The sequence below is a fragment of the Streptomyces filipinensis genome, from assembly GCF_014649495.1.
GTDB classification, from domain to species: Bacteria; Actinomycetota; Actinomycetes; order Streptomycetales; family Streptomycetaceae; genus Streptomyces; species Streptomyces filipinensis.
The window spans coordinates 1-55,479 of sequence record NZ_BMTD01000015.1 but is presented as its reverse complement, the minus strand read 5'-3'; the positions used below and the strand labels follow the sequence as shown (position 1 = coordinate 55,479).

Sequence of the window (55,479 nt, the reverse complement as noted above, 5' to 3'; positions counted from 1 at the left end):
TCCACGCTCACCATCGACCAGGGAACCCACCCGTCACAGCAGTGCTGGGCAACGGCATGGCGGGCTGGTCAGTCCTTGCGCAGCACCCACTTGTAGTCGTAGATGTTCAAAGGCAAGCCGTTCGTGTCGCTGAACTCGCGTGCTGCGCGCATCACGCCCGGCCAGTTGTTGCTGAAGTCGTCGCCGATCATGGCTCCGCCTTCACGGACCAGCGGCCAGTAGTGCTCGATGTCGGTGAGAACGTCTGGGTACTCGTGTCCGGCGTCGATGTAGGCGAGGTCGCACTGGATGCTGTAATGGGCCAGGATCTTTGCGGCTTGGGTACTCGTGGACGCGAAGGGGGTGATGATGTCTTCCAGGCCGTCGTGCAGGACGTTGAACAGGAACTGGTAGTAGAGCTGCGGGTGGCCGAACTCCAGGTTGAGGTCGGACTTCCCCCGCTGCGAGATCCAGTGCTCCATGCTTCCGAGGAAGCTGTCGACGCAGACGATCTCGCAGTCCATTCCGAGGCGCTGCACAAGTTTGCCCATGTGCAGGGCGGACGCACCCTTCCATGTGCCGACCTCTACGATCAGAGCAGGGGCGAGTCGTTCGATTTCCTGGGCGAAGACCGGGTGATCCGATCCCCATCCTTGCGGGTCGTAGGACATTCCCTTTCCATCGAAATCTGCATAGGGAGAGGTGCTGTGCAACAAGGTTTGGACGTTCTTGGCCATCAGAACTCCTTGGCGCTCGGGTCTGCGACGCTGAGAAGCTGTGTTGCAGCCTGCTGATCTGTGACGATCCCCCCGGAGTCGGCGGACTGGCCCTGCTGCGCGGGCGGCCTTGGCCTTGGCGGCGGCGATCGTGACGTCGACCGGCCGGGGGCGGCACGCAGGGGCGCCGCCCCCCTTTTTTCCACCTCGGCTGGTCAGTTCGTACGTGTGATGCTGATGGTGTCCTGTGCGGTGGCGAAGGCGGGCTGGCCGAGCTGGATGCCGACGAGTGCTCGTCCGGCTGGTGCTGTGGCCTCGACTTCCATGGCCGGGTAGATGGATACCCAGGCGTCCTTGCCGGGCCGGCCGGGTACCAGGTCCAGCGGCACGGCCGGGCAGGTGAGGGTGCGGCGGTCGGCGGAGAGCACTCCGAGGGCGACGGGCTCGTGACTCTCATCCTCCGAGCGGGTGAAGGCGACCCGGTCCTCGATGAACAGCAGTCCCTCGGGGGCGGTGAAGACCACCTTGGTGGTGCCGATGGTGCGCTGGCCGGTGTTGCGGATGACGAAGGCCGGGTAGAGCCAGCGTTCCTGGCCCGCGGTCGCCGTCAGGTTCTGTGTCTTGATCGTGGCCCGCAGTCCGGTGTCGATGCTGGCCGGTGCCTTGTACCGGTAGTAGACGCTGCCGAGCTGGAAGGCGTCCTCCGGTTTGGCTTCGTCCCAGCGCAGGCTGCTGGGCGAGCCGTCGGGGTCGGCGGACTGCGGCCAGACCAGGAAGCGGTAGTAGCCGGGCTTGTCACCGAGCTGCCTCAGGTCGATCGCGGGCAGGGTGACCTTGCGGCCGGTGCCGCTGTCCCTGTGTCCCTCGGCCTTCTGAAGCTGCGGGGTAGGGGTGTAGTGCGAGGGCGTTCCGTCCTCGTGGACGAGCTGGTAGTAGACGTGGTCGCTGTTGCTGCTCGGCACGCCCTTCTCGCCCTGGCGCAGGTTGACCAGGTCGATGATGAACTTGTCGCCGGGGATACGGCCGTTGTCCGTGACATAGCCGAAGCCGGCCTGGCTGTTGGGGGTGCCGCCCCAGCCTGTGTCGTAGGGCAGCCGGACGAAGGGCCGGCCGACCTTCTCGGGGTCGCTGTGCTGCCATGCGCCGGCGAGCACCTCGATCTCCGGGGTGGCGGTGCGGACCTCGCCGGTGTCGAGCGTGACGTCGACGCGGATCTGGTACGTGCGGCTGTACGCGGGGCGGGGATCGGCGTCGACATTGAGGTCGCCGCGCAGGGTGAAGGTGATCAGGTCGGCGTCGTCGAGGAAGGTGAGGTCGATGACCTCGTACTCCTCGCCGGTGCCGCCCTGGCCGCGCTTGAACTCGGCCGTTCCTTGGGATGCCTGACCGTTGCCGTAGTACGAGTACTTGATCTCCTTGATCTTCACCCCGACGGGGACACGGATACGGCCGTCGTAGCGGAACTCGCTGTCCCAGACGGCGAAGCGGTTGGCATGGCCCAGGGTTCGGATGCCGGTGACTTCAGGGTCGAGTGGTGTGCAGTCCTGGGTTTTTGCAGGAGTGTTCATGGGTGTTCACTGCTTCCTTCCGGGGGTGCGGTCGGCGGTGCGGGGCGAGCCTCGCCTTCACGGAGAAACCCTGGCGCCACGACGCCGACAGGGTCATCGCCCCGGGGGCGGCCTGTCTGTTTCGACTTCCATCTCGGGGTACGGCGGCCCACTTGCGGGAGTCCACGTCTAGGGCGGCGCCCCGGAGGGCGGTTGCCGGCGGAGCGTTGACCGGCCAGTTCGATGGGGTGGGGGTGCGGTGGCGCTGGGGCAGCGGGGCCAGGGGGACCGCCACCCGGGAGGCGTTCGCGGGTACGGCCGGCCGAGGTGGTGCCTCGGGAGGCCTTGGCGATATGTACCGCAGAGGCTCGGGCCCTCTCCTCCCAGGGAGAGGGCCTTGCCTCTTTGAGTGGGTGTGCCCCGCGCCGAGCATGGGTCGTCGCGGCGTTACGCCTCGATGGTGACGGTGGCGTTTCCGCTGGCGAAGGGCGGGATGCCGATGCGCATGCCGACACGTACGGCGCCGGTCGCGGCGTCGGCTTGGACTTCCATTTCGGGGTAGACGACAGCCCACTTGCCGGGGTCCAGATCGAGGGCGGCGTCCCGGATGGTCAGAGTCCGGTTGCCGTTGGAGCGTTGACCGGCGAGTTCGGTCTCGTACGTCGCCCCTTCGCGGGACATCATCACCCGGTCCTCCGTGAACCACAGGCCTTCGGGGGCGGTGAAGACGATGTCCGCAGGGCCGATCCGTGTGCGCCCGGTGTTGGTCAGGGTGAGCACGACCGGGTAGACCCATTGCTGACCGGGCTTCACCCGCGCCTTCTCGAGCTGGGTCTGGACGATACGGGCGCTGTGCCCGGCATCGGCGCCGGTGACCTTGGCCAGGATCTGCACGGGGGGACGCTGGCCGATGCTGGCCGAGCCGTCGCTTGCGAGGCCGGCGGCGGCGTCGGGCTGGGCGCGCAGGCCGATGCTGTAGATGAGGGTGCCGGCATCCGTGTGGGTGGTGTTCAGGTGCGGGTTGTCGCGGATGATCAGGGTGCGGCCGGAGTCGTAGATCTCGTGTTGCAGGTCGCCGGTGATGGCGCCCTGGACGGTGTCAGGGTAGGTGTAGGTGGGCCGGCCGCTGAAAGTGAAGCCGGTGGGGGCGCTGAAGCGCTGGGTGATGATGCCCGGGTTGACGGGCTGGCCGACGGGTGAGACGTAGCGCAGCAGGACACGGGCGGACTGGCCGGGAGCGGCCTCGGGGATGTTTTCCTGGTAGACGGTCAGGGCGCGCTCGTCGGCGGTCGGTTCGGGGACGACGACGGTGACGGGCAGGGTGAAGCTGTTGTCCTTGAGGTTGAGGTCGCCGCCGTACTGGATCTCCAGCGTGGACTCGTACGTGCCCGGTGCGGTGGTGTCCGTGGCGCGGACGCGGAAGACGCCGTCCAGCGATCCTCTGTTGGGGGCCAGGTCGGCGCCGGGGAAGGTGCGGGTCAGGCGCCGTCCGTTGTTCTCCTGGGCGCTCTCCAGGCCGTCGGCCAGGGTGAGGACCACTGTGATGTGTTCTCCGCTGGCGATGGCGGGGCCGCGGTTGTGGACCCGGGCGCCCAGGTCGAATTCCTGGCGGCGGGGGACCGTGACCGGGAGGATGACTTCGCCGTACAGGTCGGCGATGGGCGGGGGCGGCGGGGTCACGGTCGCCGCTGCGAACACCTTGCGCACGCGGTGGTTCGCACCGTCACCGATGTACAGGTCGCCGGAGGGGGCGACGGCCACTCCGTAGGGGTAGTAGAGCCGTTCGCCCACCGCCGGTCCTCCGTCGGCGACGTAGCCGGCGATGCCGTTGCCCGCGACGGTGGTGATGATCCCGTTGGGTGTCACCTTGCGGACACGGTGGTTGTGGCCGTCGCCGATGTAGAGGTTCCCGGCCCCGTCCACGGCCACGTGTGAGGGGTAGTGCACAGACGTGGCGACGGCGGGCCCTCCGTCGGCGACGTAGCCGGCGATGCCGTTGCCTGCGACGGTGGTGATGACGCCGTTGGGTGTCACCTTGCGGACACGGTGGTTGTAGCGGTCACCGATGTAGAGGTTTCCGTCGTGGTCCACCGCCACTCCCCAGGGATAGTGAAGTTTGGTGGCGACGCCGGGGCCGCCGTCGGAGACGAAGCCGGCCTGGCCGTTGCCTGCGACGGTGGTGATGATGCCGTTGGGTGTCACCTTGCGCACCCGGTGGTTGTAGTAGTCGGCGATGTAGAGGTTTCCCTCCCTGTCCACCGCCACCCCGATCGGTCCGTAGAGTTTGGTGGCGACGGCGGGGCCGCCGTCGGAGACGAAGCCGGCCTGGCCGTTGCCTGCGACGGTGGTGATGATGCCGTTGGGTGTCACCTTGCGCACCCGGTGATTGGAGTGGTCCGCGATGTAGAGGTTCCCCGACCCGTCCACCGCCACGCCATAGGGGTTGTGGAGTTTGGTGGCGACGGCGGGGCCGCCGTCGGAGACGAAGCCGGCCTGGCCGTTGCCTGCGACGGTGGTGATGATGCCGTTGGATGTCACCTTGCGGACGCGGTGGTTGCTGGTATCGGCGATGTAGAGGTTCCCCGACCCGTCCACCGCCACGCCATAGGGGTTGTAGAGCTTGGTGCCGACAGCCGGACCGCCGTCCACGACGAAGCCGGCCTCACCGTTGCCCGCCGCTGTGATGATTGTCCCGTCGGGGTAGGTCGCCGTGGCGACGGCTCTGCTGGTTGTCATCACTGTTCCTCCTGTTGTGGTGCGGGGCGCGACGTCGGCCGGTGTTCCGGTGAAGGCGGGCCCCGGGCTGTTACGACCGCGCTCTGGCTGTGCCCGACGCGCGGAGTGGGAAGGGGGCGGGAATGCGCGGGAAGCTGCTGCCGGGGCGCTCGGCGCGGCGGCGTCCCGGGGCGCCGGGGTCAGGGAACCTCCACCCAGGCGTCGGTCGCGTTCCGCTCGCGCGGCAGCCGCACAGCCAGGCGGTCCGAGGCGACCTGGGCTGGCCTGGCGGCGAGGACCCCGTCGGTACGGCGTCGTGGGAGCAGCTTGCAGACGGAGACTCCAGCCATGAGCAGGGTCGTGGCGGCCACGACGGTGGCGAGGGTGTCGAAGCCCGTGCGGCGCCGGGATGCGAGCGTGGATGCCCCGCCGGCTCCCAGGGCACTGGCCAGTGGCACGCCTGCGTACACGGATCTCCCGCCTCCTCTCCCGCCTGATGTCCCTGTGCGCTGGCATCGCTGCGACGGCTATCCGGGACGGCGTCCTGGGCAGCGCGGGCCGTCTCAGGTCGCACACCAGCGCTCCTCGCGCCGCCGGGCCATGTCCCACAGGGAGCGGACGTACACCGCGTGCTGGAACAGGTCGTAGACCAGCTCGACGGCGAGCGTGCCCGCGAGTAGCTGGGACTTCAGGCCCGCGCCGCGGGCGGTGACGACCTTCTCCGCGACGAAGACCAGGCCGACCGCGATCCAGAACGGCGAGAAATCCGGGCGGCCGCGGGCCAGCATCCAGGCGGTGAAAACGAGATACAGGGCCAGGGCCAGCACGGACAGCCCCATGAGCGCCTGGCGCACGAAGTACGGAGCGGTGACTCTGGTCCAGCCGTAGTCCCGCAGGTTCTCCAGGGCCCCGCGCTGCCAGCGCATCCGCTGGTGCCACAGCTTCGGCACGGTGGTCATCACCTCGGTGACCACCCGGCAGCCGGCGGGCGAGACGGTGCGGTAGCCGATGGTGCGCACGGCCTTGGTGATCTCGTCGTCCTCGGTGAGCGAGGCCAGGGAGTAGTACGACGTTCCGCCACCGATGAGACCGTCCAGGCGCGCCTGCCGGACCTGCCGCAGGACCGAGACCCTGAACACGGTCGCGGTCCCGGTGAGCACATCGGCCCGGTAGCCGCGCCGGGCGATCTCCCTCGCGTAGCGCTGGAACTCGATCCGCTGCAGGGCGCCGAGCAGTCCGCCGCCCGCCTCGCCGTAGAAGATCCCGCCGACCGCCCCCACATCCGATCCCATCGCCGCGACGGCGCTGGCCACGAACGGCGGGACCAGGGTGGTGTCGGCGTCCTGGACCAGGACGAGGTCGTCGCCGGCCAGCCCGTGCAGAACCTGGTCCAGAGCCTGGTTGAGCGCCCCGGCCTTCTTGTGGCGGTTACCCGAGGACTCCACCACTGTTGCCCCGGCCCGCCGGGCGATGTCCGCGGTGGCGTCGGCGCAGTTGTCGGCCACGACGACGATCCGGTCCGGCTTCTGGCTCTGCGCCCGCAGGGCGGCGATGGCCGCCCCGATACGGTCGGCCTCGTTGTGCGCGGGGATCAGTGCGACGATACGACCCGCTGCCACACTCCCGGCAGACTGTCGCACGTGGGCATGATGCGCGCGTCTTCGCATAACCGTGCTCCTGACCGCGCGCACGCATCACCGAGCGCACGAGGGGACTGTGCCTACACAGGGGGCTGCGCCTTCAGAAGACGCGATGTACATGGACAAGGGCCCGACGGGCGGGGCCGTGGGGCACGGCCGCCCCTCGGCTCCCGCGCAGCAGCCATGCCGGCCCCATGCATGCTTCGGTCGTTGGTATCCGGGCAACCGCCGGACGGAATTCCATCCGGCATATGCAGCTCTTCCACCAGGAGCGCCGTGTCCGAGGAAGCCTCACCCAAACGGGGTGGGGCCTGCAGAAGCGCGAGCCGGTTGCGTTTCCCGCACCGGCGCACTACCCCGACAAGTACGCGCCCCCCATTCGGGTCAGCCCTGACCAGAGCAGTGTTCACACCCACGCGGCATGCCGAGCAAGGGGAACGAGCACCCGATCGCCTTCCACACGGTCGGGAGAAGTCGGCCTCCTCCTCGCGGGCTCCGGGCGCTGTCTGCATGCCTTCGACGCCCAGGATGAGATCACCAGTAGCCCGATTGGCTCGTGCGCAGCGCCGCCTGAAACGCGGCATGGGGGGGACCCGACAGGCGGCGGGGCCTGGACAGGCATCACCCTGCCCGGCCCTGTGGTCGGCATAGTGGCAGCTGTCCCTGCGCGCGACCGGATCGCCGACTGGGCCCCGTACGCATTCGCCTACGCCACCAGCAGAAGCCAGCTAGGAAGCAGGAGCGCAACAGCTACAAACGACACCACACCATCCCCGGACTTCGCACCCAGCCCCTGCCGACCTACCGCAGGGTGAGGCGCGTTGAGGCCGCAAACTGGAGAGGACTCCGGTGGAAAGTACGGGCGTTGGTGCCGTCGTCATTTTCCTGGTGGTGGTGTGTGCGCCGGGGATGAAGAGCTTACTGAATAGCTTCGCCTTCCCTGTTCGGGCGGCTGGCAAGGCCGAACTGCTGCGCGCCCGGCGGGACGCCAGCGGCAGGGTGGGCGAGGCGAGGCGGGGGCGGCATGGTTGAGGGGCAGGCGGTGAAGCACGCCGAAGCAGTGGGGGTCCTGGTCTCCGAGCGGTACGGGCAGCTGGTCGGTTACGCCCGAAAGCGTCTGAAAGCCTTGGACGTCCCGCCGGCATGGGTGGGCGCCGAGGACGTGGTGCAGAACGCCCTGGCGAGCGTGCTGGCCCACGGCGAGCCGATCGAGAAGCTGCGCCCGTACGTCTTCACCGTCATCAAGAACGAGGTCTGGCGCGCGGCCCAGCGCTACCGCAGCGGCCTGGGCTACCTGGCCGGGGGCGCGGACGTACAGCTGGAGGCCGAACATCCGACCGACCCCTATGGTGGTGTCGACCTGCGGCTGGACCTACAGACCGCACTGTCTACCCTGCCGCCGCAGCAGCGCCGGGCCGTGGTCTGCGCCAAGGCGCTGAAGTTCACCCAGGCAGAGACGGCCGAGGTCATCGAGACGGCTCCGGGGGAGGGCTGCAGGCGCGCGTATATGGCGTCCTATTCGGGTTGACCATCCTTCTGGTGATCAGTGCTGCCGTGATCGCCATCCTCCAGGAGCTGGTTGAGAACGTGGTGCTGGCGTGGAAGTACGTGAGGCGGTTGCAGCGGAGGCGGAGGGAGGACCGCGCGATCTGGCAGAAGGCAGACCGTTCGCCGCAGGAGTCCTATCCTTCGGATCCCTTTGCCGGGAACACGGGAGGGCGGTCGTAGCTGTCGGCCCGCTTCAACCCGAGGTCGGCCAGCGCCTCGAGCTTGCCGACGATGAGCATCCCCGCACCTGAGAGGGGACCAAGCTCATCGAGATGCTCAGCACCTGCGACTATCGCCCAGTGGCGGCCGCTGCCCCGCAGGCCGATGTCAGGGTGCAGGGTCCCCTGCCTTCGGCCCCGTCTCCCACGAGACGGGGCGGTTGTGCCAGCGAGCGCTACGAGTGATGGGGGCGATCGTCACTGAGTAGGCCTTCGCCGTCCTCCCCGTCGACAGTCCTTCACGACGATCACCATGCTGCGGCTACCCGCCACCGAAGCGGTTCATGGATCTGCTGACGCTCATCCCGCAGCTCCGTCGCCCGCACAAGACAGCTGCATGTGGCCCCACAGGCATGCGTCACCACTCTGACACTGTGCCGTCTTTCGGTGCCGGTCGGAGATGTGCCGGGAGATGCCGCGGTGTCACTGGGATGCGACGAGTCAGGTGTCTGGAGAACCGTCCCATGTCGGCCCAGCTGCCCACCCGGTGCGCAGGGCAGGGCTTTCGACGGCCGTGATCACCGTCGGCTCGGGCAAGGACGACGTCATGCCGTGATGTCTTCCACGTCGACTACCGCCAGCCCCGTCGAGCAGGGAGCACTCGCCCGGCAGCCAATCACTGCAGCCCGGCGCCGCTGGTGTTGCGCCGATGAGTTTCCGGCGGTTGTGCGGTCTACCCGCCGACGAAGGGAGCGCACCATGCGCGAGATCATTGTTTGCACGTTCCTGACGCTGGACGGCGTCATGCAGGCGCCGGGTGGTCCGGACGAGGATGCTGAGAGCGGCTTCGAGCACGGCGGCTGGCAGAAGCCGGTGGCGGACGACGAGGTCGGCGCGGCCATCGCCGGTTGGTACGAGCCCTCCGACGCGATGCTGCTCGGCCGCAAGACGTACGAGATCTTCGCGTCGTACTGGCCGACCGCCGATCCCAGCAACCCGTTCACCCATCGGATGAACAGCATGCACAAGTACGTGGCGTCTCGGACCCTGACGTGCGTCGAGTGGCAGAACTCCACGCTGCTGGAGGGCGACATCGTCGATGCCGTACGCAAGCTGAAGGTGTCCGACGGCGGCAACATCAACGTCGTGGGCAGCGGCGACCTCGCCCAGACCCTCATGCAGCACGGTCTCGTCGACGAGTACCGGCTGACCATCCATCCGGTGATCATCGGCACCGGCAAGCGGCTGTTCGCCGACGGAGCGATCCCCACCGCGCTGAAGCCGGTCAGTGTCTCGACGACGAAGGGTGGCACCGTCGTCGGCGTCTACCGGCCGAACGGTAAGCCCAGCTACGACAGCTACTAAGGGGTGTTGCACAAGGCGCTGAGCTGGGCATCTCCCCGGTAAGGCATGGCGAGGCATCGCCACCCGCTACGACAAGACCCCGGGCAGCTACCTCGTCGGCATTCACTTACGCGCGTCGATGATCTGGATCAAAGAACTTGCCTTCGCCACTCATTGATCACGACTCAATGCCCACCCTGGCACGGGCCTACAGCCAGTGGTCATACCAGGCGCGGATACGTCGGAGGGCATCGAGTTGATGGGCGCGCTCGTGAAGCCCGTGGCCCTCTCGGGGGTAGACGACGAACTCGTGCTCGACGCCGAAGTGGCGCAGTGCGCGATGGAAGTGGACCGCCTGGCCGAGGGGGACGTTGGTGTCCTGCTCGCCGTGCAGGATCAGGACCGGGGTGCGGATCCGGGACACGTAGGAGATCGGGCTGTTCCGGTCGTGGATGTGCGGTCCCGGGCCGTTCCAGCCGGTGCTGCCACCGAGCGCCGCGTCCATGATTCCCCACTCGCCGGTCCCGGCCTGCATGCCCCAGTCGCTGATGCCGGCGCCCGTTATGGCGGCCTTGAACCGCTCGGTTTGGCCGATGGCCCAGGCCGCCATGAAACCGCCGTGGCTCCAGCCGGAGATGCCCAGGCGTTCGGGATCGGCGACTCCCTCGGCGACCAGCAGGTCGAGCCCGGCGAGGATGTCGGTCCACTCGTCGCCGCCCACCGCACCCGCCACCACGGCGGCGAATTCATGGCCGTGGCCCGACCCGCCCCGGGGATTGGGCAGGAAGACCGCGTATCCGGCGGTCGCCAGCCACTGGCCGCAGTCGACCACCGTGAGTGCGAACTCGTCGACATGACGGAAGTAAGGGCCGCCGTGAACCATGGTGACGAGCGGGAATGGACCCTCGTCCCGAGTTCGGCCGGCAGGCAGGATCAGCAGGCCGTCCAACGGGAGTCCGTCGGACGCCTGGTAGCGGAGCCGTTCCTGGACACCCCAGCAGACCCTGCGAAGTTCGGGACTGGTGTCGCTGAGCCGGAGCAGTGGGCCGCCCGTGGGTCCCGCGTGGACGTTCTTGGGCTCGCACGCGGTGCTCATCAGCACAGCGAGGGTCTCTCCGGAGTGACTCGCGGTGAGCCCGGCGAGCGTGCCGGGCACGCAGGACAATCGGTGGAACCCCAGCGACTGCGGATCGAGCCGGTACAGCGCGGTGTCCAGCCCCTCGGCGAACAGCGCCAGCGGCGGCCCGTCGCAGACCTGCACCAGCTCGGTGGGGCAGGCGGACATGCCGGCCGTGAGATTGCGCTGTTCGACGGTCGGGCCGGTCGCCGGCGGGACTGTGTCGATCACGGCGAGCGCGCCTACCAAGTGCCCAGGGGTCACCGCCAGGTGGGCCAGATGCCATTCACCGTCGTGATTCCACCAGACCGGGGACTGGGCCTCGACTCCGACCGGACCCAGGTCCTGGACGGCTCCCGTCTCCAGGGCGACCAGATGCAGTCTTGCCGTGGTGACGCCGGGGTCGAGCTCGGGGGTGGCCCAGCTCAGCACGGCCAGCGGGCCGCCGTCCGGACGCTGGGTCACCTCCACGACGTGGCGGTCCCCGAGGCCGTCCACGGTGCGGACCGCGCCGGTCGCCAAGTCAAGCAGGCGCAGCCGGGTGACCGGGAGGTGCCGTCCCCAGACCTTCGCGTCGTCACCCTCCGCCTCCCGGCGTTCGTCCTCCGCAGTGGGCTCGTCCTCGGCGAGCAGCGCGACGGTGCGGCCGTCGGCGAGCGGGCAGTAGTCGCAGATGCCACCGCGCCACCTGGTCAGAGACTCTGCCTTGGCGATGTCCTCGCTGCCGTCCAGAAGGATCCGCTGGAGTTGAGCGGTGCCCCGCTCCTCGCGGTCGGAGGTGAAAAACAGGGAAGCCGAGTCCGGCGCCCACTTCGGGGCGGCGTCGCGGGCCGTGCCGTCGGTCAGCCTGCGCGGGTCTGCGCTGCCGTCGGCGGCGGCGACCCAGACAGAGCTGTGCGCACGTCCGTCCCTCCCGCTGTTCGCGACCACACCGTAGGCGACCAGGCGACCGTCCGGCGAGACGGCCGGCGCCACGGGGGTGGCCAGGTCCACCACCAGTTCCGCGGTGAGCAGGTCAGCCGACTCGGGAATCGGTCGCGGTGCAGCGTGCCGCATGCGGACTGCCTTTCGCTCTCCAGTACGACAAACGGACATCCTGTCGCGCTGACGAGCCTGTGTCAGTCGGGTTTCGGAGTCGGGCCGCACGTGAGCCTGCCCCCAATGCCCTGCCACAGCCCATGGCCGGCACTGGACACGTCCCGGTGGAAGGATGGCGAGCGCCGGCCCACGCGTCGCCCCGAAGGCGAATCCGCGGAATGATCACGACTGGATACAGCTGGCGGTATCGCAGGTCCCCCGGCTGTGCGGTGGCCGTCGTGGATCCGGGCCCATCGGACCGGCTCGACACAAGGGCAGGCGAACAAGCCACACCCCGGAGCCGAACATGTCGGAGGGAGAGGCATTGATCTGCAGGCCGCTGCGTTGCCTTCGGAGCCGGCCCCGCGGACTGGGACGAGGAGGGTGAACGTGGCCGGAGCCCTCAGCCGAAGGAATTCGACCTCCTCGCCCTGCTCGCCAGGAACCCCGGCACCGCCGTCTCTCGGGAAACACTGATGGCACAGGTGTGGGACGAGAACTGGTTCGGCCCCACCAAGACCCTGGACGTCACCATGGCCGGCCTGCGCCGACGTCTCACCCAGGCCGCCGAGGAGCCCGGCCGCCCTTGCCGGTTGCCTCACATCACCACGCTCCGAGGGCATGGCTACCGCCTCGAGCCCTGCGGCTGGAGCGATGGGGCCGGAACGAAGAGTTGACCGGCCCTCGCCTGTGCGCGCAGTAGGGTCTGCACTCATTCGGCCGACGCCATCCGGTCAGCGACCGCCCGACGCGAGTCTGCGGACATGCCCGGGCTGCCGCAGGCGGCCCCGGCCGCAATGCGGTCCGCGGCTCGCCGGCGTGTGCCGAGGAAGCGCGGTTCTCTGCGCCGCCTCGGCACACTGAGGCCGTCGGCCGGGTGGGCCGGCCGGGCGCTGTGCGGTCTGTCAGCCCATGTCCGTCAGGAGGGCGTTCAGTTCCTTCTCCTGCTGCGCAGGCGACATCGGCGGGTTCGAGTGATCGATGCCGAACGTCTTGAGCATCTTGTCCATCTGGGCGTCGATGGAGGTCCAGCCGGTCTGGTCCAGCGGCTGCAGCGAGGCCTGGTCGGCGTCCCACAGGTCACGCAGCGACTGGGCGGCCGCGTGCGCGCCCTTCGCGTTCCCCGAGCGTGCGTCCTTGAGCGAGGTGGAGGCGAGGTTCTTCAGCGCGGCGACCTTGGCGGGCGGGAACTTCTTCACCGCCTGGCCGGGAGCCATCTGCACGGCGGAGGTGTTGTCCTCCTCCGGCGCCGGGCCGACGTGCGGCTGGCCGTGGGCCCAGACCAGCAGGCCCGTGGTGGCGACGGCGAGCAGGCCGAAGCCGGCCAGCGCGACGCGCTCCTTGCGGGGGTCGCCGGTGGTGTGTGCGGCGTGGGCGGCCTCGTAGGTCTCGGTCACATCGGAGCGCGTCACCGTCAGGTAGACCACGGTCGCCAGGATCAGGCCGAGGAAGATCAGGCTGGTGGTGAAGGTGCCCAGGTCGAGACCGGTCGGCTCGCCCGGCTGAGCGACCTTCGGGGAGGCGAGCCAGTCGCCGATGTTGGCGCCCAGCGGGCGGGTCAGGATGTAGGCGAGCCAGAAGGACAGCACCGGGTTCGCGCCGAACTTCCACAACAGCGTGATCGCCGCGATGAGGCCGAGCGGCAGCAGCACCGAGGCGCCCGGGCTCCAGCCGGTCAGCTCCAGGGTCCAGTCACCGGTCGCGGTGCCGAGCGCGAAGGTGACGAGAACGGCGAGCCAGTAGAACGACTCACGCGGAAGCGTCGTGACCGAGTGGATCGACAGCGTGCGCTCGCGCAGCCACCACACGCCGAAGACCACCGCGAGCAGCACCGAGAAGACCGCGGAACTGATCCACAGCGGCACGTTCAGCTGGTCGGTCAGGATGTCGGTGTACAAGGTGCCCGTGACGCTGACAACGACGACGGTCAGCCAGTAGGGGAACGGAACGTACCGCTTCAGCCGCAGCTGGACGGCCAGGACCACCACGAACACGGCGGTGAAGATCAAGGCCGTGTTCACCAGGCCGACGCCCAGCTTCATGTTGATCCAGTCGGCGAAGCTCTCACCGACGGTCGTGCACAAGACCTTGATCACCCAGAACCAGATGGTGACCTCGGGGACCTTGTTGAGCATGAACCGCCCGCTGCGCGTGCGTGCTTCCGTTGTCGTTGTCATGCAGGGAGGTTTACGCGGGGAATCTGCACGTAACCTGACTACGTGGTTGCCCGGGCGGCCGGGAGCGTCACCTCGACATGACCGCGGCCGTCCGCGATCGCGCGGACCTCCGCACCGGCCGAGGCGGCGATGCGCCGGACCACCGGGAGCCCCAGTCCGTACCCGTCGCCGCTGGTGACACCCGCTTCAAAGACCCGGTCGACCTCCGCGGAATCGAATCCGGGGCCGTCGTCCAGGACATCGACCACGATGGCCTCACCCTGGGTGCGCGCGGTGATCCACACCCGCGACCGCGCATGCCGCAGGCCGTTCTCCAGGAGGGGCGACAGCAGCGACACGGCGACGTCGGGCGCCACGGCGACCTCGACCTTCGAGGGAAAGGCGACCTCGACCGCGCGGCCGGCGATCGCCTGCCGCGCGGCGGAGCGCAGATCGCACCGCGTCCCCTTGTCCGTCCGTGCGCGCGCGGCGCGCAGAATCGTCGTGATCGCCGCATCGAGGCGGTCGACCTCGCTCAGCACCGCCTCCGGCGGCACCGGCTCGCCGGACAGCTGCGCCAGCTGCGCCTCGGCCCGCAGGACCGTGAGCGGTGTCCGCAGCTCGTGGGCGATCTCATCGGTGAGCCGGCGCTCGTCCGCCAGCGCGTTGTCGACGCGCTCCAGGAGATGGTCCAGGGTCCGCCCCAGTTCCCCGAACTCGTCGCGGGGGACTCCGAGGTTGAAGCGGCGCCCGGGTTCATGATGGCCCCATTCGTCGGCGAGGGCGGCCATCTCGTGCACGACCCGCAGCGCGCGGCGAACCACGAGGTGTGCGACACCGCCGGCGAGGAGGATCGTGAGGCCGCCCAGAATCAGCGACAAGGTCAGGCTGCGCTGTTCGGATGTCTCGTAGGGCGTAAGGTCCACCCGGACGATCACCATGACGTGGTGGCCGTCGATCGGGACCTTCCGCGCGTACAGGAGGTAATCGCCGACCGACGCGGTCTGCGATCGCCCCGAGTCCGCCAGCGCCTCGACGCGGTCGACCATGCTCGGCGGCACGTTCCCGTCGAGCAGGCGGCCGTCGGTATACACCCAGGCGACCTCGTCCAGTGCCTCGCTGCCGTTCTCCGTCAGTACGACACGGCCGTCTTTGGCGGTGACGTTCGCCGCGACCGCCTCGGCGCGAGTATGTGCCAGATCGTGCGCGTCGGCGTCCGTCACCCGGCTCAGCAGCACGTGTGAGACCACGACCAGGATCGCGACCACGGCGGTGGCGATCAGCATGGTGAGTGCGACGACCCGCTTACGGAATCCCGTCACTGCCATCGGTAGCCCACGCCGCGGACGGTCGCCAGACGCTCGGCCACACCCAGCGGACCGAGCTTGGCCCGCAGCCGGCGCACATAGGAGTCGAGGGTGTTGTCGCTGACCTGCGCCCCGTGCGGCCAGCCGGCAGCGATGAGGGCGTGGCGGCGTACCGCGTCGCCCTGCGAAGCGATCAGGCGGCCCAGCAGCCGGAACTCGGTCGGGGTCAGGCTCATGCTCACCGAATCGTAGGTCACCACGTGCTTCGCCGGATCGAGGACGACCTCGCCCGGTGCGGGCGCCACGGTGGCGCGGCGCAGCAGCGCCCGGACGCGGACCAGCAGTTCCGGGACGTCGAAGGGTTTGGTCATGTAGTCGTCGGCGCCGGCCTCGAAGCCGCCCACCTTGTGATGCAGGCCGTCCAAGGCGGTGAGCATCAACACCGGCACGTCGACGCCGCGAGCCCGCAGGGCCAGGCAGACGTCACGGCCGTCGGCGTCCGGGAGCCCGAGATCCAGGACGACCAGATGGGGTGCCGGTGCGAGCTGCCGCAGCAGGCTGTCGGCCGTGGCGGCGACGGAGACGGTGTGACCGTCGTGCTCCAGGGCGCGCTTGAGGACGCCGCGGACCGCCGCGTCATCTTCACACACCATGATGAAAGCCACGTGCTGACCCTAGATACTCCCGTCCCAGTTCTCCATCTCTCCTGGTCAGCCGCCCGACGGTCGGGAGCAGTCCGCTGGTGCCGCCCGGCCCTGCCCTGTCATGAGGCCGCGGCGGCCGGGCGCGAGGGGTCGAGCCCGCAGCACCGGTGTCGCGGGACACCACAATGGGTCGCATGGACTCTGTGCAGGAGTACGTCGACTCCATCGCGCCACGTCACCGTTCGCTCTTCGACCTGGTGAGCGGGCTGATCCTGGAGGAATTCCCACAGGCGAGCGTGGCCCTGTCCTACGGAATGCCCACCTACCGGGCCGAAAGGCGCAGGCTGCACATCGGTGTCTGGCAGCACGGCGTCTCGATCTACGGGTGGGGAACGGACCGTGATGGTGGCTTCAGCTCCCGCCATCCCGCGCTCATCAGCGGAAAGGCCACCATTCGGCTGCGGTCCACGGACATGGCGGACGTCACCGACCATGAACTGCGCGCTCTCATCCGTGCCGCGCTGAAGCCCTGACCAGGCACCCGGCCCGCACGCAGGCACAGCCAGGCGGCCCATGGATGGCCCGACCGCGTTCCGCCCTCGCGGTTGACTGTGCGGTGACGTCCGTTGGACTGACCGCGGACCGGTGCGAGCATCAGTCCGCGAACCCGGTTTTGTTGATTGATCACTCATCGGTCTCGGAACGGGCTGTTCGCAGTACGTTGTTCTCGGCGCGCATGATGGCGGTCCCAGATCCGTGGTGGCGAGGACTGGGACCGCGTTGATCGCCTTCGGACCGCAGCCAGCGTGTCCTATCTGACCTGGACATTTACAGCTGAGCGTTTCAGTGCTGGTTGGGCTGCCTGCGTCTCATCGCCTCGGCCATCTGCTGACGGGCGACGTACAGCGCCGTATCCAGCCGGCGCGTGCCGGAAAGCGAAAGCAGGCACAGTGTGTGGGCCGCATCTTCAAGCCGCCGGGCGGTCTCGGCGCTGTGGTCGACCGCCGGCTGTCGCATCCCAACCTGAGCGATCACCGCTCCCAAGGTGGCGAGGGCTCGGCGGTCCAGTTCCCTTGTATCCACGGCCGCGACGTCAGCCGTGCCACCGTTTGGACTTGCGTCGTCGCAGGTAGAAGCGGTTCCGACGGGAACTGTACGCGCTATCACCGCACAGATGGTCAGGGCGGGTCCCACGGCGCCCGGCCGCTGGGCGTGGGACATGGCTACGGTTCAGGCCCGGGATCGACTGCGGCGCATCACTCCACTGTCAGTGGACCGGTTTGAGATGGTCGGCGCCTGGGCGCCCGGAGCTCAGGCGGGTGGTGAGGAAGCGGGCGGCGCGCTCGAGTGCCGCGTCCGCCTCGTCGAGGCGGCCGTAGTGGTGCTGGAAGACATGGGGGAGGTCGGGGCCGACTTCGAGCGTGACCTCGACGCCGTCGGCGCCCGCGCGGCCGGCCAGCCGGACCGCGTCGTCGAGGAGCACCTCGTTCGCCCCGACCTGCACGAGGAGTGGGGGCAGCCCCGTGAGGTCGGCGAACACCGGACTGGCCAGGGGATGCGCTCTGTCGCCTGCGCCGACGTAGAGCTCGGCGTAGGCGCGCACGTCGGCCTCTGTGAAAATGGGGTCGGCGCTCTCCTTGGAACGGATGCTTCCTCCAGCGAGGGTGAGGTCGGCCCAGGGGGAGAAGACGACCACGGCGGCTGGTTGCGGCAGCCCGGCCTCCCGGGCGGCGAGGAGCGTGGCGATGCTCAATCCGCCACCGGCGGAGTCACCCGCCATGACCAGGGCCCGGGGGTCGGTGCCCGACGCCAGCAGCTCGCGGTAGGCCGCGAGCCCGTCGTCGACAGCCGCGGGGAAAGGGTGCTCGGGCGCCAGCCGGTAATCCACCGACGTCGCTCGCAGCCTGGTGCGGCGGGCCAGTTCACCGACCAGCCCGGCGTGGGTGTCCGGTGAGCCGATGACGTAGCCGCCGCCGTGCAGGTAGAGCAGTCGGCCGCGGCCGGAGGCTTCGGCCGGCTCCAGCTCCAGGGCCGGCCGCCCGCCCAGGACGGTCCTGCAGGTGACCACGCCCTCCGGCGCGGGGCGAGTGACAGCCGCGGCGAAACCGCTGCGCTGCTCCTCGGGAGTGGGCCGCCTCTCGCTACGAGGCGCGGAACGGAGTACGGCGTCCAGGGCGTCGCGCTGCTGTCGGGACATGCGGGGCCTCCATGGGTCGGGGTGCGAGGATGGATTCCTGGGAATCCACCTGCCTGACTAACCGGATTCCGAGGAAGATGATTCCTGGGAATGCACTGGAGCTAATGTGAGCCACATCACCCCGATCTTCATCGATCTGGTCCGCGTCGAGACCCGGCTCTACAACGCGGTCAGCGCCCGGTTGCGCGCCGAACAAGGGCTGGGGCTGGGACAGTTCGAGCTTTTGGAGATCATCGACCGCGTGCCCGGGTGCCGCGTGCTCGACATCGTCGGCGAACTGGCGATCACAGTGGGGGCCGTCAGCAAGGCGGTCGACCGGCTGGTGACCGCCGGCTGGTGCCTGCGGGTCGCGCACCCCCACGACCGCCGCTCGTCCGTCCTCCGCCTCACATCCGCTGGGGAGAAGCAGTTGTCCGCTTCCCGCCCCATTGTCGAAAGCGAGCTCATCTCACTGACTGCGGCGGTTCCCCCCGACGACCTGGCCCGCATCGCCTCAACCCTGGCCATCCTTCGCGCAACCCTCGAGGAGGGCTCCCACGGCCAGCCGGGATGAGGCGACAAGACCCGCGAACGGCATCCGACCCCACAGAGTGGAGCGACACTGCTTGGCCCCTCAAGGCCGACATCACCTGCGCTGGCGGTCCAAGGGCGACAGCGGACTCCTCGACCGTTCCAGCCGTCCCCGCAAGACACCGCTCGGGACCGCAGCCGCCACCGAGGCGCATGTATGCAGGCAGCAGCAGGACCGCAAGCTGGGCCCGGCACGTATCGGACCGACCCTGGGCCTGCCCGCCTCCACCGTGCACCGCACCCTCACCCGGCACGTCCGGAACCGTCTGACGAGCGTTCATCTGCTGAGGCAGCGCCGTGGCTCCTAGAAAATCTTGGCTGCGTGTCAAGAATCCGGCTTCCGAAGAACTGGCAGAGGGACGTACGGCCGCCGCTTCACGGTGAGGCGCCCAGGGCCGCAGACTGGAGGGGTTTCCATGCAAGGTACGAGCCTTGGCACCGTCGCGGTGTTCCCAGCGGTGGGGTGCGCGCCCGAGCTGAGCAGGGTGCTGCACAGCATCGCCTTCCGCATCCGTGCGGCGGGCAAAGCTGACCTCGCGCGCGCCCGGCGACAAACGGGCGGAAGGGCGGCCGACGGCGCAAGGCGGGGGCGGCATGGCTGAGCAACACAGGGCCCCACACGCCGAGGCGATGTCGGCTTTGGTTGCGGAGGGGTACGGGCAGCTGGTCGGGTACGCCAGCAGACGGCTGCGGGCTTTGGACGTCCCGTCGGCCTGGGCGGATGCCGAGGACGTGGTACAGAACGCCCTCGCAAGCGTGTTTGCCCACGGCCATTCGGTCGAGAAGCTGCGCCCGTACGTTTTCACAGTCATCAAGAACGAGGCCCGGTACGCCGCGCGACGCTACCGCAGCGGTCTCGGCTATGGGGCCAGGCACCCCGACGTGCAGCTGGAGGCTGCGGGTGCCGCGGCTGATCCGTGCAGCATGACCGTCCTGCGCCTGGACCTTGAGGCGGCACTGAGTGCACTGCCGCAGCAGCAGCGCACAGCGGTGCTGGCCACCAAGGCGTTAGGGCTCACCCAGGCGGAAACCGCTCAGGCGATGGGGAAGACGCCGGGGACGGTAGCCACCCATGTCTCCCGAGCGGTGGCCACGCTGAAGTCGGCTCTCGGTGCCCTGGTACTGGTGCTCTCGGGCCGCGCCGGGTATTTCGTGTACATGCTGCTGATCGGCCAGCGGTCCGTTGATCCTGCCGCTGGTGGCCTGGACAGTGCATTCAATGCCGTGTTCGGGCCGCGCCAGGCGTTGATGTGGATTCTGGGGGCCCTGGCCGCGGCGCTGGTCTTCTTGTGGCTCGGGACAGCGTCGCTGAAGTGGCTGCGGCGGCCGAACGACATCACTCGGAGACGCGCCTTCCGCGAGTGGCTACGGGACAGCGCCGTGTACCGGGAGTGGAAGCAGCGCCGCAACGCTGAGATCCGTGCCCAGCAGGACCAGCACGCGGCAACCGCGACCCTGCGCTGGTCCTCGGACAAGGGGTGGCTCGACCGTTCGGATGTGACTGCTGAGCCGCCCGCGGCCCCCTTTCTGAGTGCGAGCGCGGCACCAGGACTTCTCGAGCCGCGTGAAGACGACGTCCTGCCGCCAGAGCCCGTCGCAGAGGGCGCGATGCCCGAGGCGTAGCCGCCAAGCCGGACCATGACGGTCTCCGAGAAGCGCTGAACCGCCGCTGCCTCTTCTTCGGTAAGCCTGCGTCAAGCAGACCACCCTCTCTGTCAAGCCGAGGCTGTTCGACGGCCGCCTCTCCCCGAGCGGATCGACTTTGCGCGGCTCGGCTCAGTGGGTATGGACGGGGTGTGCTGGCCTATGACGAGACGAGCCCCGCTGCCGACCGCAGCTCGAAGGAGATCAGTGACCAGCTCCGCAAGCGCGTCTGCCGTGAGATGGGCCGATTCCTCGGTGCGAGGCCGACGGCCCCGGGAAGGGTGGCCACGGGGCGCCGTCCGGCGCTGAATCGTCGGTCCCGACTGCGCTGTCGTATCCGTTCCGGATATGGGCGCGCAGGGGGTGGTGCACTGTGTGCGGATCAGCGGGCGATCGAGATCGCGAAGGGCGCGAATCCGCTGGACCGAATCACGTGCGGTACGAACAGTATCGCGGCCTCCGTGGCGCGGGCGGTCTGGATCCCGCCGAGATCAGTGATCCATTCCTTGTGCCAGCCGAGGTCGGTGAGCAGTTCACGGACGGTCTGCTTGGCCTGCGGGTCTTCGCCGGAGAGGAAGGCGGTCGGTGGCTGGGGGAGCGTGGCCGGTGCGGTCATCACCGGGAACAGCATGGTGTTGAGTGTCTTGACGACGTGCGTTTCGGGGAGTGCTTCCTGGAGTTGCTCGGCGAGGCTTGAGCCGGGGTAGATCAGGTCGGCGGGCAGTCCGTCCGGTCCGTCGACGGTGGCGTTGGAGACGTCGACGAGGATCTTGTCGCGCAGTTCCTCGCGCAGAGCTGCGAGCCGGTCCAGCGAACCGGCGCCCGGGGTGGCGTTGATGACGATGCGGGCTGTGCGGGCGGCGTCGGCGGCGGCGCCCGGCGTGCGGTCCGCGACGGTCACCTCATGCCCTGCCCGGGTGAGGGCGGTGGCCAGGTTGCCGCCGACGCGGCCGTTTCCGAGAACGGCGATCGCGGTCATGATGATGTGGTCCTTCCGTGGGTGCGGGTTGTGGTGCGCGGTCAGCGGGAGAGGGTGGCGACGGCCTCGGCGTGGATACCGGGCGCGGCGGCCAGGAAGCTTTCGCTCTGTGGGGTCCAGGGGCGGCCCTCGGCGTCGGAGATCTGTCCGCCGGCCTCGGTGACGAGTAGCGCCCCGGGGAGCAGGTCCGCCCGGGCGCCGGCGAACTGCCAGAAGGCGTCGATCCGGCCGGCGGCCACGTTCAGCAGGTGCAGGGTCGCGGGCACGGCGGTGCGGACGACGAGCGCGTCGAAGAGCATCGCGGTGATCGAGGAGCCGACGCGTCGCACGACCTTCTCGTCCTCGTCCGGCCGGGCCTGGCTGGTGGCCACGATGCTCAGGCCGAGGTCCGCGGTCGGGGAGACGCGCAGCGGTCGGCCGTCGAGGTAGGCGCCCGCGCCGGTGAGCGCGGTGTAGGTCTCGCCGGTCAACGGCAGGTGGACCGCGGTGAGCACGGGCTGGTTGTCGCGCACGAGGGTGGCGGTCACCGCCCACTCCGGCAGGGCGTGCAGGTGGTTGACGTTGCCTTCGGCCGGATCCACGACCCACCATTCGCCGGGCGGCAGGGCCCCGCCGTCCAGTTCGTCCTCCACCCAGCCGGCGTCCGGGCGCAGGCGCGTGAGGCGGGGACGCAGGATGTCGAGGGCCAACTCGTCGTTGGCGGCGAGCGCGCGCATCAGCTCTTCGCGGGTCTGGTAGCGGACCACCTCGCCGAAGCGCTCGCGCAGCGCCGAACCCGCCTCACGCACGGCGATCGCGGTCTGGGCGAGCACGTCGGCGTCGGAGTCGGCGACGTCAGTGGTCTGAAGCGTTTCGGACATGGTGGTACTCCCGTCCAAGAGGGGGATGACGAGGTCGGTCGGACCGAACTGTGCGGTCCGTCCTGCGCCTTCGTCTCAACGGTATGCAGCCCTTTCATTAACTTCAAATGCATGTCAAGCACGGCTAGGATTACTCACATGCAATTGGATTTGAACCTGCTCGCCGCGCTCGACGCGCTGCTGGAGGAGGGAAGTGTGGCCGGGGCGGCGGCGCGCCTGCACGTCACCGCCCCCGCGATGAGCCGGAGTCTTGGCCGGATCCGGCGTACGACCGGGGATCAGATCCTGGTGCGCACCGGCCGCACGATGACCCCGACGCCGTACGCGATCGCCGTCCGGGAACAGGTGCACGAATTGCTGCACCAGGTCCAAGGGGTGCTGGCACCGAGCCGTGAACTCGATCTGGCAACGTTGGAGCGCACTTTCACACTCCGCTGGCACGATTCCCTGGTCGCCTTGGGCGGCCCCGCGTTGCTCGCGGCCGTGCGCGGACAGGCGCCGGGCGTGCAATTGCGCTTCGTCGCGGAATCGAGCATCGACACCCCCGGGTTGCGGCGCGGCGAGGTCGACCTGGAGGCGAACGCCAACCGGTCGAGCGCACCGGACATTCGTGCCGAGAAGGTGGGCGAGACCCGCCTCGTCATCGTGGTGAGGCAGGGGCACCCCCTCACCCGTGTCAGGACCGTCACCGCAAAGCGGTACGCCGCCGCTGAGCACGTGACCGTCTCGCGACGGGGAAACCTCAGCAATGCCCTCGACGACGCCCTCGCGCGGCTCGGCCTCACCCGCCGCGTGGTGGCGACCGCGCCCACGGAAGCGGCCGCGCTGGAGTTCGCGCGCGGCTCCGATCTCCTGATCAGCGTCCCCGAAGCCACCACGCGGTCCGCGGTCGCCGACCTCGGCCTGGTCGTGCTCCCCCTCCCGCTCGAACTGCCTTCGGCACCGATATACCTGTCGTGGCATCAGCGCTACGACACCGACCGCGCCCACGCCTGGCTGCGCGGGCTGGCACGAACCGCGCTCGCCATGTGAGGAGCGTCGTAGGCGGCGCCGTCCGGCCGCTTCACCCATCCGTCCGCGCGACCACCTTGATGCTGCACGGCCGGCCGCCGTGCCGACCCGCATCAGATCACCAGCCCCGGCGGTAGAACCTGTGCAGGGCTTCGGCTGCCTCGTGCCAGCGGCGTCGAGTCAAGCAGCCAGGACCTCCCGAAAGTCGCGCACGGCGCGTTCGTGGTGGTGCTGGGCGGGGACCACTTCGTACAGGTCCTGGGCTCGGGGGCGGACCAGGCCTGCGGTCGGCCGGTGCACGGTGGCGTGGCGGGCCTGTTCGGCGAGGTGGGCCGCTGTCTTCGGGGCGCCGTAGTGGAGCGGGACCATCGCCCCGCATGCGTCGACCAAGCCGGCAGCAGGGGGGAGCAGCCCCGCATGCGCGGGGAGCACGCCATCGTGCTGATCGCGACGAAGACGCAGTGGGAACCATCCCCGCTAGCAGGGAGCACCGCGCGGCGGCCGTCGTCGAGCTGGTGCGCTGGGGGCCATTCCCGCACCCGCGGGGAGAGCGACCCGCCAGTAGCTGACTGGGCAGGTTTTCACGTTTCCAGGCGGCGGGTCTGGTTGATGGGTGTGCTGCCGGTCCGGCGCCAGGGTTTCTCGTACCTGCCGCCACACGTCCTGCACTGGGCTCGGAAGAGCGCGGCGGCCGGCCCCATCTGCTCGCTCGGCTCGGCCGGGTACTCCGCGTTCTGCATCTTCGCGACGAGCCGCGGAGTGGCACAGGTGCAGGAGCCGACTCCCCAGGCGCGGGCGGCCCCGGCCACGGATGTCTCGACGAATTCGGTGCGGTAGCCGTCGATCGGCCGATGCTTCTTCTTGATGTTCGACGCGTTCTCGAACCGGCGCTGGTCGGCCTTGCTGGGGAAGATCAGCAGGAGCCCGCTCAGCAGCAGGAACGCCTCCCCGCGTACACGCCCGGGGTCAGGGTCGAAGACTGCGGCCGGAACGCCGTGCTCGTCAACGAGGGGGACACCGCCGGCATACCGGGGATCGCCGGTGCTGAACCCCACACTCGCGATGACGCCGTGTTCGGCGGCGAGCTTATCCAGGGCCTGGTCGACGCCGAGGCGGAAGACGCGGGCCACCTGCCAGAGCCTGCCGGGCGGTTGAGTGCGGGCGGCCTGTTCAGCGGCGGTGGCCTCAGCCAGGGCTTTGGCCTGGGTGACCTTGTTCCTGGCACGGATCTTCTCGCGCTTCCTGTCCTTCTCCCGTTGTAGCGCGGCCAGACGGGCTTCCCGGACGCGCCGCTGCCGCTCCTCTTCCTCCAGGTGCGCGGTCTCGGCCGTTATGTACTGCGGCGCCGTCCACACCGTGGGGAGCGACCGGTGCGGGTACCGCAGGGGCGTGCGCGGGGTGTGCGTGACGATCCGGCGGGCGAACACCCAGGTGAGGAACTGGGCGAGGGAGACCGGGACGGCTCTCCAGTCGCCTCCGACGAACTTCACCAGGCCCTCGGCGACGGTCAGGTGCTGGGCGCCCTCGTGCCGTTCCAGACGTACAGAGGGGACGGTGCCGAGCCAGGGTGGGCGGGGCCGGTCGCTGAACCAGATCGAGGTGACGCCGTCGGCGCGCATCTTCTCGGTGCGGGCGGCGATGTCGGCGTCGGTGATCGGGGCGAGCTGTGCTTCGAGCGCCGTTGCCCAGGTACCGGCGGGGTCGGTGGCCAGCACGTCCGCCCGCCAGGTGCCGTCGGGGCCGCGGGCTTCGAGTTCGGCGTGGGCGCCAGCGTCCCGCGCGGCGTTCGCCAGCTCCAGCTTCAACAGGTGGTGGGCGACCGACTCCAAGGCGAGCGCGCAGGTGGGCCCGCCAGGGGCGTGGGCGAAGAACCGTAAGCCGGTGCGGGAGGTCTTCGCATACATCGCGTGGCCGCACTCGTCGCAGGCCAGCGGCGCGGGCGGCCGGGTCTTCCACACCGCCTCCCAGCTTCGCTCGCAGCCGAGGTCGGGCAGGTGGGCGAAGACGGTTCCCCACTCGGCGTGTACGGCCCTGAACACCACACTGGCTCCCTGCTGATCGGCGAGGAGGCCAGTGTGGCGCGAGGCACTGACATTGCATCAGGCCGCGGCGGGCTCCGGCTCTGGCGCTGGGTCCTGCGGGGCGGGGGTGGCAGCACGGACGTAATCTGCCGGGTGGGGCTCCCGCGAAGGGACCATCCCCGCACGCGCGGGGAGCACGCCGCGTCCGCTGGACGACCGGCTGTGCCTGCAGGGCTCCTGTTCGTGCCGTACACCGGCATGACCTGGTAGCAGCTGGAGCTGGGCTTCGGCTCCGGCCAGACTTGCTGGCGGTGGCTCGGCCGCTGGCAGGAGGCCGGGGCCGCGCCCGTCGCCCCGGGGACGGCGAGGGGCGCGGCCCGGGTGGGGCGGCTCACGGCTTCGTGAGGAAGAAGCCGAAAGACGTCGGTCAACGGCCGCCTGTGGCCGCCCGGTCGGCGGTCAGGCGGAGGACGTCCACCGCTGCTCGGCGCCGCCGTAACAGGACCACTGGATGATCCCGGCCCTGCCCGCCGTGCTCCCGGCGCCGACCGACAGGCAATGCCGGCTGTTGGAGTTCCAGAGGTCCACGATCTCCCCGTCCTTGAGCGACTTCATGCGTGTTCCCTCCGTGTCGAGACGTGCTGTTCACCGGGCACCGGCGCCGACGGCGTCGGAGGCGTCACGCGGTCCGGATGTCCCACCACTGCTGGGACTGGAGGTTCCTTCCCCACAGCTGGGCCTGGGCGCCGTTGCCGGGGACGTTGGTGTCGCGGTCCAGCACGGTGTTGTTGCCGTTGTTGAAGCGGACGTTGTAGATGGCCAGGTCCCCGGAGGGGTGGTACCACTGCTGCTGGGTGGTGCCGTTGCACCCCCACACCTGGACCTTGGTGCCGTTGCCGCCGGCGGTGGCGTCGGCGTCCAGGCACTGGCCCGGGGTCGTCCGGTACAGGCTTAGATCCGGACGTAGATGCCCGCGGTGAGTGAGCCCGCCCGGGCGCCGGGCGCCTGGCCCTGCTCCCAGGCCACGTGGTGGGCGGCGGGCTCGGCGGCCTGGGCGGATGCCGCGTCTGAGGCACCGACGGTGAGGGCTGCCACGGCGGTCGCGACGGCGGCCAGCTTCTTGTGAGGATCCTCCACCGGGCCGGGCTCGGCACCCGTGCCCGACGGTCCCGGCACGTGCTCTACCAGCGGCTCGGGGGAGCGGTGTAGGCGTACCAGCCGCGCCCCTCGCCCGGGAGGGGCCGGGGGGCGAGCCGCACCCGGGCGAGGAAGGGGGTACCTCCAGGGACGGCTGGTCCAGTCGACGGGGGTCATGGCCCCGTCGGAGTCCTGGATGATCCCGGAGATCGGCTGGATCGCCGAGACTCGGGAAACCGTCCACCGTCTCGTCCAGTCGTCGCCCAGATCCGGGCCGGACCTGCCCGCGTCGACGTCCGTCGGTTCGAAAGGCCCTCCCAGCTGCACTGATGCGGCCAGACGCATCCGGCGTCAGCGGCTTCGACCGCCCCTGTTCGCCAGCTCAGCCGGTCCCGCTGGTGACAACTCCTGAGCTTCGGCTCAGACCGGCTGGGGCAACGCAGCGCTCGACACGCAGGACGCTGGTCGCGTGCACGAAGACGTCGTCTGTCGCTGCGAGACCGTCCGCGCCGCGACGCACCTCGCCCGCCCTCGGCATCATCGTCTGCCCTGACCCATCCGCCCATGCGTCGACCGGTGCCCGCCCGGGACGGAAAGACGGCCACGGCCGCCTCCGCCGCCCTGTACAGGTGGCGCCAGGGCCCGCCAGGAGGTGCCGATGAGCGCGCAGCCCGACCACGCATCCGTCACCCCCTACGCGCCCACCCCGGGAGAGTCGGCCGAACTGCGCGCACAACTGCGGGCCGGCGACCGTGCGGACCGTTGGGTGCCGGCCTACGAACACGAGTGGGCCTGCGCCCTCGAGGAGTCCCGCCGCACCTCCTCCCTCGCCTCGCTGTACGAGGTCGTACAGGTCTGGCAGGCCCGCCTCGCCTCCGCCCCGGCGGTGGACGCGTTCCTCGCCTCCGGCCGGGACGAGACCGGTTTCGTGGACCTGGAGGAGATCCGGAGCAGGCGCCGGTGAGCGGACAGCCGTACGCGGTGCGGCTCTCCCTGCCGGCCGCGAAGGCGCTCGACGTCCTGCCCGAACACGCGGAACAGATGGCCTGGGACGTCCTGGACGCCGCGGCCGCGAACCCCTGGGGCTTCCCGCAACACTGCTGGATCGCCTTGCTGCGCGCAGCGGGTGCGGGGGCGTGACGATCTCGACTTCCTCGCCCCCGCGCCCATCGTGTTGTCGGCCGCTCGCGGCAGTGTCAGTTCAGGTAGTCGGCGACGAGCGCGGCGAACTCGTCAGGGGTGGCGAGGCGGATGCCGAGGTCTTCGGCTTTGGTGCGCTTGGACCCGGCGTTGTCGCCGGCGACCACCAGGGTGGTCTTCTTGGACACGCTGGAGGAGGAGCGGCCGCCGGCTTGTTCGATGAGTTCGTTCATCTGGTTACGGCTGAGCTTCTCCAGGGGGCCGGTCATCGCGCCAGTGACGACCACGGTCATCCCGTCCAGCGGTCCAGCCGCATGCTCAGCGTCCTCGTCGTAGTCGCCGGCGTTACCGTCGGACGACGTAGGTGGGGTGGCGCCGGGTTCCGTCATGTTCACCCCCGCGGCGGTGAGTTTGTCGATCAGCGGGGCAAGTTCGGCGAGCTCGGAGACGATCGAGGGGGCCTTCTCGGTGCCGATGCCCTCGACCTGCTGCATCGATTCCGCGTCCGCAGCGCGGATGTGGTCCATGGTGGCGAAGTGCCGGGCGATACGGCGGGACATGGAGCGGCCGGTGCCGCGGACCCCGAGCGCGCACAGCACCCGCGACAGCGGCTGGCCCTTGGCCGCGGCGATGGCGGCGAGGAGGTTGTCGGTGCTGGTTGCACCCATCCGCTCCAGGCCCAGGAGCTGCTCGCGGGTGAGGGCGAACAGGTCGGCGAGATCGGCGACGAGTCCGGCGTCGACGAGCTGGACGACGCGGGTGTGGCCGAGGCCCTCGATGTCGAGCTGGTCGCGGCCGGCCGCGTAGGACAGGGCGGCCACCAGGTGGCAGTTGCGTCCGTTCTCACAGCGCCAGCGCTGCTCGCTGGTGTCGATGCCGGCCCCGCAGCGCGGACATGCCCCGGGGAAGGCGATGGGCTGTTCGTCGCCGGTGCGCAGGTGGGCGACGGGGGCTTCGATGCGGGGAATGACGTCGCCGGCCCGGTGGACCATGACGTGGTCGCCCAGGCGCAGGTCTCGGCGGGTGATGTCGGCCGGGTTGTGGAGGGTGGCATACGTGATGGTGGCGCCGTCGATCTCGACCGGTTCCAGGACGGCACGCGGGGCGATGATGCCGGTGCGGCCGACGTTCCACTCCACCTCGAGCAGCCGGGTGATCTTCTCGACGGCCGGCAGCTTGTAGGCGATCGCCCAGCGCGGAGCGCGCGAGCCGGATCCTGCCGTCTGCTGGTCGGCGGCCAGATCAGCCTTGATGACGATCCCGTCGATCCCGAAGGGCAGCTCGGCCCGCAGGGCGGCGATCTCCTGCACACGGGCCAGCACCTGCTCGACGGTGTCGGCGGTGATGCCGGGTACCGCGGTGGTGGCGGTGGTGTTCACCCCGTATGCGGCGGTCAGGACCATGAGGTCGCTGTGCGCGAGTTCGCCCAGCCGCGCGGCGAGCGACGTCTCGGTGCTGGGCCGGGGCAGTAGGCCGTAGCCGAAGAACGTCATCGGCACGGTGTAGGCGCGCTCCTTGGCGCGCAGGGTGCCCGCCGCGGCGCCGCGCGGGTTGGCGAACGGCTGTCCGCCGTGCGCGGTGCGCACCTCGTTGGCGTGCTCGAACTGAGCGGTCGTCATCAGGACTTCGCCGCGGATTTCCACGGTGACCGGCTCGGCGAGTGTCTCCGGCAGGCCCTCGATGGTGCCGATCGCGTGCGAGACGTCCTCCCCGGCCGTCCCGTCCCCCCGTGTGATCAGCTGTCTCAGACGACCGCCGGCGTAACGGGCGGCGACCGCGAGCCCGTCGAGCTTCGGCTCGACACTGAACCGCTCGACGTCGTGGCCGATGCGCCGGGCCAGGGATGCGGTCCAGGCGGTGAACTCCTCCGGCGAGAACACGTTGTCCAGACTCAGCATCGCCACCGTGTGCGGGACGTCACCTTCCACGGCGCCGCCGGCGACCTTCCCCGTCGGGGAGTCGGGCAGCACCTGGTCAGGATGTTCGGCCTCCCACGCGGCGATGCCTCGCACGAGCCGGTCGTAGGCGTCATCGTCCAAGGCTGACGTCCCACCCGCGTAGTAGGCGGCCGACGCCTTCACCGCGTCCTCGACCGCCTGCGCGTAAGCGGCGGCATCCATGATCACAGCAGCAGGTGTTGTCATGTCCGTCATCCTGCCTGCCACCACTGACATCGCCCGATGCAGCGGAACGGAAGAACGACCGCGAAGAAGACGGGGGCGGAGGCCGCGCAGCCCCTAGCCGCACGCCACCGGTGGCGCCCCGCCGCACGTGCAGGAGACCAGCCACGAATACCGGGCGCAACTGCGCGCCCAGGACTGGGACCGCCTGGCGATGGTCGGCGCCGACGGCGCCCCTCGACGGAGCTCACCCGCCAATTCCTTCCCGACAGGGACCAAGCCCCGCTACCGGGGAGGGCATGGCCAGGGAACTTCGCGTAGAGCTCGATGACGAGCAGTGGGCGCGGCTGGAGCGCGAGGCGCACGAGCGGCACGAGGACCCGGCGGTGTACGCCGGACGCGTCCTGGCCCAGGAGCTCGACAGGCACGGTTCCTCGAGGGCAGCGCCCTCTTCCTCGCCACGCCCGGAGTGCGCGAGGAATTCGCCAGCCGATTCGGCCCGCAGCCCGGTACCGCCGCGTGCGCGGCGTAAGGCGGGCAGCGACGCAGCGGACCTCAGTAGATCTTCCATGGCTCATGGAGATCGCCCGCACACAGCTGGGCGACCCGGACGTCACGCACTGGGGAGCGCTGGAAGCAGCCCGTGCACGGCACGCCTTCCGCGTCCTGGATGGACCCGTGCACCCGCGGCCGCATCACCGGGCCGCCGCTCTCTTCCACTCGCTGGTCCGCGGCCCGGCGCTGGAGCACAGCAACGAGCTCTTCGGCGCGACCGAATCGAGTTGCCGGGTCCTCCGATCCGGTCGACCTCGGGCAGCGGCACATCAGGCAGAGCCAGGTCGGACGATGATCGGGTGCTGGCCGTGAACGTCTGCAGCTCCTTGCCCTGGAAGGCATCCAGAGCGGCCGGGTCGCCGGCACGCACCGGCCCGGAGGTGTCGGAGCCACCTGCGCGAGGCCGTGTCACTGGTATCTCGTAGGCTCCCGGCCATGAGCGACGGGGAATCCGGCAGACGGGTCATAGACGGGCGCTTCGAGCTGGAGGCGCGGCTCGGTGGCGGCGGCATGGGCGTGGTATGGCGAGCGCGCGATCTGGTCCTGGACCGGGCCGTGGCGCTCAAGGAGGTACGGCCGCCCGATCCGGGTCTGGCCGAATACGACCCGCAGGGCGCGGCGATGCTCAGAGCCCGGGTACTGCGCGAGGCACGGGCACTCGCCCGTGTCGACCACCCGAATGTGGTGACCATCCACCACGTGGTGGACGGCGGGGAGCACACCTACCCGTGGCTCGTCATGGAGTTGGTGACTGGCGGATCGCTCCAGGACCGGCTCGGGAAGGGGCCGATGCCGCCTGTCGAGGCCGCCCGGCTCGGCCGCGAGGTGCTGGCCGCGCTGCGCGCCGCGCACGAGGTGGGCATCCAGCACCGGGACGTGAAACCCGCGAACGTTCTGATGAGGCTCGACGGACGTCCCGTCCTCACCGACTTCGGTATCGCGGCCATCAGGGAGTCGACCGCCCTGACCGCGACCGGGTCCGTCATCGGCACGCCCGATTACATGGCGCCCGAGCGTATCTCCGGCGGCGAGGGCGGGCCGGGCTCCGACCTGTGGTCGCTGGCGATGATGCTGTATGTCGCAGTCGAGGGGCATCATCCGCTGCGCAGGGGAACCACGCTCGCGACGCTGGCGGCCCTTCTGAGCGAGGAGCTTCCGCCGCCCCTCCAGGCCGGAGTGCTGACTGGCTTCCTGAACGCAGTGCTCGTCAAGGACCCGGCTGGCCGGGCTGACGCGGAGACCGCTGACCGGATGCTCGCGGAAGCGGCCGAAGGCAGGGATACGGCTCCGAGTGCTCCGCACGGGGCGGGCGGGGCCACCTCGTACCGGCTGGCACCTCCGCCGGGGCCGACACCCACATCCTCCGCACCGGCCGGGTTCGGACCGCAGACGGGCTTCGGACCGTCATCGCCGCACGACGCCGTGCCCGGCCTCATGGGGCCGTCGGCCCCCTACCCGGTGGGCCCCACGCGGCCGACGCCGCCGCGGCCGGCCAATCGTACGAAGAGCCGGATCGCGATCGCCTCGTCCGTCGTGGGGACCGTGGTGGCAGGAGTACTGGTGTGGACTCTGCTACCGCAGGAAGGCGACAAGGACGGGGGATGGACCGCCAATTCACCCGGCTCGTCCTCGACCAGAACGACGGACCCCACTCCCACACCGCCGAGAGCGTCCCGTTCGGCGTCGGCGCCGCAGGCCGATGCGAAGACCGACCTGCTCACCCCGGACGGCATCCGGACGGCGGTGAAGGAGATCAAGGCCGCGACCGGCACGGACCGGGCGTGCGACTTCACCGTCTATCCGGACTACGTGTCCGCGGAAATCATGGTCAAGGGCAGCGACACCAAGTACGACAGCTACACCTACCGATCGGGCCAGGGCGTCGAGAAGGGCATCATCAGCAGCTCCCTCATCGGCGGCGAACACCCGTTCAGCCTGGACAACTTCGACTGGGACGTCCTTCCCGCCCTGCTGAAACGGGCGGAAAAGGAACTGAACGTGAAGCGGCCGACCATGCGCTACGTCCTGGTCCGCCCAGCCGACAGCACGTTCAGCACTCCGCTGGGGCTGGCCGTCTATCTCGCCGACGACCACGTCACCGGCTACCTGAACGCCGACCTGAAGGGCAAGGTAACCCGGGTGATGCCGGCCCAGGACTGACCAACGCCGCCCTACTCTTGGAGACCAAGGCCGCCGCCTGCCCCGACCAGCCCCTCACAATCCGATCTTGCGGGGCGTCGGTCGAACAGGAATGTCCTTGGGTGGCCGCGACGGCGGCCAGCGAGATACCGAGACCTGACGGCGAGAAGCAAACCGTCGACTCGGGGTTCACCGCTGGCGGCTGTCCGCCTCCGCCTGGATCAGCATCCGCTTGAGCAGGGCGCTGAGCGCATCCTGCTCTGCCGGGTCGAGCGGGGCGACCATCGAGTCCTCCGCCTGCCCGCGCAGTTCCATCGCGGCCAGCCAGCGGGTGCGCCCCGCCTCGGTGAGCTCCACGTCCACGCGGCGTCGGTCCTGACTGCTTCGCACACGCCGCACCAGCCCTGACTGTTCCAAGGTGTCCAGACGGCCCGTCATACCAGCAGGGGAGAGCATGAGTTCAGCCGCCAGCTCAGAGGGGGTGGCCCGCCCCGGGGCCTCGCGCGCGCCGAGCCGGTGCAGCGTGGCGAACTCGAACTCCTGCAGGCCAACCTCGGCCAAGGCGCGGTCTTTGGCTTGGCCGACATGCTTGGCCAGGAGCTGTATGCGGGTGATGATCCCCTCCACCCGCGCGTCGAACGGGGCTTTGCCGCGCCAGCGTGCGAGGTGCACGTCGACGGAGTCGTCCCCCTCTGCGGGCCGCTCCCGGCCCGGACTCTCGGTGTCCATGCACTCAGTATGCTACGCCAGCTTATATTTCGTTGCCAGATGATTAGCTGGCGAAATACTATGCGCGCATGACGCACCCCATGCGCCGACTGCTGGTCGGCCGTACCTGCGCGGCGCTGGCCACCGCGCTGATACCCACCACGCTCACGCTCGCGCTGCTTCGAGGACACGCCGCAGGCTCGACGGGTTCGGCGGGGGATCTGGGCCTGGTGCTGGCTTGCGAACTGCTGCCCATGCTGGTGCTGCTGCCTTTCGCTGGTGTGCTGGCGGACCGCTTCCCGCCCCAGCGGGTCGTGCTCGCCGCCGATCTGCTCAGAGGCGCGGCGCAGACCGCGATCGGCGCAGAGCTGCTCTGCGGCCTGGTCCGGGTGCCAGACCTCGCCGTGCTCGCTGCGGTCACCGGCGCCGCGGTCGCCTTCGGCACCCCAGCGGTCCGCACCCTGGTCGCGGCGACCGTCGACGCCGACCAGCGGCTGCGGCTGAACTCGCGGCTGGACGTCGCCACCGGCCTGGCCCAGTCCGCCGGCCCTGCTACGGCGGGCGGCATGATGCTGATGCTCGGCGCCGGCTGGTCCTCGCTATTGACCGGCGCGCTCTTCATCGGCTCTGCAACCACCCTGGGCGGCCTGCACACCCGCCGGGCCGCCAGGCCGGCCGGCGGCGGCTCGGGGTTCCGGGCGCAGTTGCGCGAGGGCTGGACCGAGACGCGGCGCCACCGCTGGTTCCTCACCAATGTGCTGGGCCACGGAGTATGGCATCTGGCGGCTGGCTTCCTGCTCACCCTCGGACCGCTGATCGCTGTGCGGAGCATGGGCGGTGACGGCGCGTGGGTACTGGTAGCCCAGTTGGGGACCGTCGGCATGCTGGTCGGTGCTTTTGCCGCAGGACGGCTGCCGATACGCCGGCCGCTGGTCGGCGTGGCCGTGGGCGCGGCCGTCTTCGCGCTGCCGCTGGCGGCCTTCGGGTTGGAACTGGCGCTGCCCTGGGCGGCGTCTGCGTACTTCCTGGCGATGTTCGGGCTAGGGGTGCTCAGCCCGCTGTGGGAGACCGCCATCCAGCACCGCATCCCGCAGGAGGTGCTCGGGCGCGTAGGCTCCTTCGACGCGCTGATCTCGTTTGCCGCCCGCCCGTTGGGCCTAGCCGTGGCCGTTCCAGTTGCCACCCTGCTCGGCACCTCGGTACCGCTGCTGGCAGGCGCGGTGCTCGTGGCAGCGGCGAACCTGGCCGTGCTGCTGCTGCCCGAAGCGTGGGAGCACCCGGAGCCGGTCACGTCCCAGGGCGATGCCAGGCGCGAACCTGTGGCCGCGGCGGGCGGTGGTCAGCCGGAGGCTGGCTCCACGGCAGCGGACGGCACGTAGCCGGAGGATTGCAGACCCGTTGGCGGGCCGTGCCGTTGCCTGACTGACTGTCGTCGTGCCCATCTCGCGGGGCACCAAGAGGGTCCCGATGTGTGCTGTCCGACTGCGTCGTCTACACCTCGATCGGGCCCTCGCCGCTGGGCTTCCTGCCCTGCCGGGACGGGCCGCCGCTGCCCGGCGGCTTCAAGCTCGGCATCAACCCTGGCCAGGTCAGGCATGAGAGCACCCAGACCATCCTGGGGGGCGAGGAAGTCCGCCAGCGGTTCGACGCGCCGGAACTCAGCCTCGTCCGGTACATCAAGGACGGCTGCCATCGTGGTCTCCTGCTCGCCGTTGTCGGCGTCGATGACGGCCGCGTTCGGGAACGGCCTCGACAAAGCGAGTGGGTGCGAGCGAATGCTTCCTGTGTCGCCGCCGCGAGCTGGGCCACGCTGGTGCAAGCGGCGTCGCCCAGTCGGATGAGGGCTGCTGCTTGGTGCCCCAGGCCCTGTTCAACCTGCGGCAGCTGTTGGAGATGGTGCGCGGAAGATCTCCCGAAGTCGCTCGACCTCGGCTTCGATTCCGCAGGGTGGACGTTCATGCACCCTTCGGCGGGCGGCCCCAGCTACGCCGGGAGCTCCAGGGTGTGGTCCTGGTCGGCGAGCCAGTCGAGGCCCGCGGTGGCCTGCTTGACCTGGTCCGCGACATGTCTGCGGGAGGCTGGTGTGAGAGCGGAACGGTGAGAGGATTCCGAGGGTGATGGCAAACCAGTGAGTTCGGGCTTGGCGGTGGCGTCATGCAGGTCGGCGGTGGCCCGCAGCCGGTGGGCGTTGGCGCGTAGGCGTTGGCCGATGGGGTGTGGGGCGTGGTCGGCGAGCTGGTCGATCTCGTCGGCGCGTTCGCGCAGGAGACGGGCGGGGGTCCCGGTGCGCACGGTGTCGCCGCAGCCTGGCCGGCAGTCGTACTGCCTGGGGGCTGTGGCGCCGGGCTCCGGCTCGCACAGAGCCTTGTCGTGCTTGAACGCGCGGATCAGATACGCGTCGGGGTCGTCGTAGAGCACGATGCCGTCCCGGGCGAGGAAGGCGCTGGCCTTCTTCGCGAAGGTGCGGGGGACAAGGCGGCCCTCGAAGCGCGGGGCCTGAGCGGCGGCGGTCAGGGCCCTGCGGGCGGCGGGACCGGAACCCGCGCATGACGAGGACCACACCTGCCAGACCGGTGTCCGTGGAGGCCGTGTTCCCAGAGCTTGCCCCCTACCGGGGCCGGACGACCCGGTTGCACCCCCGGCCGGGGCGTCCCGGCCGGCACGACAGCCACGTCGGCGGTCCGACGCCGTGGCCGGGTGGCGAGCCGTGGCCGGTCTGCCACGAGACGCACCAGCACGAGGCCGAGGGATACGTACCGGATGAGATCCGCAGCGCCCGGGCCGCGGGTGCACAGCCGCAGAGCCGCCCGTGGCCCGGCGCCGGAAGTCCCGGGGAGGACGGACCAGTGCCCTTCGTGGGGCTCGTCCAGTTCTTCCTCCGGGACGTCCCGGGCCTGGCTGCCGGGCCCGACGGCGCGGATCTGGTGCAGCTCATCTCAAGCACGTCTTAGTAGCTAGGGGAGGCTTGTCGATCAGCTGCTGGCAGCTCATGTTCGGCAGCAGTTGTCAACCACCGGGGGTTATTTCTTAAACGTCGGCCCACCTGTACCGCGGGCCCCAAGGACCGCTGCGAGGTTTGCCGCCACGGCTCGGGTGGCCGGGTGACTGTCGCCCAGTACCCGCACGATGTCTTCGTTAGTCTGCTTGAACAGCGGGATAGCCTGGCCCAGATCCCCCGCCGACTGGTGAGCGAAAGCGAGATTGTTTCGGGTTCTGAGGGTGTGGGGGTTGTCCTCACCAAGCACCCGAACTCGGTCCTCCAAGGCGCGCTGGAGGTGCGCGATGGCGCGCTGGGTCTGGCCCTGGTGGATGAGAAAGACTCCGGTGCCGTGCAACAGGGTGGCGGTGGCTGCGGTGTCGGTGGCGGGGGGTGGGTGGCCGACGAGGGTGTCGATGTGGGGAATTAGGGTGCGCCAGCGGGCCAGGATTGCGGATCTCTCGGGTCGGCCGGGTCGGTAGGGGTGGCGCCTTGGAGGCATTCGGTGGCCTGGTGGAGGGCGGTGGTGATGTCGCCTGGCTGGCGGTGGGGGTCGGTGGTATCGGAGGCGCGTGCGAGGGCCTGGACGAGCCGGTGCACGCTCAGGGTGCCGTCGGTGGCGGTGATCATGTTGTAGGCGGCCAGGCGGCGCACCGCGCGATGGACCTCCGGCGGGGTGCCGAGGGGGTCCAAGAGGGTGCGGGGGATGTCGTCGGGGGCGTACCAGGCGAGGATTCGCAGGACCTGTCCCGCGAGGGGGGTGTCGGTGAGACGGTCCAGGGTGATGCGCCAGATCTGGGCGATGGTCTGTTCGCTGCGGTGTTTCTCCCCCGCCTCCCGATACATCTCGGTCGGGTGGTCGGTGAGTAGGCGCAGGTAGCCGTGGTGCGTCAGGCTGGCCTCGGCGATGTAGGCGCCGGCCTGTTCGACGGCCAGCGGCAGGTACCCGAGTTCTTCGCACAGGTCGGCGGCGCCGTCCAGGTCCGGGCTGCCGCCGGAGCTGGTGAGGATCCGCGTGAGGAGGGCCAGTGCCTCGGCGGGGGTGAGGACGTCCAGGGGTACCGGGGTGGCGGTGTCGTGCCAGCCGGAGGAAAGGCGGCTGGTGATCAGGATGCGGCCGGTGTCGGCGCGGGCCACCAGCTGCTTGATATGGCCGGGGTCATCGACGTTGTCCAGAATGAGCAGCCACCCATGGTGGGTGCCGAGCCACTGCACGGCTCGTTCCGCCAGCTGGTCCGGGGGCAGCTGGACGGGGGCGAGCTGCAGGGCGGCGGCCAGCGCTGCCAACCCCGCTTCCAGGTCGGCCGGGGTGTCGGCGGGGATCCACCAGACTGGGTTGTCGAGGCGGGTGCGGGTGGCGGCCCAGTGGGGCGGCCAGGGCGCTCTTGCCGACTCCGCCCAGCCCGTGCAGGGCCTGCACGACCGCCGCTCCCTCACCGACCAGCGCTGCATCCAGCAGTTCCAGCTCTCGTACGCGTCCCACGAACGCGGCGTGCCGGGCGTGCAGGTTCACCAGTCCTGGCGGAGCGTCCATCTGCGACGGCGGGCGCAGCTCACCCCGCGGCACCTGCACGATCACCGGATCGTTCCCGGTGATGGCGTTCCCGAGGAACGGACCGCCTTGGGTGTCGATCGCGATCGAGCGTGCACCCGACGCGGTCACGGCCGCCTCGGTGGCTGCCTCGTCCTGCGGTGGCCGCCTGCGTTTCCCCCCGAAGCTTCGTTTCACGGCCGCGGGCCGCCGTTCGTGCGGTCACCGGTGTCGATGTCGCCTTCCAGACCGTCGCCGAGGGCGACTGACCGTTCCCCGGAAGTCACGACCGATCCCGGCTGCCCCGGCGGCCCGGCAGGCGCCGGGGCAGCCGGAGACGGGGCCTGACTGGCCGCGGCAGGCGACGTCGGCATGCCGATGTCGCCCGTGGAGATGTTGCCCCTGACCGGCCCGCGGACCGCGACCGAGCGATCGCCGCGCGGCTCCACGCATCCGGCTGTGCCGGCACCGTCGCAGGAGGCGAAGCCCTGGCCCCACAGCACGGCCAGCGCTGCCACCGCCGCGCCCAGTGCCGATGCCGCTCCCCAGCGCGCACCCTCGTCTTTGACCAGCCACGGCAGTGCCCACACCCCGCACACCACCGTCGGCACCGCGAACGCCACCGCGGTCACCCCGGCCGCCACCAGCAAGCGCACTCCACGACCCATCGAGCCGCCACCCCCAACCCCCTGTTGCTGACGCGCCGTTACCACAATGGCACGCAGCGGCCCCTCTTGGATGACAAACAGCCGTGGACACACACCGGCAGGCTCGAAAGAGGACCCTCTGAAACTGCTGCCGCCCAGAGCCGAAGGGTCCGTGCTGGTGCCGGTGGACGTTGTCCGGTTCGTCGTCCAAGCCGTCGCGGTCGGGGCGGTCGGCAGCGGGATGTGGCTCTCGGGCCGGACGTCGATCTGGGGCTGGAAGGCGGGCGCCTTTTGTGGATGACGGCGGGCGCCGGCTCAGGCGCCCGCTGGGCCTGTCCCGCACGCTGTGGGCCATGGGGCGGCAGCCGGTCGGTATGGACGCGCGGGTGGTCAGGGTTCGGAGGCGGCCTGTGCCAGGATCGCGCTATGGCCGGTATGTCCGTCGTGCTCGATGTCATCAAGACCGCGGCGGCGGTCGCCGTTCCGGTGGTGGTCGTTGTTGTTGGCCATCGGTTGTCCATGCGGCTCAAGTTGTGGGAGGCCAGTCAGTGGCGCAATCAGGAGCTGATCAAGGCACGTCTGCAGTATTACGGGCAGCTCGCTCCGATGATCAACGACGTGATGTGCTACCTGACCTTCGTCGGTCGGTGGAAGGAGCTAACCCCGCCAGAGGTGGTCAAGATCAAACGCGACATGGATCGGATGTTCTTCTCCGTCGCTCCGCTGTTCAGCCAGCAAGCGTTCGACGCGTACGGGGATTTTGTCCGGGCCTGCTTCGTCGAGTACCGGGGTTGGGCTCAGGACGCCCAGATTCGAAGCGGTTTTGTCCGCAGGCGCCAGGCGCGGCCCGACTCGTGGGATTCCGAGTGGGAGCAGCTGTTTACGTTCAACGAGGACCAGGACATCCGCTGGGAGGGCCTCGCCCAAATCCGAGAGCAGTACGACCGTCTGCTCGCAGCCCTCGCTGAGGACATCGCACTGTCTGAGCCGCGAAGCCGCTATGCAACCGTCGAGGTGGTTGTCAACGCCCGCTGAGTAGTACCTGGCCGCACGACACGCCACCCGTGACGGCAGTTGTCACGTTCGTGGCTCGTGTGCACCGTCATCTTGTAGGGGACGGGCCGTTCTTGAAGCCGCTGCAGGGGTACGGCACCTGCCAGCGCCTGTGGCCACTGAATAGCCCTCGCTTGTGCCACTGGCACCCGGGCGGACAAGACCCACTTCCATCATGAGCTTGACGATCAAGCGCAGCAAGCCGATCAACAGGTCAACGCCTGTCGGGCAGTGGCCGACCGGCTGGAGGTCATCGACGCGCTCAAGGTGGTCATCGACCGGCTCGACGATGCGCTCGCCCAGGCCGCGAAAGCCGATCCGCGGGTCAAGGCCCTGACAACGCTGCTTGGCATTGGCCCTTTGACCGCGCTGGTCATCGTGGCGGAGATCGGCGACATCCGCCGGTGGTTGAGGTTCGGGCTGGGTTGCTGGGGCTCGGTGATGGGAGGAACGGGGGCTTGGGTCGGTGCTGAGCTGCTGGTTTGTCAGGTTTAGTGAGTGTTGGTCAGCTATGCTCGGTTTCCTTGTGTGGTGATCAGTTTTTTGAGCGTTGGTATGTGCTGGTAGTGGTGTTGGGGCGTGAGCCCGAACGGGTGGTGTCCACGTTCTGCTGTGCTTCGGGTGCGCAGCGTGTGAGGGAGACGGCTCTTCAGCGTGCGACGAGGCCGGCTGTGGTGAGGAGGTGTTGTTGGGTGGGGTGGAGGAGTAGCCAGCCGCGTTGCTGGGTTTGGAGCCAGTGGCGGTGGTGGGGTAGCCGGGGTGGGTGTGTGCGTGGTGGTAGGCGCGTTGTCGGCGCAGGTTCCATGGTGGGTTCCACCAGGGGTCGATCGTGGCGAGTGCTTGCTGGGTGGGGGAGGGGCTGCTGCGCTTCTTCGCGGGTTCGCGCTGTCGGTTGAGCCATTCGCCGAGGGGGAAGCCGTCGTGGACGGTTTTGATCGGCGGGCAGAGGTGGCCGTGTCCGCTAGCCCAGCTACGGGCGTGAGCGAGGGCTTCGGCGTGGGGCCGGGGGCGGGAACTGGGCGGCCACCGTTCGGCTGTCTGAGCGGTGATGCCGGTCGCGTTCAGCAGGTGCTGCTGGTCTGGGTGGAGCTGGTTGTACTGGAGGCAGGCCCGGGTGATCCAGCTGCCCAGGACGGTGCTCGGTGCAGGGATGCGGGCCGCGGGGTCGATTGGGTGGCCTGCGGCGATGTGGTTGCGGGCGCGGTGGTAGTTGCACTGCCAGTGCAGGTCCTAGGGCGGGTTCCACCAGAGGCCGATCGCGGCGAGCTCGGCCAGGTGAGGTGAAGGCGGCAGACCGCGGCGTGCGCGGTCCTTGGCGCGGTTGCGCTGGCTGAACAGCCGCCACCCCAGCGGATACTCGTCGTGCCGGGTGTCACGGGGAGCGGCGAGGTGGCCGTGTTCGGCGTGCCAGGCCCGGGCGTAGGCCAGGGCTGTTTCGAAGCCGGGTCTCAGGTCGGAGCGGTGCCCGAGGCGGTTGCGGGGTTCGCGGGGACGCTTCGGCTTGGCGGCACGTCGTGCGCGGCGAGGATCGGTGGGAGTTGCGGGCTCTGTAGCCCTTCTGGCGTGGCTGGTCTTGCCTTCCACGTCCGGGGCCGTGGCGGCAGCCGGTGTTTGCGAAGCCGTACGTGCGTGTTCTCGGGCCGTGCGGGCTACCGCGGTGGTGATGCCGATGTTGGTGAGAAGTTGCCGCTGTTCCTCGCTGAGTTCGTCGTAGGTGGTGCACTGGTGCCACAGCCAGTCGGCGGCACCGGAGTCCTCGAGGGCATTGAAGCCGTTCTCGGCCTGGAGACCGCGGCCGGCTGCAGCATCTCGGGCGCGGTGGTGGCTGCGCTGCCAGAGCAGGTTCCAGGGCGGGCACCACCAGGGACCGATGGCGTTGAGAGCCTGTTGCCGTTCGGGGGACAGGACTTTGCGTTGCTGCTGGCTTCGTTGGCCGGCGAGCCATCGGCCCAGCGGGTAACCGTGGTGCACGGTGGCCGCGCTGACCTGGGCGAGGTGTCCGTGTTCGGCGGTGTAGGAGCGGGCGTGGGCGAGGGCTTCTTCGGCGCCGGCCTTGAGGTTGCGTCGTCTGGGGCGGGCGGCGGCCGCCGCCGCGGCGTCGATGCCGATCTCGGTCAGGGGGCGCTGCTGTTCGGGGTGGAGAGCGGGGTAGCGGGTGCACTGCAGGTACAGCCATTCGCCCAGGCTGTAGCTGGTGGCGGGGAACCCGCTGCCGGGCTGGAGCGGGCCGTGGGCTTCGGCGTGGTCGTGGGCCTGGTGCCAGGTGCGCCGCCACAGCGGCTCCAGGGCGCGTTCCACCACGGGTACAGCGCGTTCAGGGCGGCGGCTTGGTGGTGGGCATGCGGGTGTGGCGGGTGGGCAGGTTGGACAGCCACGTGCCCAACGGGTAATCCCCCAAGCGTCTTCCTTGGGGACGGCCAGGTGGCCGTGCCTCTGGTGGTAGGTGTGGGCCCGGGCCAGGGGTCGAGGGAAAGCGGCCGCCCAGTGGAGTTCGGTGCCGAGCGCCTACCATCCCGCCGGTCGGGAGCTGGTTCTCGACGATCCGCTGCGCCAGGCCCTTGCCGCCCTGCGCGCCACCCGGGGCGCGTCCGACACCGAGAAGCAGAACCAGGCCGTGGCGCGCGCCGCCATCCGCGCCGTGGCGGACACCGTCCTCGAAGCCCGGCAGTCCACGGCTCGAACCGAGGGATGGTCGACCCAGCAGCGGCTGGCCATCGGTGGCGGTGCGGTTGCGGGAGTGCCGGTGCGGTTCGGTGGCCTGCAGGAGCAGGTCCCGCCGGGTCAGGCCGGCGGAGAGGGCGTCGAGGGCACCGAGGCGGATCAGGCGCTGGGCGAGCGGGAGGGACGGGCGGTCTGCGGGGCTGCGGGGACGGGCGCGAGCCGGTAGGCGTTCTCGTCGGTGATCACGCGGCCGGCGGTGGGCGGCGCGAAGTGGGTGCCGAGGACCAGGGTCTCCGTGTCGGCGAGGGAGCCGAGCAGCTTGCGGCGGGAGGCCTCGGACTGCTCCGGGTCGATGTCGACGCACGCACCGATGGAGGGGTGGGCGAACTGGACCGGGTGGTGGATGCAGTCGCCGGTGATCAGCGCCGTCTCACCCTGGCTGGTCAGCTCGACGGCGATGTGGCCGGGGGTGTGGCCGGGCGTGGGCAGCAGGCGCAGGCCCCGGGCGATCTCGACTCCCTTGGCCGGCACGTCGACGAGGTCGAGCAGCCCCGCATCCTCGACGGGGATCACGGAGTCGCGGAACATCTGCTTGCGCGCCTCTTCCATGTCGTACGTGGCCCAGAACTCCCGCTCGATGCGGGAGGTGAGGTAGCGGGCGTTGGGGAAGGTGGGGACCCACTCGCCGTCCACTTCCCGCGTGTTCCAACCGACGTGGTCGGCGTGCAGGTGGGTGAGGATCACCAGGTCGACGGAGGCCGGGGGGAAACCGGCGGCGGTGAGGCGATCGAGGAAGTCGGTCCGCAGGTTGTGCCAGGCGGGGTTGGCCCGCTCCTTGCCGTTGCCGATGCCGGTGTCGACGAGGATGCGCAGCCCGCCCAGGACGAACGCGAAGCTGTGGCTGTCGATGCGCAGGATGCCGTCGTGGTCGGCGAAGTCGGGGTGCAGCCAGTCCTGCTGCTTGACCACATCCGTGGTGGCGTCCGGCAGCAGCCAGGGTCCGGTCGCGGGTGGCAGGGGTGCCTCGTCGATGCGGTGGACGGTGACGTCGCCCACGGTCCAGGAGGGGATGGTGGTGGTCTCATCGGCCGGTGAGGCGTTCATGGTCCGTCGTTTCCTTTGTTCTTCAGTGGTTTTCAGCGGAGGTGGTCGCCTGCGGCGTGGAGCGCCTTGCGCCGTGACGCGGTCAGTGCTGCCACCGCCGCGACGGCGAGGAGGGCTGCGGCTGCGGCGTAGGTGTGGGAGGTGGTCCGCAGTCCGAAGTGCTGGGTCGCGGCGCCCGCGGCGATGGCGGGGACGCTCATGGACAGGTAGCTGAGGACGTAGTAGGCGGCCAGGGTCGCGGCGCGGTCCTGTTCGCCGAGCGAGGTGAGCATCATGCGTAGCGCGCCTTGGGATACGGCGCCGAAGGCGAAGCCCGCCAGGGCTGCGCCGGCGTAGACGGCGAGCAGGCCGACGCCGTGCAGACCGGACAGACTCAGGGCCACGGACGGGATCACCACCACGGCTCCGCCGGTGGCTGCGGCAAACGGCGTGGTTCGCCGCAGCGTCCACACGGTGAGCGTGGCCGCGGCGCTGACGGTGAAGAAGACCATGCCGCCGAGCGCGTACGGGGCGCCGGGGGCCACGAGGCGTACGAGTGCCGGGCCGAGGGAGGAGTAGAAGCCGCCCAGTGCCCAGACGGCGACGACTCCGGTGCCGGCCGCCAGCAGGGCGCGGCGGGCCGTAGGCGGCACGGCGAGCTGGGGCCGCAGGGAGCGCAACGCTCCGGCGCGTGGGCGGGCCGTCTCCGGGATGAACGTGACCGCGATCGCCTGGGCGGCGAACAGTGCTGCCAGGAGCACGTACACGGTGGCCGTGGGGGCGGGGGCGAAGCGGACGAGGAGGGTGGCGACCAGTACGCCGGCGGCCATGCCGGCGACCGGGGCGAGGCTGTTGGTCAGGGCGGACCGGCCCGTACGCCGGGGGTCCGCCAGGTCGAGGAGGGCGGCGCCCGCGGCGCTGGTGGCCGCGCCCGTGGCCGCTCCCTGCAGGATGCGGGCGGCGATCAGCGGGCCGGCGCCGTTCGCCGAGGCCAGGAGCAGCATCGAGACTGCCTCCAGGACCAGGGCGCCCACCAGGACGGGGCGCCGCCCCAGGTGGTCGGAGAGCGCTCCGACGGTGAGCAGGGCCACCAGCAGCGTCAGGGAGTAGGCGCTGAAGATCACCGTGACCGTCAGGGGGGTCAGGCCCCACTGGTCCTGGTAGAGGGGGTACAGGGGGGTCGGCGCGCTGGAGGCCGCCAGAAGCGAGGCCAGGATCGACGCGTTGAGGACGAAGGCCGCTGAGCGGTTCACCGTGCCGGGGCAGGCGGTCGAGCAGGGGCATGGTGCGGGTGCGCCCGGTGTGGCGCTGGACATGAGATTCCTTCCGCTAAACGCAACGGGTTTGCTTTAAGTCACCGTAGGGCCCTAGTGTCGCTTAAAGCAAACCGTTAGCTTTTGGTGTGGGGATTGCTCCACAGCTTCAGTTCGAATCAGGAGAGAACACTCATGTCCGCTGCTGAACTCACGCCGCCGGAGGCGGCCCTCTGGGCCGACCGCGCAGGGCTCCCACTGCGGGCCGACCGGCACGCCGCGGTGGCCGCCACGGCCAACCACATCCACTCCGTCGTCGCGGTCCTGCGGGAACTGGACTTCGGGGACACCCCGCCTGCCGCCGCCTACCGCGCGGGAGAGGAGAAGAACGATGCAGCCGCATGAACTGTCCCTCGCCGCAGCCGCTGACGCGATCCGGGCACGGAAGCTGTCCCCCGTCGAGCTGGTGGACTCCGTCCTCGACCGGATCGAGAAGGCGGAACCGCACCTGAAGGCCTACGTCACCGTCACCGCGGAACAGGCACGCCTGGCGGCGCGCGAGGCCGAGCAGGAGGTCGCTGCCGGCCGCCTGCACGGCCCGCTGCACGGTATCCCCATGGGGCTGAAGGACCTGATCGACGTCGCCGACGCGGCCACCACGGCCAGCTCCCGGGTCCGCGCGGACCACCGCGCGGAGACCGACAGCACGGTCGCCGCACGTCTGACCGCGGCCGGCGCGGTCCTGGTCGGCAAGACCCACACCCATGAGTTCGCCTACGGTCTGACCACCCCGCAGACCAACAACGCCTGGGATCAGGATCGAGTCGCGGGCGGCTCCAGCGGCGGATCCGCCGTCGCCGTCGCCGCGGGCACCGCGACCTTCACGCTGGGCACCGACACCGGCGGGTCGATCCGGGTGCCCTCCGCGCTCAACGGAGTCGTCGGCCTCAAGCCGACCTACGGCCTCGTCCCCCGTCACGGCATCACGTCACTGTCCTGGTCGCTGGACCACGTCGGGCCGATCACTCGCACCGTCGAGGACGCGGCCCTGGTCCTGACCGCCCTGGCCGGCCACGACCCCCGCGACCCCGCCTCCCTGGCCACGTCCGCCGCGGACTACCGGCCGGGCGCGGGTACGGATCTGACAGGGCTGCGTGTCGGTGTGCCGCGCAACTACTACTTCGACCACGTCGACCCCGAGGTCGAGGCCGCCGTCCGGCGCGCCATCGCCGAACTCGAGACCCTTGGCGCGCGCCTCGTCGAGGTCGAGATCCCGATGACGCGCTTCATCCAGGCCACCCAGTGGGGCCTGATGGTGCCGGAGGCCACCGCCTACCACGAGCGAACCCTGCGCGCGGTCCCCGAGCTGTACCAGGCGGACGTCCGCATCCTTCTCGAAGCCGGCGAGCTGATGCCGGCCGGGGACTACCTGCGCGCCCAGCGCTCCCGCACCCTCATGCGGCAGGCCTGGGCGCGCCTGCTGGAGGAGGTCGACGTGATCGCCGCCCCGACGGTCCCGGCGGCCGCGGCGAAGGCGGACCAGTCCACTCTCACCTGGCCGGACGGCACCGTCGAGGGTGTCTCCGACGCCTACGTACGCCTCTCGGCCCCCGCCAACATCACCGGGGTGCCCTCGCTGTCCGTGCCGGTCGGACACGACACGACAGGCCTGCCCATCGGCATGCAGCTGCTCGGCCGCCCCCTCGGGGAGCCGACGTTGTTGAGGGCCGGCCACGCCTACGAGCAGACGCAGCCCGCGCGCCGGCTGGCGGCGGCATAACGAACCGACCGAGCGGCCCAGGCCGGACCGGCCGGGGCCACGGACGAGCACTTGAAGCAACATATTTGCTTTAAGGTGGTTGTATGAGCCGAAAGCCAATGGTGCGCCCCGGAGGGCGCAGCGCCAGGGTGCAGGCGTCGGTGCACGCCGCCGTGCACGAACTCGAGGCGGAGCTGGGCCGCGAAGCACTCACGGTCCCCCTGGTGGCAACCCGCGCCGGAGTCACCCCGTCCACGATCTACCGCCGCTGGGGCGATCTGCAGGAGCTGCTGTCGGACGTGGCGGTCGAGCGCCTGCGGCCCGAGACGGCGCCGGAGGACAAGGGAAGCCTGAGGTCCGACCTCCAGGCCTGGGCCGAGCAGTTCCTCGAGGAGATGGCCGCCCCCACGGGCCGCGCCTACATCCGCGACGCCCTGCTCGGTGACCCGGACGGCAGCAACGCCGGCCAGTGCTCCGCCTACGCGGCCGAGCAGATCGACGTCATCCTCGACCGCGCGGCCAACCGCGAGGAGACCACACCCGACGTCGAGACGGTCCTCGACCGCGTCGTCGCCCCCATGATGTACCGCATCCTCTTCCGCCCCGACGGACTCGACACCGCGTACGCGCGTCAGCTGGTGGCAGGGCTGGTCGGCTCGACCGACCACTGACCGAACGCCTCCGCGAGCGGACTGTTCCCCTGAGGCCGGATGCTCAGCCGGGTGCCGTGCGAGCGCGACAGTCAGCGGCGCAGGCCTGGCACTCGCTGCAGCCACCGTCCCGGCCCGGAGCTCCCCACGCCACGGCAACGCTCTTCATACCGATAGTGCTCCACACGGCCGGCGCCACCCGGGCCCGGACCATCGGTCCAGGCCGTGAACGAGTGCAGGTCGGCGGCGACGAGGGGCCGCCCCGCCGCGTGTGCCTCAAATCCACACGCCGAAATCCAAGACGAGCGGCGAGCTTGTGGTACCCGTCGAGGAGGTAGCTCACCTCACTTCGCTGGTGTCGGCAGTGTCAGGGCGAGCTGTCGGGTGCGTGACGCTCGGAGGGGGATGTGTTGGTGTGCGGGGTGGCGGCTGATTCCACCAGGGGGATCGATGCGCGGCGACCTTTACGTTCAAGAGGCTGATGCATGGGGGCGAGTACAGGATTAATGGTGTCCTCCATCTGGGCGCGTGAGGGGTACTGGTGCTCTAAGAACGTCCCCCAGGGGGTCCGTAACGGGCTTGGCGGGGGCAGATCGTGGACGGATGTTCTATTCATGAGTGGTGGCCGCTCCGGCTGCGCCGTGGAGGGATTCAGGGCACTCGAACGCGGCACGTCTCACGTTCGTGGTCTTGTCGACGCAGGTGTGGACGCGTGCCCGGAAAGGCGGCAGCCGGAAGAGGCGCTGCCTGAGGGAGGTGGCTGGATCAGGTCACGCGGTGGGGCGCTCCAGAGCTTCGTTCCAGGCGTCGATTCCGGCCGGGTCAAGGAGTGGAGCGACTGGGGTGTCGAGGTACTCGTGCTCGACGGAGTACAGGCCGGCGGTCCCGGCGTGGCCGAGGAAGAGCCGCCGGGCGAGGATCTTGCGGTTCCAAACGTCCAAGCCGAAGGATGCGCGGTTCCGGGACGCGTGCGAAGCCATGACCGCGGCGGTGTAGGGGCCGATACCTTTGATTTACTGGAAGGTCTCCACGAGCTCGTCGGTGGCCTGGAGTTCCTCGGCGGAGTGATCACGGAGTAAGTCAGCGAAGTGGGGGAGTGTCTTGGCACGGTAGCCGAGGCGGTCCTGCTGCCTGAGGGTTTCGGCGGAGACGTGGGCCAGTTCCGCGGGGGTGAACCAGGCTCTGAGCGTGATGCTGCCGAAGTTGACGAGCTGCCCGTGGTGGGTGAGGAGGTTGCTGGTCATCTGGGTGGTGCGGGCGATGGTGGTGTTCTGCAGGAGCAGGGCGACCACGGCGATCTCGAAGTGCTCTTCGGGACAGCTCTGTCGCATGCCCGACAGCGACTCATCCGCTGCACATGACGACGGAACGCGCCACCGCGCCTGCGCCATGACGGCCTCCTGCCGGTGGACCGCCGTGCACAGCTCTCCTGCGCGAGAGGCGCTGGGCCACTCGCCAGCCACCCGGTGACGCTGGGCCCCGAACTGTGCATCGCATTTGTCCATCCGGGCCACCTATCGTGCACAGTCACAGTGCAGACGCAAGCCGCCTGGAACGCCATCTATCAAGCGCTCGCCGCACCCCGCCCCCGCGACACCACCGCCCTGCGCCGCCGCCTGCTGCTCCTGCCCGTCCGGCTTACCCGCCCGCGCATCCGCGGCACCGTTGCGGTCGTAATCGCGAATCCGCACGTACGAGGCGCTGCCGAACGACATCGATGCCTTGCGCAGAGCCTTTTGCGCGGCGTTGAACGCGCCAGTCGTGGGGTGGGCGCGGTGCGCGAGCGTCGTTTCGATGGACCACGCGCGCATAGTCACGGCCTGCTCGCTCCACCCCTCAGCGTCGTAGGTGGTGACGACCTGCTGCGTTGGTTCGATCTTCGGTGTGAACTCGGTGATCCCCGGGACCAGGGTCCATACCGGGGTGCCCGGGGTGATGCTCATGTCCAGTTCGAGCCGGTACCGGCGCGCGAGCGCGGTCACGGTCTCGGCTGGGGGGCGTTGGGGTGCTCACGTGGGCGCCTCCTATTCGAGGTTTGGGTACATGCGATGGGCGTGGGCGTAGTAGTTGCTTGTCCGCTCCCAGCGACCGGAGGAGTCAGCGCCGATTACAACGGCCGAGAGGCGGTAGACGAGCCGCAATGGGACGGCGCCGAAGGTGTGGGGGCCGGAGCCGTGCAGTACGGCGTGCACCTGGTCGTCGAGCGGGTCGACCTCGCGAGGGTCGGTGCCTGCGCGGATGCGCGCCTGAATGCCGGTGGCGGCGTCGGTCAGCAGTTCAGCAGTGAGGACTCGGTGACCGGATAGGCCGTCAGTCAGATGACGCGGTCGGGAGCGGGCGGGGTAGCGGCGATCGTGATCGCTGAACGCACCAGCCCCAACCGGACAGGACAGCAACAGCGACGGTGCGGATGCGGCCGCGCCACCGGCGGCCGCGGGTGGCGCCGAGACCGTGGGCCGGGTCCTCGCGATGGCCGCCGCTGCAGCGAGCCCCTCGCGGCTCGGCGATGCCGCAGAGATCGAGGCCGTCACCGACGCGATGATCCGGCTCCTGGTGGGGACGCCGCTGCGCTCCGATGGCCAGCTGACCATCAAGTCACTCGCCCAGGAAGCCGACGTCAAGCGCAACAAACTCACCCACAAGCACACCGGGCTGAAAGGCCTGTTCTACGCCCTGGTCCGGATGCAGGATGCACGTCCGAAGGTCGTCGACGACCTCAAGCGGAAGAACGACGAACTGCAGCACAAGCTCACCCGCCTGAGCGCCCAGCACAACCAACTGCGGACATGCTTCCAGCAACTGGTGCGGGTCTTGCACGTTCTGAAGGCTGAGAACCAGCAGCTGCGGCAGTCCGCCGGCAGCGACGGGGGCATTCGTGTCCTACCTGTCCAGCACCAGCCAAAGGGCTGACCGACGCATGCCCGTTCGAAGCACCGTACGCCCGCGACGCTAAGGCAGACCTGACCGACTGACGACGTCGGCTCCGGCCCGCGTCGAACAACGCGAGCCGGAGCCGAACGGGACACGGGAAGGTGATGCTGGTCAGTCCACGGACCGCACGGTGGGCATGGCGAGGGCGACCGGTCCCGTGCCGGAGCCGCTCTTGCAGGAGTCGTGGCAGTCCTTCTCCAGGCTGCAGCACAGTGAGCAGATCGCCCCGGCGTGGAAGGGGCAGTTCGCCACGTCCGGCCGCTCGAAGTCGGTCGTGCACACGGTGCAGGTCAGCATGGCCGCGGAGGGCAGGCCGTCCGCCCCGAGCAGCGGCTGCTCCAGGTCGTCGACGCGGGCGATGTAGTACCTGCCCTTCGTGAGCATCGCGAACAGCGGTGAGAGGACCATCGCGAGGAACAGGGCGATGAAGGGGGAGTATGCCTTGCCGTAGTCTCCGAACGCCTCGAAGTAGGCCGCGATGGAGACGGCCGAGGCGATGAGCATCGATCCGAAGCCGACCGGGTTGAAGTTGTACAGGTGCGCGCGCTTGAACTCGATGTACGAGGGACTGAGCTTCAGCGGTTTGTTGATGACGAGGTCGGCGACGACCGCGCCGATCCAGGCGATGGCGACGTTGGAGTAGAAGCCGAGGACGGTGTTCAGGAAGCCGAAGACGCCGCCCTCCATCAGGGCCAGCGCGATGCCGACGTTGAGGAAGATGTAGACGACCCGGCCGGGGTGGCGGTGGGTGAGGCGGGAGAAGAAGTTCGACCAGGACAGCGAACCGGAGTACGCGTTCGTCGAGTTGATCTTTATCTGGGACAGGATCACGAAGAACGTGGCCAGGCCCAGGGCGACGGGTGCGGCGAAGGTCTTGAAGCCGTGGACGTACTGCTGGATGGGCTCGTTGGCCTTGGACAGGCCCACGCTGCCGGCGATGTAGAAGGCGAGGAAGGCCCCGCCGATCTGCTTGGCCGCGCCGAGCACCACCCAGCCCGGGCCGGCGGAGAGGACGGCGCCCCACCACTTCCTGCTGTTCTCGGGTGTCTTGTCGGGCATGAAGCGCAGGTAGTCGACCTGCTCGCCGATCTGGGCGATCAGCGACAGGGCCACGCCGGCGCCCGCGCCGACGCCGAGCATGCTGATGCTGGAGCCGGTGGGGGAGTTGCCGGCGAAGTGCGTGAACTGCGAAAACTCGTCCGGCTCCTGGATGGCGATGGACACGAACGGCGCGACCATCAGCACCAGCCACACCGGCTGCGTCCACACCTGCATCTTCGACAGCGCCGTCATGCCGTAGATGACGAGCGGCAGGATGATCAGCGAGCAGATCAGATAGCCGACGGCGAGCGGGATGTGCAGCCCCAGTTCCAGGGCCTGGGCCATGATCGAGCCTTCGAGGGCGAAGAAGATGAAGGTGAAGCTGGCGTAGATGACCGAGGTGAGCGTGGATCCGAGGTAGCCGAAGCCCGCGCCCCGGGTCAGCAGGTCCATGTCGATGGAGTACTTCGCCGAGTAGTACGAGATCGGGATGCCAGTCAGGAAGATGACCACCGCCGCGGCCAGGATCGCGACCATGGCGCTGGAGAAGCCGTTGGAGATGGCGATCGAGCCGCCGATGGCGAAGTCGGCGAGGTAGGCGATGCCACCGAGTGCCGTGGTGGCCACCACGTAGGGGGTCCAGCGGCGGAAGGACTTCGGCGCGTAGCGCAGGGAGTAGTCCTCCAACGTGTCGTTCCGCGCCCAGTTGTTGTACGTCCGTCCGCCCGTACTCGCCGGCGGTGCTTCCTTGTCGACGATCTCCGTCACGACATTCCCTCTTCCCAGCACTGGGGACGACCCGGACGACCCCGGGTGATTGCACGGAAGAGTCACGCCGCACTGTTTCTTGAACGTTTCGCTTCCTTTAAGGGAAAGGTCTTTAACGGGCCTTTATTCGATGCGCGTAGATAGCACGCCAACGGGAGCGAAACCGTGTGGGCCGGGGTGCCCGTCCATGGGCGACTGCGGCGAGCGAAGGGCCCGATTGAATACGGATGCCTCGCCTCCGCCAGATGCTTCCCGTAGAAAGTATTTCTGTGGCAGGGTGATGTCAACGGCAGGGATCGGAGTCAGAGTTGGGTGACGATGTGGAAGTCGAAGGCATCCGCCCGAGCCAGGTACAGCCGTTGGGTGAGATGGTTGCCGCGCAGCCGCAGTGCGCCGCGCGGGCCCTCGTAGGAGACCGCTTCGCCCACGGTGCACATCGCCCGCACGTCCAGCGACCGCGCCCGCTCGGCCAACGCCGCCAGCAGGCGCACCCCTTCGAAACACGACTCGCCCAGACTGCCCACGACTGGGGCATCCACACCGAACCGCGCCGCGTAACGGGCGCTGAAGTCCAGGCTCTCGGCGGTCGCGAGCGTCTCGAAGAAACCGGCCGTCGCCCACAGCCCGTCGGTGGCCTCGGCACCGGTGGCCAGCAGGATGTTCTCGTCCATATGGGTGCTCAGCCGCAGACACCGCTGGTGAAGGCCGTACGCGGCGAACGCCCGGTTGAAGCGTGCCGCGTCGTCGCCGACCAGCAGCATCAGCACCGCGTCCGCCTCGCACCGCTCGATCCGGCGCAGCACCGGCCCGAACTCATGCGTCCCCAGCGGCACGAAGACCTCGTCGCGCACCAGACCGCCGCACGCCCGGACGTATCGACGTGCGGCGCGGGCGGTCACGCGCGGCCACACATAGTCGTTGCCCACCGTGCACCAGCGTCGCGCGCCGGTCGCCTCGGCCAGCAGCCGCATCGCCGGCAGCAGTTGCGCGGCATCGGTCTCGCCCGTCAGGAAGACCCCGGGTGTGCGCTCGCCACCCTCGTACTGGGCTGTGTAGACGTATGGAACGCGGCCCGCGATCCGCGGCAGCAGTGCCTGGCGCACGGCCGAGGTGTGCCAGCCCACCACCCCGTCGACCGCGCGCAGCGACACCAGCGCCTCGACCTCGGCCGCCACCCGCTCCGGCGATGCCCCGCCGTCCACCGTGACCAGGCGGACCTCCCGGTCCAGCACGCCGCCCAGGGCGTTCAGTTCCTCCGCGGCCAGTTGCGCGGCCAGCTCGCACGACGGGCCGAAGACCCCCGCGGGTCCCTGCAGCGGCACGACCAGGGCCACGACCAGCGTCGTGCTCGAATCGCCATTCCCTCTGGGCGGTACCGGATGCACAGACCACCTCCGTGAGGGCACTGGGCGCGCGGATCCCGGTCCGGGCCCCGGCACCCTCGCGGAGGCTCGTAATCTGCCCGAACACTAGACCTGTCGGAAGGACACCGGCAATGCCCTCCGAACCCTCCTCCCCGGACCTTGCCCACCTCCTCAGTCACGCCGAGCGACGCCTCGGCCGGCGCTTGGCCGCGGTGCTGGCCGAGGAGGGCTGCTCGGTGGAGGAGTGGCGCGTCCTGTCGGCCGTTGCCGACGGGCAGGGCCACCCGATGTCCGAAATCGCCGACCACGCCCTCATGCCGGCGCCCACTCTGACCAAGCTCGTCGACCGCATGGTCGCCGGTAACCTCGTCTACCGTCGGCCCGACCCCGGCGACCGCCGCCGCGTCCTGCTGCACCTCACCGCCCGCGGCCGCATCCTCCACCAGCGCGCCGCCCACCGCGTCCACTCCGACCAGACCCGGCTTCTCGACGCCATCGGTGACCAGGGAAAACTCGCCCAGCTCCTGCCTCTGCTCGCGGCAACGGTCGACGGGTTGCCTGCGGTGGCGCCCAGCCGGCCGCACAGTTGAACTTTTCGATCAATGGCCGCGGTCACGTCCCTGTGTGGCGAAGTTGGGCCTGCGCTTCAGCGTCTTGGCGGTCGAGCGAGCGAGTTGGACGACCGGGTTGGCGTGACAGCCAGCGGGAGGGGTGAAGCCCTGCGCGCGCTCAGAGGGGAAGCGCGGCCTGGGTCCAGCCCTGCCGGCGGTAGAAGGCAACGGCGCGCGGCGAGCGGAGGCCGGCGCTGGTGATTCGAGCGATGCTCGGTCATGAGCTGTGGGGGCGTGTCAGTCGGGGCCATTGCTGGGCCGACGCCGAGGCGATCGGGGCCTGGCTTCGGGCCGGAATGCCCGACGACGGCACGCTGCCCGACCGGCTGCGCACGGCCCCGGCGCCGCGCAGGTGGCGCACCTCAACTGACGCACCCCTCCCGGATGCTGTGCGTCAGCCGATGTCGCGTGCGCCGAGGTGCAGGTGCTCGATGTGGTGGACGGCCTGGGCGACGTGGTCGTCGTAGAGGCTGTAGACGATGCGACGGCCGTCGCGGCGGCCAGTGACCAGGCCCAGGGCGCGCAGCAGGCGCGGTTGGTGGGAACGGCGGACTGTTCCATGCCGATGGCGGCGGCGAGTTCGCCGACGGGGCACGGGCGTTGCCGCAGGGTGGTGAGGATCAGTAGGCGGGACGGTGTGGCGAGGGCCTGGAACGTCGTGGCGACGGAGGCGGCGGAGGCCTCGTCGAGCCGGGCTGCCGCGAGAATGTCGCGGCCGCCGGCGTCGAAGTCATCGGCGTGCACGGGCGCGTGCCTCGCGCGGCGGGCGGATGAGCTGGAGGGCCAGGGTGGCGGTCGGTTCGGCGATGCCGGGTCCGCCCTGGGGTGCCCAGCGCAGCAGGTCGTCGGTGCTGTCGTCGTCCATGGCGAAGCCGCCCCAGACGGCGCGGCCTCCGCCCCGGCGCCCGGCGGTGGAGGGCTGGACGACGATGACGTCGGCCTGGTCGCAGGGACCGAGGCAGTCCGTCGTACGGACCTGGAAGCCGTGCTCTGCCGCGCCAGTGTGCCTGGGGTCGCCCGGCTGTGGCGTGCCACAGGGCTACGGTGCCGTCGCCGTCGCTGGCCACTTGCCCGGCCGCGCCCGGTCGCCAGGCCAGCGCGGTCACCGTCTCGTGGTAGCGGAGTGAGTGCGGTGCGGTTCCCTCCGGCCCCTTGCCGGAGAAGTCCCACACGGTCACGTCGGGTGCGCCGTCGGCGGCCAGAAGCCGGTGTCGTCGAAGGCGAGCCGGGAGACCTTCTCCGGTCAGCCGGACATGGTCAGCTCGCCGCCGCCGCGGGCGCGCCAGATGTGGATGGAGGCGTCCTGGTTGCCGCTGCAGATCCACCTCCCGGTGGGCGCGACGGCGAGTGCGAGAGGGGAGCCCACGTAGGGGTAGGTGGCGACCGGTTTCTCGGTGTGCCGCTGGTGGCAGCGCACGGCCCCTTACGCTGCCACGGCCAGTCGCCGCCCCTGCCGCATCCAGGCGAGGTCGGTGAGGGGCGACGCTGCGGGCTCCGTACGCCACAACTCACCGCGGTCCGCGTCGGGTACGAGTGCGCGGCGGCCAGAGGCGACCGCGACCCGGGTCCGTCGGCCCAGGCGGCGGCCGCCGCCTGGGCCGACGGACTCCCGCACCGTCGTACGGCCGTCCGAGCGGCGCCACAGGGCGTACCCCAGAGGGCCGGTGGCCACCACGTGCCCGGCATCCGGGGAGAGCACGACCGCGAGTGCACCTCCGGGAACCTCGAACGCCCCGACGTCGACGTTCAAAGAGATCAACGACCGTCACTCCGAAGAGCCGCAGCCCAGCAGCGGCTTGGACCTCTCCGTGAGGTGGTCGTCAGCCATGCTGAAGCCGCCGACGGCGCGATCGTCCTCCTGCGCGTCGCAATCGACCACGGTCAGGATGCCGGGGATACGAGGCGATCGTGACCGGCAAAGGATCCGGCACCGCGGTGTCGGGGCGCAGGGTGAGGCCGCTGTGCAGGACCTGCTCGATGCCGGCGCCGGCCCGAGTCCGAGGGCGCGGGCGTTCCCTCGTCGTCCTGGGCGAAGGCGAGCAAGACCCTGCGGCTGGCAGGGTCGGCTGCTACTTGTTGAGGAATTCCAGCAGGTCCCGGTTGAACCTCTCCTTGTCGCCC

At 69.8% G+C, this 55,479-nt stretch carries 54 protein-coding genes and 7 pseudogenes (1 of these 61 only partly in view); 23 read left to right on the top strand and 38 right to left on the bottom strand.

All coding sequences use genetic code 11. From position 1 onward, the window contains the following. The 6 genes and pseudogenes from IE244_RS42275 to IE244_RS28980 form a co-directional block, all read right to left on the bottom strand. Positions 1-35: pseudogene (locus IE244_RS42275) on the bottom strand (IS5/IS1182 family transposase); its annotated part reaches 160 nt to the left of the window's first position; the annotation flags it as partial. Positions 36-68: 33 nt separating this feature from the next. Next, positions 69-716: a class I SAM-dependent methyltransferase gene (locus tag IE244_RS29000; RefSeq protein ID WP_191876518.1), complete on the bottom strand. Its 648-nt coding sequence runs from the start codon at positions 714-716 to the stop codon at positions 69-71. A 194-nt stretch (positions 717-910) separates the two neighbouring features. Further along, positions 911-2,263, bottom strand: coding sequence for an amidohydrolase family protein (locus IE244_RS28995; protein ID WP_191876517.1), 1,353 nt, complete (start codon positions 2,261-2,263; stop codon positions 911-913). A 426-nt stretch (positions 2,264-2,689) separates the two neighbouring features. Continuing rightward, entirely contained in the window at positions 2,690-4,978 is a 2,289-nt protein-coding gene (locus IE244_RS28990) for an NHL repeat-containing protein (protein WP_191876516.1), read from the bottom strand. 179 nt (positions 4,979-5,157) lie between these two features. After that, on the bottom strand, positions 5,158-5,427 hold the full coding sequence (locus IE244_RS28985) for a hypothetical protein (protein ID WP_191876667.1): 270 nt from the start codon (positions 5,425-5,427) through the stop codon (positions 5,158-5,160). A gap of 93 nt (positions 5,428-5,520) precedes the next feature. Next, positions 5,521-6,597, bottom strand: a complete 1,077-nt coding sequence (locus IE244_RS28980) for a glycosyltransferase family 2 protein (protein ID WP_229854386.1) — start codon at positions 6,595-6,597, stop codon at positions 5,521-5,523. Positions 6,598-7,621: 1,024 nt separating this feature from the next. Here IE244_RS28980 and IE244_RS28975 point away from each other — a divergent pair. Both IE244_RS28975 and IE244_RS28970 read left to right on the top strand, forming a co-directional pair. Next, positions 7,622-8,125 carry an RNA polymerase sigma factor gene (locus IE244_RS28975; protein ID WP_191876514.1) on the top strand — a complete coding sequence of 168 codons (504 nt, stop codon included), beginning with the start codon at positions 7,622-7,624 and terminating at the stop codon, positions 8,123-8,125. A gap of 937 nt (positions 8,126-9,062) precedes the next feature. Further along, on the top strand, positions 9,063-9,668 hold the full coding sequence (locus tag IE244_RS28970; RefSeq protein WP_191876513.1) for a dihydrofolate reductase family protein: 606 nt from the start codon (positions 9,063-9,065) through the stop codon (positions 9,666-9,668). 187 nt (positions 9,669-9,855) lie between these two features. Here the strand turns inward: IE244_RS28970 and IE244_RS28965 are convergent, their stop codons facing one another. Then, positions 9,856-11,820: a S9 family peptidase gene (locus tag IE244_RS28965; RefSeq protein ID WP_191876512.1), complete on the bottom strand. Its 1,965-nt coding sequence runs from the start codon at positions 11,818-11,820 to the stop codon at positions 9,856-9,858. Positions 11,821-12,245: 425 nt separating this feature from the next. Here IE244_RS28965 and IE244_RS28960 point away from each other — a divergent pair. Then, positions 12,246-12,518 (top strand): annotated as a pseudogene (locus tag IE244_RS28960) (winged helix-turn-helix domain-containing protein); the annotation flags it as partial. A gap of 228 nt (positions 12,519-12,746) precedes the next feature. Here IE244_RS28960 and IE244_RS28955 read toward each other — a convergent pair. Genes IE244_RS28955 through IE244_RS28945 form a run of 3 tightly spaced genes read right to left on the bottom strand, consistent with a single transcriptional unit; the run spans position 12,747 to position 15,969 of the window. Continuing rightward, on the bottom strand, positions 12,747-14,018 hold the full coding sequence (locus tag IE244_RS28955) for a COG4705 family protein (RefSeq protein WP_191876511.1): 1,272 nt from the start codon (positions 14,016-14,018) through the stop codon (positions 12,747-12,749). Positions 14,019-14,056: 38 nt separating this feature from the next. Then, positions 14,057-15,325, bottom strand: coding sequence for a sensor histidine kinase (locus IE244_RS28950; RefSeq protein ID WP_191876510.1), 1,269 nt, complete (start codon positions 15,323-15,325; stop codon positions 14,057-14,059). Further along, positions 15,316-15,969, bottom strand: a complete 654-nt coding sequence (locus IE244_RS28945) for a response regulator transcription factor (protein WP_191876509.1) — start codon at positions 15,967-15,969, stop codon at positions 15,316-15,318. Before IE244_RS28945 ends, IE244_RS28950 begins: the two co-directional genes overlap by 10 nt. Before the next feature lie 173 nt (positions 15,970-16,142). On the opposite strand from IE244_RS28945, the gene IE244_RS28940 reads away from it, so the two are divergent. Next, on the top strand, positions 16,143-16,481 hold the full coding sequence (locus tag IE244_RS28940; RefSeq protein WP_191876508.1) for a DUF1801 domain-containing protein: 339 nt from the start codon (positions 16,143-16,145) through the stop codon (positions 16,479-16,481). A gap of 310 nt (positions 16,482-16,791) precedes the next feature. Here IE244_RS28940 and IE244_RS28935 read toward each other — a convergent pair whose 3' ends face one another. Next, on the bottom strand, positions 16,792-16,983 hold the full coding sequence (locus IE244_RS28935) for a DUF5133 domain-containing protein (RefSeq protein WP_229854385.1): 192 nt from the start codon (positions 16,981-16,983) through the stop codon (positions 16,792-16,794). Between the two features lie 232 nt (positions 16,984-17,215). After that, positions 17,216-18,145, bottom strand: coding sequence for an alpha/beta hydrolase (locus tag IE244_RS28930; RefSeq protein ID WP_191876507.1), 930 nt, complete (start codon positions 18,143-18,145; stop codon positions 17,216-17,218). Between the two features lie 106 nt (positions 18,146-18,251). Between IE244_RS28930 and IE244_RS28925 the strand changes: the two genes are divergently transcribed. The 3 genes and pseudogenes from IE244_RS28925 to IE244_RS28915 all read left to right on the top strand — a co-directional run bounded on the left by IE244_RS28925 (position 18,252) and on the right by IE244_RS28915 (position 20,338). Continuing rightward, complete coding sequence (locus IE244_RS28925) at positions 18,252-18,698, top strand: MarR family winged helix-turn-helix transcriptional regulator (RefSeq protein ID WP_191876506.1); 447 nt, start codon at positions 18,252-18,254, stop codon at positions 18,696-18,698. Positions 18,699-18,777: 79 nt separating this feature from the next. Further along, positions 18,778-18,984 (top strand): annotated as a pseudogene (locus IE244_RS28920) (leucine zipper domain-containing protein); the annotation flags it as partial. A gap of 325 nt (positions 18,985-19,309) precedes the next feature. Further along, entirely contained in the window at positions 19,310-20,338 is a 1,029-nt protein-coding gene (locus IE244_RS28915) for an RNA polymerase sigma factor (RefSeq protein WP_229854384.1), read from the top strand. 403 nt (positions 20,339-20,741) lie between these two features. Here the strand turns inward: IE244_RS28915 and IE244_RS28910 are convergent, their stop codons facing one another. Together IE244_RS28910 and IE244_RS28905 are read right to left on the bottom strand one after the other, a co-directional pair. Then, positions 20,742-21,338, bottom strand: coding sequence for an NADPH-dependent F420 reductase (locus IE244_RS28910; RefSeq protein WP_191876505.1), 597 nt, complete (start codon positions 21,336-21,338; stop codon positions 20,742-20,744). A 41-nt stretch (positions 21,339-21,379) separates the two neighbouring features. After that, positions 21,380-22,198 (bottom strand): inositol monophosphatase family protein, encoded by an 819-nt coding sequence (locus IE244_RS28905; RefSeq protein WP_191876504.1) that lies wholly within the window; start codon positions 22,196-22,198, stop codon positions 21,380-21,382. A 138-nt stretch (positions 22,199-22,336) separates the two neighbouring features. Between IE244_RS28905 and IE244_RS28900 the strand changes: the two genes are divergently transcribed. After that, complete coding sequence (locus IE244_RS28900) at positions 22,337-23,230, top strand: LysR family transcriptional regulator (RefSeq protein ID WP_191876653.1); 894 nt, start codon at positions 22,337-22,339, stop codon at positions 23,228-23,230. Positions 23,231-23,389: 159 nt separating this feature from the next. Here IE244_RS28900 and IE244_RS28895 read toward each other — a convergent pair whose 3' ends face one another. Together IE244_RS28895 and IE244_RS28890 are read right to left on the bottom strand one after the other, a co-directional pair. Then, positions 23,390-23,599 carry a hypothetical protein gene (locus IE244_RS28895; protein ID WP_191876503.1) on the bottom strand — a complete coding sequence of 70 codons (210 nt, stop codon included), beginning with the start codon at positions 23,597-23,599 and terminating at the stop codon, positions 23,390-23,392. A gap of 191 nt (positions 23,600-23,790) precedes the next feature. Beyond that, entirely contained in the window at positions 23,791-25,248 is a 1,458-nt protein-coding gene (locus IE244_RS28890) for a competence protein CoiA family protein (protein WP_229854383.1), read from the bottom strand. A gap of 190 nt (positions 25,249-25,438) precedes the next feature. Here IE244_RS28890 and IE244_RS28885 point away from each other — a divergent pair. Then, positions 25,439-25,569 (top strand): annotated as a pseudogene (locus tag IE244_RS28885) (transposase); the annotation flags it as partial. 120 nt (positions 25,570-25,689) lie between these two features. On the opposite strand, the gene IE244_RS28880 reads toward IE244_RS28885, so the two are convergent. The 3 genes from IE244_RS28880 to IE244_RS42260 form a co-directional block, all read right to left on the bottom strand. Next, positions 25,690-25,845 carry an RICIN domain-containing protein gene (locus IE244_RS28880; RefSeq protein WP_191876502.1) on the bottom strand — a complete coding sequence of 52 codons (156 nt, stop codon included), beginning with the start codon at positions 25,843-25,845 and terminating at the stop codon, positions 25,690-25,692. A gap of 64 nt (positions 25,846-25,909) precedes the next feature. After that, on the bottom strand, positions 25,910-26,152 hold the full coding sequence (locus IE244_RS42265; RefSeq protein ID WP_229854407.1) for an RICIN domain-containing protein: 243 nt from the start codon (positions 26,150-26,152) through the stop codon (positions 25,910-25,912). Between the two features lie 29 nt (positions 26,153-26,181). Next, entirely contained in the window at positions 26,182-26,406 is a 225-nt protein-coding gene (locus IE244_RS42260; protein ID WP_229854411.1) for a hypothetical protein, read from the bottom strand. Positions 26,407-27,025: 619 nt separating this feature from the next. Between IE244_RS42260 and IE244_RS28870 the strand changes: the two genes are divergently transcribed. Both IE244_RS28870 and IE244_RS28865 read left to right on the top strand, forming a co-directional pair. Next, positions 27,026-27,331: a DUF6247 family protein gene (locus tag IE244_RS28870; protein ID WP_191876500.1), complete on the top strand. Its 306-nt coding sequence runs from the start codon at positions 27,026-27,028 to the stop codon at positions 27,329-27,331. Then, positions 27,328-27,507: a hypothetical protein gene (locus IE244_RS28865; RefSeq protein ID WP_191876499.1), complete on the top strand. Its 180-nt coding sequence runs from the start codon at positions 27,328-27,330 to the stop codon at positions 27,505-27,507. The genes IE244_RS28870 and IE244_RS28865 overlap by 4 nt, the downstream gene beginning before the upstream one ends. A 56-nt stretch (positions 27,508-27,563) precedes the next feature. On the opposite strand, the gene ligA is transcribed toward IE244_RS28865, so the two are convergent. Next, positions 27,564-29,651, bottom strand: a complete 2,088-nt coding sequence (gene ligA / locus IE244_RS28860; RefSeq protein ID WP_191876498.1) for an NAD-dependent DNA ligase LigA — start codon at positions 29,649-29,651, stop codon at positions 27,564-27,566. A gap of 966 nt (positions 29,652-30,617) precedes the next feature. Between ligA and IE244_RS28855 the strand changes: the two genes are divergently transcribed. Further along, complete coding sequence (locus IE244_RS28855) at positions 30,618-32,342, top strand: serine/threonine-protein kinase (RefSeq protein WP_191876497.1); 1,725 nt, start codon at positions 30,618-30,620, stop codon at positions 32,340-32,342. 168 nt (positions 32,343-32,510) lie between these two features. Here IE244_RS28855 and IE244_RS28850 read toward each other — a convergent pair whose 3' ends face one another. Next, complete coding sequence (locus IE244_RS28850; RefSeq protein ID WP_191876496.1) at positions 32,511-33,050, bottom strand: MarR family winged helix-turn-helix transcriptional regulator; 540 nt, start codon at positions 33,048-33,050, stop codon at positions 32,511-32,513. Between the two features lie 68 nt (positions 33,051-33,118). Here IE244_RS28850 and IE244_RS28845 point away from each other — a divergent pair, with 68 nt between their 5' ends. Beyond that, positions 33,119-34,408: an MFS transporter gene (locus tag IE244_RS28845; protein ID WP_229854382.1), complete on the top strand. Its 1,290-nt coding sequence runs from the start codon at positions 33,119-33,121 to the stop codon at positions 34,406-34,408. 92 nt (positions 34,409-34,500) lie between these two features. Further along, positions 34,501-34,761: pseudogene (locus IE244_RS42255) on the top strand (telomere-associated protein Tap); the annotation flags it as partial. Between the two features lie 251 nt (positions 34,762-35,012). Here IE244_RS42255 and IE244_RS28840 read toward each other — a convergent pair. From IE244_RS28840 to IE244_RS28825, 4 genes are all read right to left on the bottom strand, one after another. After that, entirely contained in the window at positions 35,013-35,591 is a 579-nt protein-coding gene (locus IE244_RS28840; RefSeq protein ID WP_229854381.1) for a hypothetical protein, read from the bottom strand. Between the two features lie 458 nt (positions 35,592-36,049). Then, positions 36,050-36,508: a tetratricopeptide repeat protein gene (locus tag IE244_RS43220; RefSeq protein WP_373305786.1), complete on the bottom strand. Its 459-nt coding sequence runs from the start codon at positions 36,506-36,508 to the stop codon at positions 36,050-36,052. Beyond that, the gene (locus IE244_RS28830) at positions 36,433-37,458 is read right to left on the bottom strand and encodes a tetratricopeptide repeat-containing protein (protein ID WP_191876494.1); all 1,026 of its coding nucleotides are present in this window, start codon (positions 37,456-37,458) and stop codon (positions 36,433-36,435) included. Before IE244_RS28830 ends, IE244_RS43220 begins: the two co-directional genes overlap by 76 nt. 273 nt (positions 37,459-37,731) lie before the next feature. After that, entirely contained in the window at positions 37,732-38,160 is a 429-nt protein-coding gene (locus IE244_RS28825; protein WP_229854379.1) for a hypothetical protein, read from the bottom strand. 450 nt (positions 38,161-38,610) lie between these two features. Here IE244_RS28825 and IE244_RS28820 point away from each other — a divergent pair, with 450 nt between their 5' ends. Beyond that, complete coding sequence (locus IE244_RS28820) at positions 38,611-39,219, top strand: hypothetical protein (RefSeq protein WP_191876492.1); 609 nt, start codon at positions 38,611-38,613, stop codon at positions 39,217-39,219. Between the two features lie 249 nt (positions 39,220-39,468). Beyond that, the gene (locus tag IE244_RS28815) at positions 39,469-39,732 is read left to right on the top strand and encodes a transposase (RefSeq protein ID WP_191876491.1); all 264 of its coding nucleotides are present in this window, start codon (positions 39,469-39,471) and stop codon (positions 39,730-39,732) included. Between the two features lie 375 nt (positions 39,733-40,107). On the opposite strand, the pseudogene IE244_RS42245 reads toward IE244_RS28815, so the two are convergent. Together IE244_RS42245 and IE244_RS28805 are read right to left on the bottom strand one after the other, a co-directional pair. Beyond that, a pseudogene (locus IE244_RS42245) lies at positions 40,108-40,173 on the bottom strand (hypothetical protein); the annotation flags it as partial. Between the two features lie 294 nt (positions 40,174-40,467). Continuing rightward, on the bottom strand, positions 40,468-41,538 hold the full coding sequence (locus IE244_RS28805) for a helicase associated domain-containing protein (RefSeq protein WP_191876490.1): 1,071 nt from the start codon (positions 41,536-41,538) through the stop codon (positions 40,468-40,470). Between the two features lie 193 nt (positions 41,539-41,731). Between IE244_RS28805 and IE244_RS28800 the strand changes: the two genes are divergently transcribed. After that, on the top strand, positions 41,732-42,124 hold the full coding sequence (locus tag IE244_RS28800) for a hypothetical protein (RefSeq protein ID WP_191876489.1): 393 nt from the start codon (positions 41,732-41,734) through the stop codon (positions 42,122-42,124). On the opposite strand, the gene IE244_RS28795 is transcribed toward IE244_RS28800, so the two are convergent. Further along, positions 42,058-43,002: an MBL fold metallo-hydrolase gene (locus tag IE244_RS28795; RefSeq protein WP_191876488.1), complete on the bottom strand. Its 945-nt coding sequence runs from the start codon at positions 43,000-43,002 to the stop codon at positions 42,058-42,060. The genes IE244_RS28800 and IE244_RS28795 overlap by 67 nt on opposite strands. A gap of 32 nt (positions 43,003-43,034) precedes the next feature. Beyond that, positions 43,035-44,297, bottom strand: a complete 1,263-nt coding sequence (locus IE244_RS28790; RefSeq protein ID WP_191876487.1) for an MFS transporter — start codon at positions 44,295-44,297, stop codon at positions 43,035-43,037. Between the two features lie 132 nt (positions 44,298-44,429). Between IE244_RS28790 and IE244_RS28785 the strand changes: the two genes are divergently transcribed. The 3 genes from IE244_RS28785 (at position 44,430) to IE244_RS28775 (ending at position 46,664) form a co-directional block, all read left to right on the top strand. Then, positions 44,430-44,639 (top strand): hypothetical protein, encoded by a 210-nt coding sequence (locus IE244_RS28785; RefSeq protein WP_191876486.1) that lies wholly within the window; start codon positions 44,430-44,432, stop codon positions 44,637-44,639. Continuing rightward, positions 44,626-46,014 (top strand): amidase, encoded by a 1,389-nt coding sequence (locus tag IE244_RS28780; protein ID WP_191876485.1) that lies wholly within the window; start codon positions 44,626-44,628, stop codon positions 46,012-46,014. Before IE244_RS28785 ends, IE244_RS28780 begins: the two co-directional genes overlap by 14 nt. Positions 46,015-46,097: 83 nt before the next feature. Beyond that, on the top strand, positions 46,098-46,664 hold the full coding sequence (locus IE244_RS28775) for a TetR/AcrR family transcriptional regulator (RefSeq protein ID WP_191876484.1): 567 nt from the start codon (positions 46,098-46,100) through the stop codon (positions 46,662-46,664). A gap of 749 nt (positions 46,665-47,413) precedes the next feature. On the opposite strand, the gene IE244_RS28770 is transcribed toward IE244_RS28775, so the two are convergent. The 3 genes from IE244_RS28770 to IE244_RS28760 form a co-directional block, all read right to left on the bottom strand. Next, positions 47,414-47,584: a hypothetical protein gene (locus IE244_RS28770; protein ID WP_191876483.1), complete on the bottom strand. Its 171-nt coding sequence runs from the start codon at positions 47,582-47,584 to the stop codon at positions 47,414-47,416. A 72-nt stretch (positions 47,585-47,656) separates the two neighbouring features. Then, positions 47,657-47,974 (bottom strand): HhH-GDP family DNA glycosylase, encoded by a 318-nt coding sequence (locus IE244_RS28765; RefSeq protein ID WP_191876482.1) that lies wholly within the window; start codon positions 47,972-47,974, stop codon positions 47,657-47,659. 183 nt (positions 47,975-48,157) lie between these two features. Next, positions 48,158-48,625 carry a phage tail tube protein gene (locus IE244_RS28760; protein WP_191876481.1) on the bottom strand — a complete coding sequence of 156 codons (468 nt, stop codon included), beginning with the start codon at positions 48,623-48,625 and terminating at the stop codon, positions 48,158-48,160. 192 nt (positions 48,626-48,817) lie between these two features. Between IE244_RS28760 and IE244_RS42880 the strand changes: the two genes are divergently transcribed. Together IE244_RS42880 and IE244_RS28755 are read left to right on the top strand one after the other, a co-directional pair. After that, positions 48,818-48,949, top strand: a complete 132-nt coding sequence (locus IE244_RS42880) for a hypothetical protein (protein ID WP_268252916.1) — start codon at positions 48,818-48,820, stop codon at positions 48,947-48,949. A gap of 163 nt (positions 48,950-49,112) precedes the next feature. Then, the gene (locus tag IE244_RS28755) at positions 49,113-49,553 is read left to right on the top strand and encodes a hypothetical protein (protein ID WP_229854378.1); all 441 of its coding nucleotides are present in this window, start codon (positions 49,113-49,115) and stop codon (positions 49,551-49,553) included. Between the two features lie 132 nt (positions 49,554-49,685). Here the strand turns inward: IE244_RS28755 and IE244_RS28750 are convergent, their stop codons facing one another. Next, a complete protein-coding gene (locus IE244_RS28750) occupies positions 49,686-51,383 on the bottom strand; it encodes a purine-cytosine permease family protein (RefSeq protein ID WP_191876480.1) in 1,698 nt (565 codons plus the stop codon). Positions 51,384-51,685: 302 nt separating this feature from the next. Next, positions 51,686-52,768, bottom strand: coding sequence for a substrate-binding domain-containing protein (locus IE244_RS28745; RefSeq protein ID WP_191876479.1), 1,083 nt, complete (start codon positions 52,766-52,768; stop codon positions 51,686-51,688). Positions 52,769-52,878: 110 nt separating this feature from the next. On the opposite strand from IE244_RS28745, the gene IE244_RS28740 reads away from it, so the two are divergent. Then, entirely contained in the window at positions 52,879-53,337 is a 459-nt protein-coding gene (locus tag IE244_RS28740; RefSeq protein WP_191876478.1) for a MarR family winged helix-turn-helix transcriptional regulator, read from the top strand. Positions 53,338-53,752: 415 nt separating this feature from the next. Here IE244_RS28740 and IE244_RS28735 read toward each other — a convergent pair. The 4 genes and pseudogenes from IE244_RS28735 to IE244_RS42235 all read right to left on the bottom strand — a co-directional run bounded on the left by IE244_RS28735 (position 53,753) and on the right by IE244_RS42235 (position 55,117). Then, a pseudogene (locus IE244_RS28735) lies at positions 53,753-54,102 on the bottom strand (ArsR/SmtB family transcription factor). Beyond that, positions 54,089-54,223, bottom strand: coding sequence for a hypothetical protein (locus tag IE244_RS43215; RefSeq protein ID WP_373305785.1), 135 nt, complete (start codon positions 54,221-54,223; stop codon positions 54,089-54,091). Before IE244_RS43215 ends, IE244_RS28735 begins: the two are co-directional and overlap by 14 nt. A gap of 378 nt (positions 54,224-54,601) precedes the next feature. Then, positions 54,602-54,775: a hypothetical protein gene (locus IE244_RS42240; protein ID WP_229854377.1), complete on the bottom strand. Its 174-nt coding sequence runs from the start codon at positions 54,773-54,775 to the stop codon at positions 54,602-54,604. Between the two features lie 6 nt (positions 54,776-54,781). Next, complete coding sequence (locus IE244_RS42235) at positions 54,782-55,117, bottom strand: hypothetical protein (RefSeq protein WP_229854376.1); 336 nt, start codon at positions 55,115-55,117, stop codon at positions 54,782-54,784. Between the last annotated feature and the right edge of the window lie 362 nt (positions 55,118-55,479).

Coding starts and splice junctions, on each gene's coding strand:
- IE244_RS28820 (WP_191876492.1), top strand. CDS start 38,611: ATGGCCGGTATGTCCGTCGTGCTCGATGTCATCAAGACCGCGGCGGCG.
- IE244_RS28900 (WP_191876653.1), top strand. CDS start 22,337: ATGCAATTGGATTTGAACCTGCTCGCCGCGCTCGACGCGCTGCTGGAG.
- IE244_RS28910 (WP_191876505.1), bottom strand. CDS start 21,338: ATGACCGCGATCGCCGTTCTCGGAAACGGCCGCGTCGGCGGCAACCTG.
- IE244_RS28775 (WP_191876484.1), top strand. CDS start 46,098: ATGAGCCGAAAGCCAATGGTGCGCCCCGGAGGGCGCAGCGCCAGGGTG.
- IE244_RS28755 (WP_229854378.1), top strand. CDS start 49,113: ATGGCCGCCGCTGCAGCGAGCCCCTCGCGGCTCGGCGATGCCGCAGAG.
- IE244_RS28930 (WP_191876507.1), bottom strand. CDS start 18,145: ATGTCCCGACAGCAGCGCGACGCCCTGGACGCCGTACTCCGTTCCGCG.
- IE244_RS28880 (WP_191876502.1), bottom strand. CDS start 25,845: ATGAAGTCGCTCAAGGACGGGGAGATCGTGGACCTCTGGAACTCCAAC.
- IE244_RS28955 (WP_191876511.1), bottom strand. CDS start 14,018: ATGACAACGACAACGGAAGCACGCACGCGCAGCGGGCGGTTCATGCTC.
- IE244_RS28990 (WP_191876516.1), bottom strand. CDS start 4,978: ATGACAACCAGCAGAGCCGTCGCCACGGCGACCTACCCCGACGGGACA.
- IE244_RS28830 (WP_191876494.1), bottom strand. CDS start 37,458: ATGCAGCGCTGGTCGGTGAGGGAGCGGCGGTCGTGCAGGCCCTGCACG.
- IE244_RS29000 (WP_191876518.1), bottom strand. CDS start 716: ATGGCCAAGAACGTCCAAACCTTGTTGCACAGCACCTCTCCCTATGCA.
- IE244_RS28780 (WP_191876485.1), top strand. CDS start 44,626: ATGCAGCCGCATGAACTGTCCCTCGCCGCAGCCGCTGACGCGATCCGG.
- IE244_RS28845 (WP_229854382.1), top strand. CDS start 33,119: ATGACGCACCCCATGCGCCGACTGCTGGTCGGCCGTACCTGCGCGGCG.
- IE244_RS28870 (WP_191876500.1), top strand. CDS start 27,026: ATGAGCGCGCAGCCCGACCACGCATCCGTCACCCCCTACGCGCCCACC.
- IE244_RS28950 (WP_191876510.1), bottom strand. CDS start 15,325: ATGGCAGTGACGGGATTCCGTAAGCGGGTCGTCGCACTCACCATGCTG.
- ligA (WP_191876498.1), bottom strand. CDS start 29,651: ATGACAACACCTGCTGCTGTGATCATGGATGCCGCCGCTTACGCGCAG.
- IE244_RS28915 (WP_229854384.1), top strand. CDS start 19,310: ATGGCTGAGCAACACAGGGCCCCACACGCCGAGGCGATGTCGGCTTTG.
- IE244_RS28765 (WP_191876482.1), bottom strand. CDS start 47,974: ATGCGACAGAGCTGTCCCGAAGAGCACTTCGAGATCGCCGTGGTCGCC.
- IE244_RS28790 (WP_191876487.1), bottom strand. CDS start 44,297: ATGTCCAGCGCCACACCGGGCGCACCCGCACCATGCCCCTGCTCGACC.
- IE244_RS28795 (WP_191876488.1), bottom strand. CDS start 43,002: ATGAACGCCTCACCGGCCGATGAGACCACCACCATCCCCTCCTGGACC.
- IE244_RS43220 (WP_373305786.1), bottom strand. CDS start 36,508: ATGCCTCCAAGGCGCCACCCCTACCGACCCGGCCGACCCGAGAGATCC.
- IE244_RS28785 (WP_191876486.1), top strand. CDS start 44,430: ATGTCCGCTGCTGAACTCACGCCGCCGGAGGCGGCCCTCTGGGCCGAC.
- IE244_RS28855 (WP_191876497.1), top strand. CDS start 30,618: ATGAGCGACGGGGAATCCGGCAGACGGGTCATAGACGGGCGCTTCGAG.
- IE244_RS28970 (WP_191876513.1), top strand. CDS start 9,063: ATGCGCGAGATCATTGTTTGCACGTTCCTGACGCTGGACGGCGTCATG.
- IE244_RS28995 (WP_191876517.1), bottom strand. CDS start 2,263: ATGAACACTCCTGCAAAAACCCAGGACTGCACACCACTCGACCCTGAA.
- IE244_RS28740 (WP_191876478.1), top strand. CDS start 52,879: ATGCCCTCCGAACCCTCCTCCCCGGACCTTGCCCACCTCCTCAGTCAC.
- IE244_RS28850 (WP_191876496.1), bottom strand. CDS start 33,050: ATGGACACCGAGAGTCCGGGCCGGGAGCGGCCCGCAGAGGGGGACGAC.
- IE244_RS28940 (WP_191876508.1), top strand. CDS start 16,143: ATGGACTCTGTGCAGGAGTACGTCGACTCCATCGCGCCACGTCACCGT.
- IE244_RS28965 (WP_191876512.1), bottom strand. CDS start 11,820: ATGCGGCACGCTGCACCGCGACCGATTCCCGAGTCGGCTGACCTGCTC.
- IE244_RS28905 (WP_191876504.1), bottom strand. CDS start 22,198: ATGTCCGAAACGCTTCAGACCACTGACGTCGCCGACTCCGACGCCGAC.
- IE244_RS28975 (WP_191876514.1), top strand. CDS start 7,622: ATGGTTGAGGGGCAGGCGGTGAAGCACGCCGAAGCAGTGGGGGTCCTG.
- IE244_RS43215 (WP_373305785.1), bottom strand. CDS start 54,223: ATGGACGACGACAGCACCGACGACCTGCTGCGCTGGGCACCCCAGGGC.